This window comes from Haloterrigena sp. H1, from assembly GCF_005938085.1.
GTDB lineage: Archaea > Halobacteriota > Halobacteria > Halobacteriales > Natrialbaceae > Natrinema.
The window spans coordinates 1,958,524-2,016,194 of sequence record NZ_SMZK01000001.1 but is presented as its reverse complement, the minus strand read 5'-3'; the positions used below and the strand labels follow the sequence as shown (position 1 = coordinate 2,016,194).

Annotated in this window: 43 protein-coding genes (2 of these 43 only partly in view); 18 read left to right on the top strand and 25 right to left on the bottom strand. The window is 61.3% G+C overall.

Annotated features, from left to right (window positions below; genetic code table 11):
• The 5 genes from E2L06_RS10080 to E2L06_RS10060 all read left to right on the top strand — a co-directional run.
• A protein-coding gene (locus tag E2L06_RS10080) for a TlpA disulfide reductase family protein (protein WP_138781065.1) crosses the window boundary here: on the top strand, positions 1-514 show its 3' portion. 62 nt of this gene lie to the left of the window's left edge; the window shows 514 of its 576 coding nt (coding positions 63-576); the start codon falls outside the window, past its left edge; it ends in the stop codon at positions 512-514.
• Between the two features lie 2 nt (positions 515-516).
• Positions 517-1,230: a cytochrome c biogenesis CcdA family protein gene (locus E2L06_RS10075; protein WP_138781063.1), complete on the top strand. Its 714-nt coding sequence runs from the start codon at positions 517-519 to the stop codon at positions 1,228-1,230.
• 107 nt (positions 1,231-1,337) lie between these two features.
• On the top strand, positions 1,338-1,760 hold the full coding sequence (locus tag E2L06_RS10070) for a universal stress protein (RefSeq protein WP_138781061.1): 423 nt from the start codon (positions 1,338-1,340) through the stop codon (positions 1,758-1,760).
• Between the two features lie 205 nt (positions 1,761-1,965).
• On the top strand, positions 1,966-5,169 hold the full coding sequence (locus E2L06_RS10065) for a bacterio-opsin activator domain-containing protein (protein ID WP_138781058.1): 3,204 nt from the start codon (positions 1,966-1,968) through the stop codon (positions 5,167-5,169).
• Positions 5,170-5,461: 292 nt separating this feature from the next.
• Positions 5,462-6,208: a helix-turn-helix domain-containing protein gene (locus tag E2L06_RS10060; RefSeq protein WP_138781056.1), complete on the top strand. Its 747-nt coding sequence runs from the start codon at positions 5,462-5,464 to the stop codon at positions 6,206-6,208.
• 145 nt (positions 6,209-6,353) lie between these two features.
• Here E2L06_RS10060 and E2L06_RS10055 read toward each other — a convergent pair whose 3' ends face one another.
• Positions 6,354-6,536: a DUF5786 family protein gene (locus tag E2L06_RS10055; protein ID WP_008011878.1), complete on the bottom strand. Its 183-nt coding sequence runs from the start codon at positions 6,534-6,536 to the stop codon at positions 6,354-6,356.
• A gap of 621 nt (positions 6,537-7,157) precedes the next feature.
• On the opposite strand from E2L06_RS10055, the gene glmS reads away from it, so the two are divergent.
• On the top strand, positions 7,158-8,969 hold the full coding sequence (gene glmS, locus E2L06_RS10050; protein ID WP_138781054.1) for a glutamine--fructose-6-phosphate transaminase (isomerizing): 1,812 nt from the start codon (positions 7,158-7,160) through the stop codon (positions 8,967-8,969).
• 629 nt (positions 8,970-9,598) lie between these two features.
• Positions 9,599-9,805 (top strand): hypothetical protein, encoded by a 207-nt coding sequence (locus tag E2L06_RS10045; RefSeq protein ID WP_138781052.1) that lies wholly within the window; start codon positions 9,599-9,601, stop codon positions 9,803-9,805.
• A 33-nt stretch (positions 9,806-9,838) separates the two neighbouring features.
• On the opposite strand, the gene glmM is transcribed toward E2L06_RS10045, so the two are convergent.
• Entirely contained in the window at positions 9,839-11,164 is a 1,326-nt protein-coding gene (gene glmM, locus E2L06_RS10040) for a phosphoglucosamine mutase (RefSeq protein ID WP_138781050.1), read from the bottom strand.
• 285 nt (positions 11,165-11,449) lie between these two features.
• Between glmM and E2L06_RS10035 the strand changes: the two genes are divergently transcribed.
• Positions 11,450-11,734, top strand: coding sequence for a helix-turn-helix domain-containing protein (locus E2L06_RS10035; protein WP_138781048.1), 285 nt, complete (start codon positions 11,450-11,452; stop codon positions 11,732-11,734).
• Positions 11,735-11,777: 43 nt separating this feature from the next.
• Here the strand turns inward: E2L06_RS10035 and E2L06_RS10030 are convergent, their stop codons facing one another.
• On the bottom strand, positions 11,778-12,788 hold the full coding sequence (locus tag E2L06_RS10030; RefSeq protein ID WP_138781046.1) for a GNAT family N-acetyltransferase: 1,011 nt from the start codon (positions 12,786-12,788) through the stop codon (positions 11,778-11,780).
• Positions 12,785-14,413, bottom strand: coding sequence for an alkaline phosphatase family protein (locus E2L06_RS10025; protein ID WP_138781044.1), 1,629 nt, complete (start codon positions 14,411-14,413; stop codon positions 12,785-12,787). The genes E2L06_RS10030 and E2L06_RS10025 overlap by 4 nt, the downstream gene beginning before the upstream one ends.
• Before the next feature lie 233 nt (positions 14,414-14,646).
• Here E2L06_RS10025 and E2L06_RS10020 point away from each other — a divergent pair, with 233 nt between their 5' ends.
• Positions 14,647-15,759: a DegT/DnrJ/EryC1/StrS family aminotransferase gene (locus E2L06_RS10020; RefSeq protein ID WP_138781042.1), complete on the top strand. Its 1,113-nt coding sequence runs from the start codon at positions 14,647-14,649 to the stop codon at positions 15,757-15,759.
• A gap of 44 nt (positions 15,760-15,803) precedes the next feature.
• On the opposite strand, the gene E2L06_RS10015 is transcribed toward E2L06_RS10020, so the two are convergent.
• Positions 15,804-17,498 (bottom strand): helicase HerA domain-containing protein, encoded by a 1,695-nt coding sequence (locus E2L06_RS10015; protein ID WP_138781040.1) that lies wholly within the window; start codon positions 17,496-17,498, stop codon positions 15,804-15,806.
• 450 nt (positions 17,499-17,948) lie between these two features.
• Entirely contained in the window at positions 17,949-19,880 is a 1,932-nt protein-coding gene (locus E2L06_RS10005; protein ID WP_138781036.1) for a DEAD/DEAH box helicase, read from the bottom strand.
• Between the two features lie 112 nt (positions 19,881-19,992).
• On the opposite strand from E2L06_RS10005, the gene E2L06_RS21860 reads away from it, so the two are divergent.
• On the top strand, positions 19,993-20,169 hold the full coding sequence (locus E2L06_RS21860; RefSeq protein ID WP_008011899.1) for a hypothetical protein: 177 nt from the start codon (positions 19,993-19,995) through the stop codon (positions 20,167-20,169).
• On the opposite strand, the gene E2L06_RS10000 is transcribed toward E2L06_RS21860, so the two are convergent.
• A complete protein-coding gene (locus tag E2L06_RS10000) occupies positions 20,162-21,121 on the bottom strand; it encodes a transcription initiation factor IIB family protein (RefSeq protein WP_138781034.1) in 960 nt (319 codons plus the stop codon). The two genes, E2L06_RS21860 and E2L06_RS10000, sit on opposite strands and share 8 nt — an antisense overlap.
• Positions 21,122-21,848: 727 nt before the next feature.
• On the opposite strand from E2L06_RS10000, the gene E2L06_RS09995 reads away from it, so the two are divergent.
• Positions 21,849-22,442 carry an ArsR family transcriptional regulator gene (locus tag E2L06_RS09995; RefSeq protein WP_138781032.1) on the top strand — a complete coding sequence of 198 codons (594 nt, stop codon included), beginning with the start codon at positions 21,849-21,851 and terminating at the stop codon, positions 22,440-22,442.
• Positions 22,443-22,750: 308 nt separating this feature from the next.
• Here the strand turns inward: E2L06_RS09995 and E2L06_RS09990 are convergent, their stop codons facing one another.
• From E2L06_RS09990 to E2L06_RS21855, 3 genes are all read right to left on the bottom strand, one after another.
• Positions 22,751-24,559, bottom strand: a complete 1,809-nt coding sequence (locus E2L06_RS09990) for a hypothetical protein (RefSeq protein ID WP_171052339.1) — start codon at positions 24,557-24,559, stop codon at positions 22,751-22,753.
• A 465-nt stretch (positions 24,560-25,024) separates the two neighbouring features.
• Positions 25,025-25,975 (bottom strand): hypothetical protein, encoded by a 951-nt coding sequence (locus E2L06_RS09985; protein WP_138781030.1) that lies wholly within the window; start codon positions 25,973-25,975, stop codon positions 25,025-25,027.
• Positions 25,976-26,432: 457 nt separating this feature from the next.
• On the bottom strand, positions 26,433-26,573 hold the full coding sequence (locus E2L06_RS21855) for a hypothetical protein (protein WP_171052331.1): 141 nt from the start codon (positions 26,571-26,573) through the stop codon (positions 26,433-26,435).
• Between the two features lie 56 nt (positions 26,574-26,629).
• Between E2L06_RS21855 and E2L06_RS09980 the strand changes: the two genes are divergently transcribed.
• Positions 26,630-27,910, top strand: coding sequence for an RNA-guided endonuclease TnpB family protein (locus E2L06_RS09980; protein ID WP_138781028.1), 1,281 nt, complete (start codon positions 26,630-26,632; stop codon positions 27,908-27,910).
• Positions 27,911-27,959: 49 nt separating this feature from the next.
• Here the strand turns inward: E2L06_RS09980 and E2L06_RS09975 are convergent, their stop codons facing one another.
• Positions 27,960-29,783: a hypothetical protein gene (locus E2L06_RS09975; RefSeq protein ID WP_138781026.1), complete on the bottom strand. Its 1,824-nt coding sequence runs from the start codon at positions 29,781-29,783 to the stop codon at positions 27,960-27,962.
• Between the two features lie 286 nt (positions 29,784-30,069).
• On the opposite strand from E2L06_RS09975, the gene E2L06_RS09970 reads away from it, so the two are divergent.
• Positions 30,070-31,377, top strand: a complete 1,308-nt coding sequence (locus E2L06_RS09970) for a hypothetical protein (protein WP_138781024.1) — start codon at positions 30,070-30,072, stop codon at positions 31,375-31,377.
• Between the two features lie 38 nt (positions 31,378-31,415).
• Here the strand turns inward: E2L06_RS09970 and E2L06_RS09965 are convergent, their stop codons facing one another.
• The 3 genes from E2L06_RS09965 to E2L06_RS09955 all read right to left on the bottom strand — a co-directional run bounded on the left by E2L06_RS09965 (position 31,416) and on the right by E2L06_RS09955 (position 35,055).
• Complete coding sequence (locus tag E2L06_RS09965) at positions 31,416-33,026, bottom strand: alkaline phosphatase family protein (RefSeq protein WP_138781022.1); 1,611 nt, start codon at positions 33,024-33,026, stop codon at positions 31,416-31,418.
• Between the two features lie 182 nt (positions 33,027-33,208).
• Positions 33,209-34,219, bottom strand: a complete 1,011-nt coding sequence (locus E2L06_RS09960) for a GNAT family N-acetyltransferase (protein WP_138781020.1) — start codon at positions 34,217-34,219, stop codon at positions 33,209-33,211.
• A 251-nt stretch (positions 34,220-34,470) separates the two neighbouring features.
• Positions 34,471-35,055 (bottom strand): metal-dependent hydrolase, encoded by a 585-nt coding sequence (locus E2L06_RS09955; protein ID WP_138781018.1) that lies wholly within the window; start codon positions 35,053-35,055, stop codon positions 34,471-34,473.
• Between the two features lie 118 nt (positions 35,056-35,173).
• Here E2L06_RS09955 and E2L06_RS09950 point away from each other — a divergent pair, with 118 nt between their 5' ends.
• Together E2L06_RS09950 and E2L06_RS09945 are read left to right on the top strand one after the other, a co-directional pair.
• On the top strand, positions 35,174-36,217 hold the full coding sequence (locus tag E2L06_RS09950) for a DUF1616 domain-containing protein (protein ID WP_138781016.1): 1,044 nt from the start codon (positions 35,174-35,176) through the stop codon (positions 36,215-36,217).
• Positions 36,218-36,322: 105 nt separating this feature from the next.
• A complete protein-coding gene (locus E2L06_RS09945; protein WP_138781014.1) occupies positions 36,323-38,143 on the top strand; it encodes an MFS transporter in 1,821 nt (606 codons plus the stop codon).
• Positions 38,144-38,161: 18 nt separating this feature from the next.
• On the opposite strand, the gene E2L06_RS09940 is transcribed toward E2L06_RS09945, so the two are convergent.
• Positions 38,162-39,277 carry a glycosyl hydrolase gene (locus E2L06_RS09940; protein WP_138781012.1) on the bottom strand — a complete coding sequence of 372 codons (1,116 nt, stop codon included), beginning with the start codon at positions 39,275-39,277 and terminating at the stop codon, positions 38,162-38,164.
• Between the two features lie 533 nt (positions 39,278-39,810).
• Here E2L06_RS09940 and E2L06_RS09935 point away from each other — a divergent pair.
• Positions 39,811-41,538, top strand: coding sequence for a right-handed parallel beta-helix repeat-containing protein (locus E2L06_RS09935; RefSeq protein WP_249361406.1), 1,728 nt, complete (start codon positions 39,811-39,813; stop codon positions 41,536-41,538).
• A gap of 119 nt (positions 41,539-41,657) precedes the next feature.
• Here the strand turns inward: E2L06_RS09935 and E2L06_RS09930 are convergent, their stop codons facing one another.
• The gene (locus E2L06_RS09930; protein ID WP_138781008.1) at positions 41,658-43,190 is read right to left on the bottom strand and encodes a flippase; all 1,533 of its coding nucleotides are present in this window, start codon (positions 43,188-43,190) and stop codon (positions 41,658-41,660) included.
• Entirely contained in the window at positions 43,190-44,851 is a 1,662-nt protein-coding gene (locus E2L06_RS09925; RefSeq protein WP_138781006.1) for an alkaline phosphatase family protein, read from the bottom strand. The genes E2L06_RS09930 and E2L06_RS09925 overlap by 1 nt, the downstream gene beginning before the upstream one ends.
• 375 nt (positions 44,852-45,226) lie before the next feature.
• Here E2L06_RS09925 and E2L06_RS09920 point away from each other — a divergent pair, with 375 nt between their 5' ends.
• On the top strand, positions 45,227-46,300 hold the full coding sequence (locus tag E2L06_RS09920; protein ID WP_138781004.1) for a glycosyltransferase family 4 protein: 1,074 nt from the start codon (positions 45,227-45,229) through the stop codon (positions 46,298-46,300).
• A gap of 231 nt (positions 46,301-46,531) precedes the next feature.
• Here the strand turns inward: E2L06_RS09920 and E2L06_RS09915 are convergent, their stop codons facing one another.
• The 3 genes from E2L06_RS09915 to E2L06_RS09905 form a co-directional block, all read right to left on the bottom strand.
• On the bottom strand, positions 46,532-47,896 hold the full coding sequence (locus tag E2L06_RS09915) for a sulfatase (protein WP_138781002.1): 1,365 nt from the start codon (positions 47,894-47,896) through the stop codon (positions 46,532-46,534).
• Positions 47,897-48,025: 129 nt separating this feature from the next.
• Positions 48,026-49,039, bottom strand: coding sequence for a GNAT family N-acetyltransferase (locus E2L06_RS09910; RefSeq protein WP_138781000.1), 1,014 nt, complete (start codon positions 49,037-49,039; stop codon positions 48,026-48,028).
• Positions 49,040-49,215: 176 nt separating this feature from the next.
• Positions 49,216-50,535 carry an antibiotic ABC transporter permease gene (locus E2L06_RS09905; protein ID WP_138780998.1) on the bottom strand — a complete coding sequence of 440 codons (1,320 nt, stop codon included), beginning with the start codon at positions 50,533-50,535 and terminating at the stop codon, positions 49,216-49,218.
• Positions 50,536-50,786: 251 nt separating this feature from the next.
• On the opposite strand from E2L06_RS09905, the gene E2L06_RS09900 reads away from it, so the two are divergent.
• The gene (locus E2L06_RS09900; RefSeq protein WP_138780996.1) at positions 50,787-51,905 is read left to right on the top strand and encodes a DUF354 domain-containing protein; all 1,119 of its coding nucleotides are present in this window, start codon (positions 50,787-50,789) and stop codon (positions 51,903-51,905) included.
• 232 nt (positions 51,906-52,137) lie between these two features.
• On the opposite strand, the gene E2L06_RS09895 is transcribed toward E2L06_RS09900, so the two are convergent.
• From E2L06_RS09895 to E2L06_RS09875, 5 genes are all read right to left on the bottom strand, one after another.
• Positions 52,138-53,463, bottom strand: a complete 1,326-nt coding sequence (locus E2L06_RS09895; RefSeq protein ID WP_171052338.1) for a PGF-pre-PGF domain-containing protein — start codon at positions 53,461-53,463, stop codon at positions 52,138-52,140.
• Positions 53,460-54,521: a polysaccharide deacetylase family protein gene (locus tag E2L06_RS09890; protein WP_138780994.1), complete on the bottom strand. Its 1,062-nt coding sequence runs from the start codon at positions 54,519-54,521 to the stop codon at positions 53,460-53,462. The genes E2L06_RS09895 and E2L06_RS09890 overlap by 4 nt, the downstream gene beginning before the upstream one ends.
• Position 54,522: 1 nt before the next feature.
• Positions 54,523-55,581, bottom strand: a complete 1,059-nt coding sequence (gene wecB / locus E2L06_RS09885) for a non-hydrolyzing UDP-N-acetylglucosamine 2-epimerase (protein WP_138780992.1) — start codon at positions 55,579-55,581, stop codon at positions 54,523-54,525.
• Between the two features lie 178 nt (positions 55,582-55,759).
• Positions 55,760-55,993, bottom strand: a complete 234-nt coding sequence (locus E2L06_RS09880; RefSeq protein WP_138780990.1) for a hypothetical protein — start codon at positions 55,991-55,993, stop codon at positions 55,760-55,762.
• 350 nt (positions 55,994-56,343) lie between these two features.
• Positions 56,344-57,671, bottom strand: partial view of an alkaline phosphatase family protein gene (locus tag E2L06_RS09875; RefSeq protein WP_138780988.1) — the 3' portion only. It continues 265 nt past the right edge of the window; 1,328 of the gene's 1,593 nt are visible here — the last part of the coding sequence; its start codon lies beyond the right edge, outside the window; its stop codon occupies positions 56,344-56,346.

The following is a 57,671-nucleotide window of genomic DNA, read 5'->3' as shown; positions in this document are numbered from 1 at the left end:
AGTAGCGATCAACGGTTTCCCATCGGCCGGCAATGCCGACAACGCCGACAACGAATCCGACGACGGGAACAAGCCGGTCGACCCACGCACGGTTGAGACGATCGAGGCGCCAGGAAGCGAGGCTGGGGAGGTCCGTGTACCGGCAACCGACCAAGCGACATTCATCGACTTCTTCGCGACGTGGTGTGACCCCTGCGAAGAGCAGATGCCCGCGCTCATCGAGGCTCACGACCGGCTTGGTGACGACGTGCTGTTCATGTCAGTCACGAACGAGGCAGTCGGGCGCTCGGTGACGAAAGCGAAAATCGTCGACTGGTGGGAAAAGAACGACGGAAGCTGGACGGTTGGGATCGATCCGACCGCGGAACTGAGCTCCCAGTACGTCATTCAAGGTATTCCGTATGCCGTCGCGATCGACGCGTCCGGACGGATTCAGTGGTCGTCGGGTGGGAAGAAGTCCACGGATGACCTCGTCGCTGGCATCGAACAGGCACTCGAACCCGGAGGACAGTAAGGATGGTCGACGCTGCGCTGACCACGTCGATCGTGTTCGGGCTGTCGACCGGCATCGCGACGTTTTTCTCGCCGTGTGCGTACCCGCTGTTGCCCGGCTACGTCGGCTTTTATGTGAGCCAGACCGACGGCGAGCAGGCGTCGCTCGGTGGTGCGCTGAGCCGCGGGCTGTTCGCTGGCCTCGGCGTCCTCGTCACGTTCGCGGCGCTGCTCGGGGCGACGTTCTGGATCGGTCAGTCGATGATCTCGTCGATCAAGTGGTTCGAAGCCGGGGCTGGCCTCGTGTTGGTCGTCCTCGGTGCGCTGATCGTCGCCGGCCGTGCACCATCGATCTCCGTTACCCTCCCGAAACGGCGCTCGAGCGTGCTCGGCTTTGGGATCTTTGGCATGGGCTATGCCCTCGCGTCAGCGGGCTGTGTCGCGCCGCTGTTCATCAGCGTCGTCACCCGTGCGCTGTCGCTCTCGACGGCCGATGCGGTGGTCCTCCTTGGAACCTACGTCGGCAGCGTCATCGTGCTGATGATCTCGCTGACCGTCGCGACGGGGATGGGGCTTATTGCCGGCGCTGGTCGGTTGACGGCTTACTCCGGATTGCTGAAGCGCATCGCGGGTGTGGTAATGATCGTCGCCGGAATCGGGCAACTGTATCTCGCTCTCGTCGTCTTCGATTACTTCAATCTGGGGTCACGCCTCGAGGCGCTCTCCTTGCTACTCTAGAGAGGGCAATCGAAGCATAGCGGGCTGAGTGGTGCTTGAGAATGAGACTCTCCCGGCAGGCAACGGCAGGTCCGGGATGTATCCCGTAGTCGCTCGAACGGACGTCCATGTATCAAGACCTGCTCCTCGCAACGGACGGAAGCGACGCCGCTCACCGGGCGACCGAGCAAGGAATCGAGCTCGCGGCCCAGCTCGATGCGACCCTGCACGTGCTGTCGGTTTCGGAGGACGGCCCACAAGCGGAGAACAAACAGGACCGGCTTCGGACCGATCCGGAGGAGGAGGCCGCCACGGCCGCCGACGAAGCCAAAGAAGCGGCGGATCGAGAGGGTGTCGACGCGACAACGGATATCCGCCACGGCGTCCCACAGGAACAGATCGTCGACTACGCGGAGACGAACCCGGTCGATATGGTGATCGTCGGGACGGCTGGCCGTTCCGGGCTCGATCACCTGCTCTCGGGCAGCGTTGCCGAAGAGATCGTCCGAAATTCCCCCGTTCCGGTCCTCACGGTTCGAGCCCAGTCCTAGCGGCTGCCAGCACGGTGGGTCGTCTTCCTAATCCATCGCTACGACCGGGTACGAGACCGATACTTAACCTGCGAGAACGCGACGCAGTCGCTATTGTGGTCGGGCAGTCCGCTCGCTATGCCGTTCGCCATCCGGACCCGACGACGAAACAGGGTCGCCAGCGAGTGTCGGCTATCGGCGCGGTTCACCCGGAGGTGGCCGTCACATGAGCGAGCGGAGCACGACCGTCGTCGGCGACACGCCTCGTGTGCTGATCGTCGGAGATGACGCCGCCGCTGACGACGCGAGGGACGCGCTCACTGCACGATTTACGGACGCGTCGATTCTTCGAGAGCCGACGCTCGAGGGGGCCCGCGAGCGACTCGCCGAGCGCGACGTCCACTGTCTGGTCTGTTCGTTCGACGCGGCTGCCGGCGATCGATTGGCGGAGGAATCGATACTCGAGCGACTCGCCGTCGAATCCGACGAGCGGCCAATCGTGGCCATCACCGATGGCCCGGATGCTGACGACGCGCTCTCGGCTGGCGCAAGCGACGTCGTAGCTCGGGACGAATCGCCGACGGTGCTAACCGCGCGGGTTCGAACCGCAGCCGAGCGAGAGCAGTATCGGCTGGCCGCTGCGGCCGCAGACCGACGCCGACGGTCGATCCTCGAGCACGCCGCTGCTGTCGTTTGGGTACTCGACGCCGACGGCGAGATCGAATACGCGACCCCGGCAGTCGAGTCAGCACTGGGATATACACCCGCCGAACTCGAGCGGACGCCGATCGATCGGCTCGTCCATCCCGACGACCGTGAGGCGATCCGCGAGACGCTCGCGGCCGTCACCGACGCGTCGGTCGGCACGACCGAACGTGTTACCCTGCGACTGGGCGATGCCGATGGCACGTGGCGTGTCTCGGAGCTGGCCTGCGCGAATCGACTCGCTGACCCGACCGTCGAGGGAGTCGTCGTGACCCGAACTGGGGTCGGCGCAGCGGCCGCTCCCGCTGCCCTGCGTGCGGGCGTCGACCGGCTTGCGGACGCGTTTTTCGTCCTCGGCTCGCAGGATGAGCTGCAGTATGCCAACGACGCGGCGCTCGCATTGTTTCGTCCCGAGACCCGCCAGATCGATCCCACAGACGTGACTGGAACCGTCGTCTGGGACCTCCTTCCGGACGAAATAACCGAAGCGCTGTTCGACCGGGTGCGTGCCGCAGAATCGACGGGTGCGGTCGAAACGGGTAGCGCGACCGCACCGTCGCTCGAGGGGCGACTCGCCATGTGCGTCCATCCTGGCGACGACGGTGTTTCAGTCTACGCGAGAAAAGGGCCCGTCGACGCTGCGGCCGAGCCGGACCTGGAGCGTCTCGAGCTGCTCGAGGCTGTCATTGATGCACTCGACGATGGAATCGCCGTCCTTGAGGAGTCGACGATTCGGCTGGCGAATCCAGCATTCCGAGAGCTCGCGAACACGGACGCACTCGCCGGCCAGGAGCTCGAGACGATGTTCGACGAGGACCTCGCGTCGGCGATTCGAACGCGAGCTCGCTCGCCGGTCGTCAGATGGATGGAGCCGGTCTCGGGCACGCTCGCGACCGACGAGGCACCGCCGGTCGACGTCTTCGTCGTGCCGCTGTCGATCCCCGATCGAACGCTCTGTGTCGTCCGTGACAGACGCGATTCTCGTGTGGCTACCCTGTCGACGATCCACGATACGATCGCGACCGTTCGCCGTGCAGAGGCGCCGTCAGTCGTTCGCGACGCTACGACGGATGCCATCTGCGAGCACGCGGGCGCTGACGTGGCCGTCTGGTATCGCGTCGCCGGCGATCGGCTGCACCCGGCAACGCTTGCGGCAGCCGAGCACGTCGGTGGCGATCGCCACTCGATCGAGCCACCGCCGATCGATCTCGACGACACACCGCTGGCAGCCACCGTCGAGGACGAAGCGACGATTCGCTCGCCCACCGTTTACGAGCGCGCCGAGTTCGACACGTTTCTCGCTCAAACCGGACTCCGCGCCGAGCGGGTCCTCTCAGTCCCGATTACGACGCAAGCTGTCGTCCTCGCGACCAGCACCGATCCGATGGCGTTCGACGGACTCGAGTCGGCCCCGATCGAGACGGTGTCGGACGCCGCCGCGGTCGCCCTCGAGTCCCTCGAGCGTGCCGATAGCCTCCGGACGTGCCGGCACGATCGCTCACGCCTCGAAACCACCGCCGATCAGAGCGAACGGGTATGGGACGCAGGGAGGGCGATGCTGACGGCCGAGACGCGCGAGGCGCTCGAACGACATCTCTGCGAGGCGGTCGTCTCCCTGTCTCCTTTCGAGACGACCGACGGAATCACGCTCGCGTGGGTCGGCCACGTGGATGACGGTCGCGAGACGGTCGTGCCGACGACCTGGGCCGGGCAAGACGGCGAGTTCCTCGAGTCGGCGACGGTACCTATGGGAGCGGACGCCGACATACCGACGGGGACAGCAGCGGCGACCGAGGAACTGGTGGTCGTCGACGACCTTTCGAGCGACCGGGAGACATACGCCGACGACCAATCGTGGCGGCGACGACTCCTCGAGCGAGGAGTTCAGTCCGCACTCAGCGTGGCGCTGACGGCCAATGGGGTCCGCTATGGGACGCTCACCGCCTACGCGGCGGAGCCGTCGGCGTTCGACGACCACACCCGGCGTGCGTGCCAGCACCTCGCTGCGATCGCCGGTGCTGTGATCGGTGCGATCGAGACGAAACGCGCACTGCTCGCCGACCGGATCACCGAACTCGAGGTCGTCCTGCGAGACGACACCGAACCGCTCTCGGCGATCGCCAGCCGACTCGAGCAGCGACTGACGGTGCGCGCGATCGTACCGCGGACGTCCGGCGGATCGACGGCCTTCTGTGCCGTCGATGGCGGTGTCGACGATGCGACTCGCGAGACAGTCGAATCGCTGCCGGCGGTCGATTCGCTCTCGATCGTCGAGCGGGGCGATGACGGCGTCCTCGAGATCGGCGTCGCCGAGCCCACCGTCGCGGAGACGGTCGCAGACCACGGTGGCGTTCTCCGGTCGCTGACACCGGTCGACGATCGAACTCGACTCGTGATCGAACTCGGCGGGCCGGTCGACGTCCGCTCGTTCGTCCAGCACCTCGAGCGCAGCTATCCGGGAACGGACCTCGTCGCTCGTCGACAACGCGACCGACCGCTTCGCTCGACCCGTCCGTTCGACGAGTTGCACGACCACCTGTCCGACCGCCAGCGGCGGACGCTCGAGGCGGCCTACTACGGCGGCTTCTTCGAGTGGCCGCGCGAACACACCGGAGAAGAAGTCGCTGAATCGCTCGGCGTCTCCCAGCCGACGTTCAGTCGGCATCTTCGGCTGGCCCAGCGGAAACTGTTCGCGCTGCTGTTCGACGAGTCGACGGCAGATTGAGTCGCAACTGTATGTCTGGCCCCGTTGACTGTCGAGCCGCTCTCGAGCGAAGATAGGCCGTAGATCGGCAGCGACGGGCGGTATATGAGTTATAACCTCGACCGAAACGGTAAGTAATACCGTATTTCTTCATGCTTCCTGACTGATCACGGAATCTAGCGATGAATCAGTATTGAGCGTCGGGACGGAACTGGTTCCGTGTATAGCGCCTACGATCATGTCCTCGGCATCTAATGAGCTATTCAATGAGCGTGTTCGAGGTAAGCGATAGTTACAGCGGCCGTCTCTCCGGATGGCGGATGCACTCGTGAGCATCGATTTCGCCGACGCCACCGAGCGCCTCGAGACGACCGCCGACACGGCCGACGATCGGTCCCCGGTTCGATCGCAGGCCGACGGCGGGATCGTCGCGCAACTCCGGCTCGACCACCCTGACCTGTTCTTGCGGCCGACGCTCCAGCACGCGACGGACGTGGCCGTCGAACCCGACTACTGGACGACCGTCGAACCGGGTCGAACGCTCGTGTTCGTCACCGTGTACGGAGACGCGTTCGATCGGTTCGAGACCGGCCTCGAGACGGATCCGACGATCACTGATCCCGTGCTCGTCGATCGGTATCCCGACAGACGAGTCTATCGGGTGATGCTCACTGACTGCGTGGTGGCGTTTACCGCTACCACCGCCGCGGTCGGCGGCCGGCTACTCGACCTCTCGAGTTGCCGGAACGGCTGGCAGGTCCAGCTTCGGTTCGCCGATCGGGAGCAGCTCGTCGCTTTTAACGATTATTGTCGCGACCATGATATCTCTGTGACCGTCGATCACCTTCGTGTCTCCGATGACGGCGACGATGCTGTCGTCGCGCTGACGGCGAAACAGGAGGAACTACTCACGGTCGCGCACGAAGAAGGCTATTTCGACGTCCCGCGTGGGATCTCTCAGGACGAGCTCGCGGATCGACTCGACGTTTCGAAGTCGGCCGTCTCGCAGCGACTGCGACGAGCGATCGGTGAACTCTGCGCGTCGTCGCTATCCTGCTAGCCGGACTCGTCGCTTCCGGTTGATTCGACGGCGTATCACGGCTTCAAAAAAGCACGTTAGTGACCGAATCGGTGCCGAGCGATGACGAGCGGCAGTCGGTGTCGATCGAGCGTGGCCAACTCGAGGTGTCCGCGTCGAAGTCGTCTTACTCGTCGGCGTCGTCGTCTTTCATCGAGCCGAGCTGCGAGACAAGTTCGTCCGTCGAGACGTCGGACTCGAAGGACATCTCTCCGTGATGATCATTTTCGTGGACGTTGACGGCCTCTACGTCCTCATCGTTGGTCGTCTGCTCTTGTTGTTCGGACTCGTCGTAGCTTCCAAAACCCATACGTACACCTTCCGGCCCACCACAAAAGGTGTGACGGTTCGGGCTACTCCTCGTCGACAGCGAGGATTCAAAACGGGTCGACCAGCGACCGCTCTTCCCTCGAGCACCGGTCCGAACGATCGATCGGTTTTGGGCGGGATACAACCATCCGACACCGACTGTCGCTCGTTTCGACTTGTCGTGGCCGGTCACTACCGATCGTTGGTGTCTCCGTACTCGAGCGTCGGGTTCCTGTTCGTCAGGCGTACTTTTGAGGCGGGTCCGACAGTCCGTGCGTTTTCCGCGAGTGAGATGCGCTCACTCGACAGTTCGTCGCCGGTGTCGGTTCGCGACGCCGTGGCCCACTGTGAGCGACAGTAATCGTAGCTGACAGCCAGTAGCCACGTGCTTTCCTGCTCCGCCGCTCAGTAGTCCGTCTATAGTAATGGGTTCGGGAGGTTTGAACTCCCCTCATGGTTGCATACCGGTTGTCTCGACCAAGTATCTCGACGTGGCCGTCGGCCACGAGGCGGTCACCGTCGGGTGCACAGCCCAGAGGGGCCGCCATCCCGTCCGCCAAATCGAAACTCGTATCCGGGCCGTCCGACCACTCCCAGCGGCCCGGCAGGCGGTGATCGACCGATGTGTGGCATTATCGGTCGCGTCGGCGACGGGAGCGCCATCGAGCCACTGCTGACGGGACTCGAGAACCTCGAGTACCGTGGCTACGATTCGGCCGGCATTGCCGTCCAGAACGGCTCGGGCATCGACATCGAGAAACGCTCGGGAAAGGTTGAAGAGCTGAAAGAATCGATCGGCGACCCGCCGCGGGGTGAAGTCGGCATTGGCCATACCCGCTGGAGTACCCACGGACCACCGACTGACGCCAACGCACACCCCCATACTGACGAGAGCACGGACGTCGCCGTCGTCCATAACGGCATCATCGAGAATTACGTCGAACTCAAGGAGCGACTGGCCGCGAACGGCTACGAGTTCACGAGCGACACCGATACAGAGGTCATCCCGCATCTCATCCAGTACTACCTCGATGCAGGCTTCGATAGCGAGCGCGCGTTCCGCCACGCGATCAGCGAACTCGAGGGCAGTTACGCCGTTACCGCCATGGTGTCGGGCGAACACGTTCTCTATGCAGCCCGGCAGGGCTCGCCGCTCGTCGTCGGCATGGAAGACGGCGAATACTTCCTCGCCAGCGACGTCCCTGCCTTCCTCGAGTACACCGACAGCGTGGTCTATCTCGAGGACGGCGATGTCGTCCTCGTCGACGAGGACGGCGTCGAGTTCACCGACCTCGAGGGAAATCCGGTCACGCGAACGCCCGAGACGGTGGAGTGGGACCCCGAACAGGCCGGAAAGGGCGAGTACGACCACTTCATGCTCAAGGAGATTCACGAGCAACCGACCTCGCTGGCCCAGGCGCTCGAGGGCCGAATCGACACCCGAAACGGCCGGATCGCGCTTTCGGACTTCGAACCGGGGACGTTCGATGACGTCGAGAGCGTCCAGTTCATCGCCTGTGGAACCTCCTATCACGCTGCGCTGTACGGCTCGCTCGGGCTAAATCAGGCCGGCGTCCAGTCGACCGCACTGTTGGCCAACGAGTACAGCGTCGCCGCACCGCCGGTCGACGACGATACCCTCGTCATCGCGGTCACCCAAAGCGGCGAGACCGCCGACACCCTGAACGCACTCCGACAGGCAACCGCCGAGGGCGCACGGACGCTGACGGTGACGAACGTCGTCGGCTCGACGGCCGCTCGCGAAGCCGACGATGCCCTCTTCATCCGCGCCGGGCCGGAGATCGGCGTCGCCGCGACGAAGACGTTCTCCTCACAGGCCGTCATGCTCACGCTGTTGTGTCAGCGTATCGCTGCCGACCGGCAGGGTGAGCCGCCGGCCGACCTCGAGTCGCTGTTGCCAGCCGTCGAGTCGATGCCGAGTGCGCTCGACGAAGTGCTCGAGTCCTCCGACGCCGCGGCGATCGCCAGGCAGTACGACGACAGCCAGTCGTACTTCTTCATTGGCCGCGGGCTCGGGTTCCCCGTGGCGCTCGAGGGCGCGTTGAAGTTCAAGGAGATCACCTACGAGCACGCCGAGGGCTTTGCCTCCGGCGAGTTGAAACACGGGCCGCTGGCACTGGTCACGCCCGAGACGCCGGTGTTCGCGGTCTTCACCGGCCAGGAAGACGAGAAGACCCTGAAAAACGCTGAGGAAGCCCAGACCCGCGGTGCACCCGTCATCGCGGTCTGTCCCGACGACCACGCTGCCGTCGCGGTGGCCGACGAGCACCTCTCGATTCCCGCCACGGAATCCGAGCTCGCGGGGCTGCTGGCAAACGTGCAGCTCCAACTCGTCTCCTATCACGCCGCCGACCTCCTCGATCGCCCGATCGACAAACCGCGAAATCTCGCGAAAAGCGTCACGGTCGAGTAAGACGATAGCAGGCCCAAGTCGGCCATGCGGCCGATCCGGTCACTGTTCTCGAGCGCCACACTATCGTGTCTTCCCGACACCGATCTCAGTACACCGGTGAGCGATTCGAGTATGGGCTTCGAGGCCGCAGGACGTGAGGCCACCCCCGTAGTCCCGAGTCCACACGGCAGCGGTAGCGACAACCCGTACTCGACTGCTGTCGAACGTGGAGGGTCTGCAGCGATCGAGACGCGGTAGCGATGTCCCCGCTATCGTGTGTATCGAACACACCCCCCAGTTCAGCTAGGGATTGGTCACTGTATAAAGGACACACCTGATCACTCCGGGCCGCCGGCGCGACCATCTATGGGCGGTTATCCCACAATCGCTACGAATCGAGCGGCCCGCACAGACGGGAGGAACCGACTCGGCTCGAGGGTGGCGGAATGTGAATACAGCTACAGGAATATCGGCTCGAAATACGGTATTTCGAGAGGGTAATATTGTATTTCTCAGGAGAGTGGCGCTGATACGTTCGATATCCGGAGTGTTTCGTTCGAGTGCTACTCGTCGCCAACTGAGTGATCGAGCGTCGGTCGCGTCGATTATGCGGTCTATAGTAAATACCGTTCTGTGGGTATGGACTGTTGATGTCGACGGACCCATCCGCGAAGTGGACGCCAATGACGTCCGGCCAGCAAACGACTGCCCCCCGATGTGTCAACTGTGGCAACCAGGTGACCCGACAGTTCGCTCGCGTCTTCGGCGACAACCGGGACGTCGTTCACGCTTGTCCCGACTGCGCGACGTACCGTGAGATGAAGACATCCGATTTCATTCCGAAAGAGCGTCGATGACGCTTTCAACGCCGGTCGCACCGAACTCGTCAGTCAGTCCCTCCTCGTGACGGTTTCGGTCACCAGCGCCTGTGCGTCCGCGAACAACGTGTCGGCGTCCGTGGCCGACCGCGCTTCCGCCGTGACGCGGATCAACGGCTGCGTGCCACTCGCGCGAAGCAGGAACCACCCGTCCTCGGTCTCGACCCGGACGCCGTCGAGCGTCTCGATCTCGTCGTAGCGGTCGTGTACCGCCTCGCTGACGTCGGCCATCACCCCCTTTTTGTCCGTTACCTCGATCGACGTTCGCCGGATGGGATAGCCCTCGATCTCGGCGACGAGTTCCGAGAGCGGCCCCCGATCGGCGACGAGTTCCACCAGCTTACACGCCGCGAGCGGACCGTCGGGACACCGCGTTTCGTCGGGCCAGATCCACGCCCCACTTGGCTCGCCACCGAAGGCGACGTCCGGTTCGGTCGTCCGTTCGGCGACGTAGACGTCGCCCACCTGCGTCCGCGTTACCGACGCGCCGACAGCAGCCAGTGCGTCGTCGACTGCGAGGCTCGTGTCGACGGGTGCCGCGACGCGGTCGCCGTCGCCGGCCGCCTCGCGGGCGAACAGGGCGAGCAAGGCGTCTTTCGGGACGAAGGTGCCCGTCTCGTCGACGGCGACCATCCGGTCGGCATCGCCGTCGTGGCCGATCCCTACGTCGGCGTCCGTCTCCGCAACGAGCGTCGACAACGTCTCGAGGGTCTCTGCGTTCGGCTCGCTCGGACGGCCGGGGAAGGAACCGTCTTCTTGGCCGTTCAGCGTCCGGACGTGACAGCCCAGGTCGGAGAGCACCGCCGCGGTGACGCCGCCGGCACCGGTGCCGAGATCCACGACGACGCTGAGTGGTTGCTCGAGATCGACCGCCGCGGTGAGTGCGTCGGCGTGGATCGATCGAACGCCGTCGTGGCCTGTGTGATCGCCGACGCCGTCCCAGGCGGCCAGCTCGTAGTCGTCCTCGCGAATCCGGCGTTCGATCGCGTCGCGCTGGTCGGGGCCGAACGCCTTCCCCGACGGGTTCCAGAGCTTGATCCCGTTGTCAGTCGCCGGATTGTGCGACGCCGTCACCACGACCCCCGCGTCGGCCTCGAGGTGCTCGATCGACCGCGCGACCGTCGGTGTCGCCTCGACGCCGACCGTGACGACGTCAGTCCCACACTCACGCAGTCCCGCGCTGACCGCGTCGACGAGCATCGCGCCGCTGTCTCGCACGTCGCGACCGATAACCACCCGGTCGTAGCCCTCTGAGGCGACTGCACGACCGACAGAAAGTGCCAGCCCTGCCGTCACCTCGTCGCCGACTCGGCCGCGGATACCACTGGTTCCGAACATACCGGTGCTGAGTCGGGGGACTGCCTTACTATGCACGGATTACTGGCCTCGCGGCCTCGACCGGGTCGCGTGGTGGCGTTTTCCGGTTCGTTTCAGAAGGTCTCGAAATGGCGGCGATCGCTGGAGCGCTCGCGTTCACACCCGTTAGCTGCTGCCTGTCTCGTTGAACTGTCGGTGCCGTATATGTGACACACGCAGATACACGCGAACGAAAATGTATTCTGATCCGCTCATCACCCGCCAGCCGAACCGGTCACCGGACGTGGCGCACACTGATCGATATCTATGAGCGCGACCGACCCGAACTCCGAGGAGCCCGTCGAAGCCGACGATCAACGCGACGAGTGCGACGAACCGGCGATCGACACCGATCTGCCACCGAGTGCGAAACTGGTCTACAAGGTCCTCGAGTACGAGGCCCCACTGACACAGGAAGAGCTCGCCGCCGAATCGCGGCTCTGTCCCCGAACCGTCCGGTACGCACTGGGACGACTCGAGGACCATGGTGTCGTGACGAGTCGCGCCTGTCTCGCGGACGCGCGACAGTCGAAGTACCGAATCGACGAGTGACTGCCAACCAATACGACGCGCCAGACAGGGCGCGACGGTGCCGCTACCGGTGTTTCTGATACTGATCGACCAGCAGATCGATCCCGAACGCGCCCGACGTGATCTCGTAATGGGTCTCGAGCCGCGGGTTGAATTTCGCCTTGTATCGATTGATGTTCGGGACGCCGGCACCGACGAGGTCGTACGCTTCGATTCCCGCGTGGAGGCCATCGCGCATGACGTGCCAGTCGAGCAGATCGTTGACCGCGATATCGACGTCAGCGTCCGGTTTGACGCCACCCTGCCATCGATACCGCGTCCGGTCCGATTCGACGACGAGAATCCCCCCGAGGAACTCGCCGCCGACGCGACAGACGTAGGGCCGGATCGCGCCGTCGGGAAGCTGTTCGTGGACGGATCGGGCGAAGTCGACGCTCAGTCGGAACGGCTGGCCCTGACTCTCGTAGCGCTCGCGGACCTTCTCGACGATGCGTTCGACGTCGTCCGTATCGCCCTCCTCGATGGTGTAGCTGTCCTCGTCGGCGTTCCGAATATTGCTTCGTGCGTCGCTGCTGAACCGATTTAGCAGCTCCTCTTCGGAGCCATCGAGGTCGACGACGTACGTGTGGCTTGGCTTGACGTCGTAGTCGTTCCAGACGAACGGACGGACGTCGTCGAGCTTGCCGGTGACGAACTTGCTATACAGCGGCGAGAGTTCGGTCTCGAGCCACTCGAGACAGCCGTCGATGAACCGTTTGATCCGGCGGTCGGCCTTGCGCTGTTTGAGCTTGTCGATGTTCAGCAGGGCCGGGCCGAGATACGTCGTCCACGAGTGAGGTGCCGGGGAGAACGCGCCGGTCACTGGCCCCTTGGTGTATTCGAAGACGGGGAAGATCCCGACTGCTTCCTGGCCTTTGAAGCCCGCGAGCAGGTGCGCCGTCGTGTCGGTATCGATGGCCTGCAACCGGAGTGCTTCCGCCCGAAAGAACGGGTTCGAGTCGTCCGAGCGTTCGACGTACCGGTTCCACTCCTCGGCGTCGGCGTGTGGATTGAGGGTGCGGATTTCGACGCTCATAGATACCCCAGGTCGGAGAGTCGGTCTTCGACAGCCCCGTCGTCGGTTGCCGTGATCGGCTCGGGATCGTACGCCGGGTACGGTTGCTCGGTGCCCCCCTCGATGACCGGCAGTGGATCGCCGTCCATCGCGGCGTCGATCGGAACGTCGAACAGCGAGCAGATCGTCGGCGCGATATCGAAGATCGTCGCCCCGGAAAGCGTGGCGGACTCGTCGAACGCCGACCCGGCGGCTGCGACGACACCGTTTCGTTTGTGATTCCACGATTCCATCGGCTCGCCGAACTGGCCGTTCCCCAGCGACGCGGCGATCGCGTTGTCGAACTCCGCCGGGACCGTCAGAATGTCGGGTGCCTTCTCGAGGTACGGCCCTTCGAAGTAGGATTCCCGTGGCTCGACGGCATCGAACATTGGCTCGCCGTCGGGCGTCCGAACCGCCGACAGTTCGTCGATGAGCTCCTCGCGGACCCGCTCGTAGTCCTCAGCCGGCACCTGCCCGTTTGGCTCGCGACCCTCGAGGTTGATCCGGACGCCGAGTTCGCTCTTCGAGCGGACGTACGCCCGGGAGTTCGGGAAGTCGACCTGCTCGCTTGCCGCCCGGATCATGTCGTTTGGTACCCGCTTACCGATCGGTTCTTTCAGTCCGACGACCTCGAGCGTGTTCGCGACTCGCTGGGTCGTAATCCCGACGTTCGCGGCCAGGTTCATCGCCCGTTCGAGCGTGCTCGGCCCGTCGTCGCTGGCGTCCGACCCCTCGAGCAAGTCGTTCTCCCAGGATTTCGACCAGTCGGGCATCCCTTCGCCCCCGCTCTGGGCGCTCACGTAGCCCTCCGTCCGGAGGAACTCGTTGACCCGGAACTCGTCGCCGGTTACCTTCCCCATGCCGTGATCGCTGACGAGCAGGACGTTCTCAGGGTCCGTCCGCTCGATGGTTTCCTCGAGCTGGCGGTCGACCGCCCGATACACGGCTTCGATCGCTTCCTTATCCCCCGGCCGCTCGTGAAACACCGAGTCGGTCTGCTGGAACTGGAGGAAGCCGAAATCCGGCTCGATCCGCCGGCAGAGATACCGAAACGCCTTGCCCCGGAGTTCGACCGTTCGCTCGTATCCCTCGATCGACCGGTCTGGAGCCGAGCTGTTCTGCGGATAGATCCAGTAGTCGCCGCCACACGCCAGCTTGACGTCCTCGAGGATTCCCTCGGGGTGACAGTCCGGGTCCTCGGGTGCAGTCAGCCCCGGAATCAGGGCTCCGTCGAACGCTCGAGCGGGATGGGTCACGGGCATGTTGACGACGACGCTCGCAAACCCGTGCTCGCTCAACAGCTCCCAGACCGGCCGTTCCCTGACGTGAGTCGCGTTGACGACGTCCCAGTCGTAGCCGTCGAAGGACAGGAAATCGTAGACGCCGTGTTTGCCCGGGTTCTTCCCGGTGTAGAGCGACGGCCACGCGCTTGCGGTCCACGGCGGGATCTGGGATTCGAGCGGCCCGGCAGCTCCCATTTCGAACAGCCGCTCGATGGTCGGCACCTCACCCGATTCGAATAGGGGCTCGAGTATCGGTCGACAGCCGGCGTCGAGTCCCACGACGAGCAGACGAAGGTCTTCTCCGTCCGTCGAACTTGCCATGGGTGTGGTATGTGGTCGGTTTGGCTTTGTTATGCAACTGCTGGACGGTTGTAACCTTGTACTGGCCGGCTGTACGGTCGGAATAGCGCTCGCCACGGCGCGTCTCGCGGCGGCTGTAAGGATCGATTGTCGCCCGATTTCGGCAAGTATCGTCCCCATCACTAAGGTGGCAGGTGGTTCCGTATTATGTCGATGCACACCGCGACCGGTGTTCGTCGACACCGATTCGACAGATGATCAGCGCCACCCCCTCCGTGTTCGACGCGTCGCTCGCACGGTCGGGGGATGCAGGAATCGACGCGTTCGTCGACCGGCACGCCCCCGACATCGACTACACCTACTACGGTGCTGGCAAGGTTGCGCTCCGCGACGGCCTCGATGGCCTCGTCGAGCCCGACGAGAACGTTCTCGTCCCCGCCTACCTCTCGCCGGCCGTCGTCGAACCGTTCCGCGAGCTCGGGCTCGAGCCCCGATTCTACGCCATCGAGGAAACGCTTGCGCCGGATTTCGCCGATCTCGAGGCTCGGATCGACGACGACACCGTCGCCGTCATGTCGGTCAACTACTTCGGGTTTCCCCAGCCCGGCCTCGAGCAGCTCATGTCGCTGACCGACGAGTACGGCTGTTACCACATCGACGACAACGCACACGGCCCGATCAGCGTCGCGGACGGAACGCTGCTCGGCACTCACGGCGATCTCGGGTTCACGACGTTGCGAAAACTGCTACCGGTCCCCGACGGGGCGGTGCTCTACCGTGTTGCCGACGAGGTCAAAACGCAGTACGCTCCGTCGCCGCTGGCCGGCAGCGCAGATCGGATCGCGGCCGCCGACTGCCGGTTTGTCACGACCTCGGCCGCCGAAACCGCCCTCGGCCCGCTCTATCAGTCGATCGAGTCGATGCTCGACGGGGCCGACGATCCGTCGTCCGTGGACCCGGGTGCCCGATACGAGGCCACCAAAGCCTCGATGTCGAAGCTCACAGCGATGGTCACCGACGCCGCCGATCCGGATGCGATCCGAACTGCCCGCCGAGAGAACTACCGGACGTGGCAGCAGGTGTTGGCCGACCGCGAGGACATTACGATGTTCTACGAGCGGCTGCCGGAGGGTATCAGCCCATACGAGTTTCCCGTCCGGGCGCGCGATCCGGACGCGTTTCTCACGGCGCTTCACGACTGTGGCGTCGTGGGTGCGCATACCTGGCCGATACTCCGCCAGTCCGTGTTCGAAGCCGACGACTACGACACGGCGACGCGCCTCTCACAGGAGGTCGTCACGCTGCCGGTCCACCAGGGGATCGAGCCGGCGGCGATCGAAGCGGCTGCCGATCGGCTTCAGCGGTGAGCTGGCCCTCGAACTGCTGTGCATTCGGCCGTCGCGTCCCCTCCCTATTCGGTGGTAGCCGATGGCGACAGTTCCGCACGAACGTCGTCGCTCAACGCGTACCGCCGGTCGGCCGTCCGCTCGAGAACACCTTCCGTCCGCAACTCCGAGAGGAGACCCTGAACCGCGACCCTCGACCGCTCGACTTCCGCTGTGAGGGTCGCTGCCGCGAGCGACCCACGCTCATCGAGGGCGGCAAGCACCTCGCGTGCCGTCTCGAGCGAACACTGCGAGCCCTCGCACGCGCGCTCGACGCGGTCGCCGACGGCCGTGGACTCGAGTACCGTCGCGAGATCACGTCCGGCGTCGGTGGTGGCATGTGTCGTCTCATTGGCTGTCGACGTGGGTTCGCCGTCGTTCGATTCGGCATTGGCGGTTGCCGCGTCCCAGTCGACCGGCGTGTACCCGAACTCGACGTCGTCACCGCCGGCCTGCAGGATCGTGGTTTCCTCATCGGTTTCGGCTGTGGACTCGTGCTCGCTGACAGCCTCCCGTAACTGCTCGTTTTCCTCCTGCAGGCGATGCAGTTCGTCCTCGAGCGTCTCGATCCGATCGTCGCGTGCCTCGAGTCGCTCCCGGAGCTCGTCGCGTTCGGCCTCGAGATCGGCGATCTCCTCGTGGAGTCGGCGCAAATCTTCGCCGCCGCCGGGAAGTTGCGACTGGACCGTTTCCGTGTTCTGCAAGGCGTCAGCCATCTGCTTCGCCGCGCTCGACACATCTCTGGCCGAAGCGAGTTCGTCCTCTAAGGTCTCGATGCGCGTTTTCTTTTTCTCGAGTTCGGCCTCGAGTTCCTGGATTCGATCCTGTTCGCGGTCCTTGCGCTCGGAGATGTCTTGGAGGTCGCCGACCAGCGCATCGGAGACGGACTTGAGTTCGGGGCGCTCGAAGTCGTCGAGCCCCGGCGTCGCGCCGGCGTCGAAGGTCCGCTTGCGACGAAACTGGACCTTGCGCACGTCGGTTTCGGTCCAGTCGGTCTGGACGAATGCCTGTCCGTCGTCGAGTTCCGAGACGAGTTCCGCGTACTCGGTGTCGATGATCCGACCGACGACTTTCGTGTCGTTGTCCCAGGTCAACCGGTGCCAGACGAGCCAGTTGGCCTGCGTGATGAAGTCTTTCTTGACGTCGGCTGGCCGCTGGCTGATTCCCAAAATCCCAAGGCCGTGTTTGCGGCCGCGTTTGCTGATCTTGATCAGCAGATTGCCCGTCTCGCCGACGCCACCGCCCTCCGGGATGTACTCGTGGACCTCCTCGACGACCAGCAGGAACGGCTTTTTGAGTTTCTTCTCCTTGACGAACAGGTGTCGGGCGACTTCCCGGAGCAGTTCGTCGGCCACGTCCTCGTCGAGATACCCCGAGACGTCGAGGATGACGGGGACGTTCTCCTCGAGTGCGATCGTGGCCATCTGTTCGGCGTGTTCCGGGCCGATTTGGATGTCACACTCCTCGTCGGCACCGGCGTGGAGCATTTCGTACTCCTCTTTGAGCCCGTAGTACTCCCCGTCCGTGTCGACGATCAGGAGGGGATAGCCGGCCTCGAGCAGCTCCTCGGCGATGACGGACGCAGTGTTCGACTTCCCGGAGCCGCTTTTCCCGGTCGCGAACCCGCGTCCGGTGAGGACTTCGATGACGGGCAGTTTGAGATCGGCACCGTCTGCCGTTTCGCCGACGCGGATCTGTCGCTGCCTGGCTTCGTCGCTCACCGGTCGATCACTCCGCAAACGCACGATTCCGTCATGATATCTGTACTGTCCGAACACGTGACCTTGAAGATTGGCCTCGGGTGTGGCGGTATCTTGCCGGACGTTCCTGATCAGTTATATCGGCCAGCCAGTACGATCAGCAACAGAATCGTCCCAAGGCCGATCGCTGTGACAGTGAGCGCAAATCTCGGACTCGTAAGGGGGAGACTCGCCAGACAATCCGCGATTTGGGTTCGCACCCAGACAGAAACGATGACGGTGAGAGCAAGTGCTACGATGAGGAGTTCGTAGTCAAACCATGCCTTGAGACCGTCTAACGACGGCATAGTATCAGATCGTGTTTGGACTGGTATAATCTTTCAGAAACACTGTCATGTATGCGGGCCAATGACATCCTCTTGACTGGGCTGCTCGAGCGAGGGTCGTCGCGCGATCGGGATGCAGCGACGTTCAGTTGCTCGTATCGGTCTCAGCGTCCCGCTCGACTGTCTGCTCGCGAATCGTCATCCCCTTGCGACCGAGGTGCTGGAGCTGTTTTCGCGCGAAATCCTCTTCGCGAGTTCCCCGCGTCGCGAGGACGTAGACGAGCGCACCGCCGGCCGGCCGCATCGTCCGGCCCGCCCGCTGGGTGCCCTGCCGGCGCGAGCCACCCAGCCCGGAGGCGACGATCGCCAGATCAGCTGTCGGCAGGTCGATCCCCTCGTCGCCGACCCGCGAGATGATCAGCAGATCGCGCTCGTTCCGCCGGAACTCTTCGAGCAGCCGCCGGCGCTCGTGATGGGGCGTCTCGCCGCTGAGGAAGGGCGTCTCGAGCGCCTCGGAGAGGTCCCGGCCCTGCTCGAGATAGTCGACGAAGACGATGGCCTTCGCGTCGGGGTGGGCCGACAGCAGGTATCGTACCTCGTCGATCTTCCCCCGATTCTTCGCCGCGATGCGGTACTTCTCGCGGCCGTCGGCCGAGCCGTAGGCGTTGGCCTGTTCGTCGTCGCCCCACGGCACGTAGCGGATCTCGAGTTCGGGTTCGGCGACGAAGCCGGCCTCGAACAGCGCCTCCCAGTCGGTGCCGATCGGCGGGCCGACGAGCGTGAAGATCTCGGTCTGGCGGTCGTCTTCCCGTATTGGCGACGCCGACAATCCGAGCCGATGCTTCGACTGTAGGTGCGTGCTCCGCCGGTAGACGTCCGAGGGGACGTGCTGGCACTCGTCGAAGACCACCAGTCCCCACTCGCGGTCGTCAAAGAGCGACCGGTGGCGATCCATCCCCGCGATCTGGTAGGTCGCGATCGTCACCGGGCGCACTTCTTTACGGCCGCCGTGGTACTGGCCGATCTGGTGGGCCTCGAGCGACGTGTACTCGACGATCGCGTCGGCCCACTGCTGGGCGAGGTCGCGACTCGGCACCAAGACCAGAGTCTCGCCCTCGACGTGAGCCATCGCCCCCATCGCGGCCACTGTCTTCCCGCTGCCCGGCGGGCCGACGAAGACGCCCTCGCCGGCCTCGGCGAATCGATCGACCCAGGTCTGCTGGTAGTCGCGTAGTTGAACCCCCAGTTCGATCGGTAGCTCCTCGCCGGAGGCGAGCTCGCGATGATCCTGCACCGGATAGCCGGCCTCGTACAGAATGCGCTTGATGGCGGCCTCCGAGCCCTCGCGGACCCAGTCTTCGGTTTCGGAGATCGGCGCGTGGACGTGTTCCTCGTCGAGTTTCTGGCGGGCGACGTTGCCCATGATCTCGGGCGTCTGGGCCTCGAGCACGGTGTATCCCTCCTCGTGGGTCACGAGCCGGAACTGGTGAGCGCGGTCCCACTGGCTTTCGACCCACTCCTCAAGGTTCTCCGAACGCTGACCCAGCGCCTGACGCATCGTCCGGGCCAGGTCCTCGAAACTGTCGTGGGGCGTGCTCCAGACGTCTTCCGGCCGGACGACGTAGCGATAGCCGTCCTCGCCGTTGGCATCCGCGAGGTGGGCGAACTGGGAGAGTTGCGCGCGCGTAAACTGGTCGGGCCGGTCGACGATGATCTCGCGGCGCTTCGGAAAGACGACGACGCGCTCGCGGTCGGTCAGGTCCTCGAGTTCGCTGGGATACCAGACAACGGGGTCCGTGGACACGGACAGTCGCTCGAGAGCGCCCGACTCGGCGAGGGTCTCGAGTCGATCGCTCGCCTCTTCGTGGGGAATCTCGAGCGCACGGGAGACGGCTGCGGCAGTGAGTACCGGTCGACCGGCCTGCTGGCTGGCGTCGTGGAAGTCGGCGATAGTGAACGCGTCACCTGCCTCGTTCTCGTCGGGCTTCGCGCTGGCGTCGGCCGTCGCGTCCCCAGCCGGATCGTGGGCGTCGCTTCGCTGCTCGTCGGAAGCCGCCGAAGAACGTTCGTCAGTCACTGCCGGGTCGTAGCGGTGGTGGGGGTAAACCCATTTCGCTCGTGGCTCGAGTACGGGTCGGCTCTTTCGAGCGAGAACAGCTATATTTGACTTGCCAGCGTTACAAGATCACATGTACCACGCGATCCTCCCCGAAGGACAGATCGTCTGCGAGCGCTACGATCACACCGATGACGGACTCGAGTTGTACGACGCCGACGACAACTTCCTCGCGTTCGTTCCCTACAGCAACCTCCACGCCCTGCTCGACGAGGAGATTTACGAGGCGGATGACCGCTCGGTCATGTAGCCGGCTGTTGGTCGATCGCCTCGAGTTGTTCCCGATACCGGTTGCGGACGGTGACGACGGTCGTCTGGGCGGTCTCGGCGACCGCTCGCTGCGGGATCGTCTCGTCACAGAGCAGGCCGGCGGCGTAGATAGCCGCGGCGGCGAAGCCGGTCGGTGACTTGCCCGAGTGGAGGCCCTGTTCGGTCGTCCGATCGATGATCTCGATGGCTTTGGTCTCGACGTCCTTGCCGACGTCGAGTTCGGAGCAAAACCGCGGGACGAACTGCCGGGGATTCGTCGGCTCTAGGTTGATGTCTAATTCGTCCGCGATGTACCGATAGGTGCGGCCGATCTCGCGCTGATCGACGCGTGAAACAGACGTTACTTCCTCGAGGCTGCGGGGAATTCCCTCCTTACGGCATGCCGTGTAGAGGGCGCTGGTCGCGACGCCCTCGATCGAGCGTCCGCGGATGAGGTCTTGCTCGAGTGCCTGTCTATAGATGACGCTTGCCGTCTCCTTGACTGGCTTGGGGACGCCTAACGCGCTTACCATCCGGTCGATCTCGGAGAGGGCGTATTTGAGGTTGCGTTCGCCCGCGTTTTTGGTTCGGATTCGTTCCTGCCAGACGCGCAGCCGATGGAGCTGGCCGTGTTTGTCCGCGGACATCGAGTGGCCGTTTGCGTCCTTGTTGCGCCAGTCGATGGTCGTGGTCAGTCCCCGGTCGTGCATCGACTGGGTCAACGGTGCGCCGACCCGCGAGAGGTCGTCGTGTTCCTGTGCGTTGAATGCCCGCCATTCCGGGCCGTAATCGATGGGATCCTCCGTAAGGACGAGGCCACATTCCTCACAGACCCGCTCGCCGCGGTCCGGATCGTGGACGATCGTCTCGGTCTCGCAATCAGGACAGCGGTCGACCTCGACCGCCTCCGACTGCGATTCGTTGCTGGCGTGTTCGATAATAGACCGCGTCATCAGTACCCGACCGAAGCCGTGCAGTCATTGTAAGGGGTTACCATGGTTTCGCGGGAAACACCGATTTACTTTGGGTTCATTCCTAAACGAATAAAAGGAGTGGGACGAACGACGAAATCGCGACTCGCTCGCGGAGAGTGACACCGATGGTGCACAACTCGTCTCTCAGTGGTCGTGTCCGAACGAACCGACCGCCGGCCGGCTCACTCACGCTGGTGGATTAATAGGCGTCTGTCACATGAAACACGGATGTCGGTACGTCGAATTGACACGGTAAACACGTCTTTCGGATACGAACTGTCACGCGAGTTTATGTTCGTTGCGTCGAACGGTCTGTATTGGTGCCGTGTTGTCAGACAGTCGGTCGGGTTCGTGCCGGCGCTCGATCTCGTTTCGGTCGAATCGACCGTACGCCGTGGATACGTACGCACAACCGGCTGATACTGTCCGGTCGGTCGGACGAGCATACCCGATCGCCGTGGCGACCGGAAGCCACCGCTGTGTGCCGGTCACGAAGTCGTTTCGTACCTGCTTTGCAGCCGGTGCGAAACGTGGCTGTCCTTAAGAGCATCTCTGTTGGTGTACAACCTGGTGTGTCAATCGTGAGTTCGACTCGTCGTTTGAACGTACAACGGTCGCCGCTAAGCCAAGACTTCAGTGACTTTGGCCACCGACGACAGGCGATAGCAAGCGTGAATGGGGTCGCTACGGGTGGGTGGTCAGAATAATGTCGTCGATCGACCGGTCGCTGCCTGATGAAATTACGTCGGTCGCCGCCGACGAGGACGAACGACTCTCGAAGGACGTCATTTTCGAACTCTTAAAGAATCGGCGTCGTCGGGAAGTGCTCGCATACCTGCTCGAAGCCGATGAAACAGTTACGCTCGGTGAACTCGCAGAGCAGATCGCTGCCTGGGAGAACGATACCAGCGTGAACGCGCTCAACTCCGACCAGCGCAAGCGGGTCTACGTCGCTCTCTATCAGACACATCTCCCGAAGATGGACGATGCCGGGATCGTCGAATACGATCAGGACCGTGGGCTCATCTCCCTTGCGGACAACGCCGATCTGCTGATGATGTACCTCGATACGGAGTCCCACCATCAGGATCGATGGGACCGATGGTACGCCGGGCTCAGCGTCGCCGGCGCCTCCCTGCTGGGAGCTACCCTTCTCGGAGCCCCGTTGCTATCGGCGATTCCGGTAGTCATCATCGCAAGTATCGTCGTCGCTGCGTTCCTCTGTCTCTCGGCCGTACACGTCGTCCAAAACCGTCACCAGGAGCGCGATGTCGACGGAAAGCTCTCCCGTATCGATTGAGCGTCGATGCGATCCGTTCGTTGCTCTTCAGCACAGATCTCGCCTGAGGATGCGTTCGGGTGTAGGCCAAACGAGCGTCACCCCTTTTTCGGAGAGGGCCAAGTCGTGTCGCTATCCAGTCCGAGATGTTCCGTCTTCGAAGAAGGCTTTTTACCACCCCGTTCCGTACGTTCGAATGGCTCCCGACGACCGTCATCCAGTACCGGAACAGTCGCGTGCCAGCAGCTGTTCTCGGCGCGGGGGCCTTTTGACAGAATTCGCTAGGAGGAACGCGCTGCCGAGATAGCAGTGTGCTATTTTACAGCTCGTTACTGATTTCGCGCGTTGTACTGAACATCGACGCTCGCCTCGCCGTGAAGCCGGAAGTCGGTGACGTCGCCGTCGAACCAGTAGGCGTCGATCCAGTTGCCGACACCGCCGCGAACGGTCGTCCCGTCGATGACGTCACTATCGTCCATCGAGGCGTTCTGATAGGTCGATTTGACGACCGTGCCGTCGATCTCGAGGGCGTACGTACTCGGTCCGTCTGTATCGACGCCGTCGATCACGAGCGCGTGGGGCGGCAGTTCGGTGTCGCCGTACTCGCTCGGATCGATTTGCTCGCTGTCGAGCGTGACGGTAGCTTCGCCGTCGGTGAACGTAATGTCCGTCAACGTCCCCGAAAATCGGAAGGTCTGGGTTTCGTCGGTGAGCGAACTCTGGACGGTCGAGCCCGAAATCGTCGTCGCCTCCGTTGCCGGCTCGTCCGTCGATGCGAGTTCGATCGTGCCGTCGACCGTGATCTCGTAGCTCGTCGGCGTCCCGCGACCTGCAACCTCGAGGACGTGGGGGAGCTCTTTGCCGTAGTCGGCGGGGTCGACTTCCTCGCCGTTGACCAGCACCGAGCCGGGCCCGTCGACGGTAAGCCCCTCGAGGTCGCCCGAATAGCGGAAGGCGTCTTTCCAGTCGGCGACGGTGCCCTGCACGGTCGAGCCATCGATGGAGTCCCCGTCGTCGATCGACGCGCCCTCGTAGTTGGAGTGTTCGACCTCGCCGCCGACGGTGAACTCGTATCGCGTCGCGTCCGATGGACTGCCGTCGACGAGTAGCAGGTTCGGCAGGTCCGGTTCGTCACTCGTATCCGTGCTACCGGAACTACTCGAGCCCGTACTTCCGGATCCAGATGCGGCTTCCTCGGCCGACGTCGGGACGCCGTCGGGAATCGAGAGGTCGGGGTTTCGAGAGACATCGCTGCCGACCGAGACTGTCGAGCCGCTCGCGCGCTGGATCGTGCCGCGATAGCCGCCGCTCTGGAAGTCGACGCTGCCGGGGGAGCCGTTCGCGCCGGCCACGAGCGCGTAAGGGTAGGGGCCGTCGGCGAAGTGCGAGTCGCGGATCGTCACGGTGCCGCCGTTCCAGACCCAGACGGGCCGGCCGTTGGTCTCGGTGTAGCCACCATAGCCGCGTCCGTAGTCGGTGTTGTCGTTGTAGGCGACGCAGTTGACGATCTCGTCGTCGTCGCTGCCACATCGGAAGGTGGTGACGCCGTTGTTCTTACCGAAACAGCTCTCGAAGCGAACGCTGCCGCCGTAGGGCGTGTTCGAACAGTAAAAACCGTTGTTCGGGAACCCTTGCACGTTGCAGTGACGGAAGGTGAGGTCCGCCTCGCTGCCGCGGTGCATGAACACGGCACCGGGGCCGTGTACGAAATTTTCACCTTCTTTCGTCGCGCCGTCTCCGAGATAGATGTTCTCAAAGAGGATGTCGCCCTGTCCGGCTTTGATCGAGATGATGAACGACGCACCCCGATAGAGTCCTTTGAACCCGATGTTTCGAATCACCGAGTTCGCGCCCTCGACGTAGAGCAGAAAACTCTCACCGGTGGTGAAGTCGATCAGTTTGTTCTCGAAGGTGTCACCCCGGCCGATCCGGACCGTCTGTCCCTGGGCCTCGATGACCTCGTAGTCGTCGGTTGCCGCACTCGCAGTTCCTGTCAGCGTTGCGGCGGCTGTCGTCGCGCCGGCCAACTTCAGATACGATCGCCGGTGGAGTAATCCATCATTACCGCTGTCGTCGATCGTCTCTTCGTCACGAGAGACCGACGACTCGTCATCCAGTTCCGAAAGGTCGCGTGCCATGCAATCGGGTAATATGAGACTACCCAGATAAACTTTCCCAATTCTAGAGCCTAAAATTTACAGACTGTATCTATAATCTGTAGAATTCATAAATGATTGTGTGGGTGAATGCGACGAAATTTGAATTCGCGTCATATTCCACTCTCCTTGATGGTAATACTGTATTACCGCGTAGCAGCGCCGAAACTCGCCCGACCTCGAGCACTGGTTCTGAGTAAAACGATATTACCCAGCCCGTGGCAGCTCACTTACAGCCGCTCGAGCGGGAGAGTCCGCACTGCTCGGACGAGAACGAGCGTTCCGGAACCGGGAGGAAACGAAAACAGCGTGGTGTGCCAGCGCGGATCGTGGAAGGGAGGGAGTGATCCGCGTTGGGGAGGACAGTCGCGTCAGCGGGGATTGATCGACGGAGAGCGGTGCGTCAGCGGGGCTACAGTCATGCGGTAGCTCGACTCAGAAGTAGCTTCAGTTCGACGCGCCGGACGCCGCTTCTTCGGGGGAGGTCGGGACGCCGTCCGGAATGACAGCCTTGGGGCTGGTTCCGACCTTCTTACCGAGTTTGACGTTCGAGCCGGCGTGTTCGGCGATGCCCGCCGTCTTGTCGTAGTCGGATTTCTTGACGACGACTTCGGTCGGGTTGCCGTTTGCACCGGCGACGATGGCGTTGTTCTGGCCGTTCATCTCGAGCTGGCAGTTCTCGACCTCGATCGTCCCGGGTGCCCACGCCCAGATCCCGCGGCCGACGTAGCCCTCGCTGGAGTCGACGTAGACGCTCGAGTTCGTGACCTTGCTGCCTTCGGTGGCCAGTCGGAAGTGCGAGACATAACAGTTCGCGGCGAAACTGCTGTCGATGTGGATCGTCCCGCCGCCTTTGGTTCCGGGCGCGGAGCCGTAGATCGCGTTGTCCGCGAAGCCCTGAATGTTGACGTTCTTGAAGTCGATGTGGCCGGAGTGGTCGGGGGCAGCCCAGAAGGCAGTCTGGCCGTGTCCGTTGGGGTTACCGTTGCCCGTGCTCGCACCGTCGCCGAGGTAGACGTTCTCGACGGTACAGGTACCACCGGCGGTGTCGGAGATGCCGAAGGTGGCAGAGCCGGTTCCAGAGGTGTTCTCGCCCTTGAATCCGATGTTTCGGACCGTCCAGTCACTGCTGTGGGCGGTGATGACGATGTCCTGGCCGGTCGTCATGTCGATGAGCTTGTTCTCCCAGGTCTCACCCGCGTCGATGGTGATCGTCTGTCCCTGGGCTTTGATGACCTCGTAGTCGTCCTTGGCCGCAGCGGAGCCGGCCCCACCGATCGCGGTCGTCGCCGTCGCCACTGCAGCGAGCGAGCGAACGTAGTTGCGGCGGGTTAATCCGGAGTTACGGCCTGTAGTCGGAGTAGATTCCGTTTCGGACGTACGGGGATTCTGCGCCATACAATTCCGTAACACCACCTTACGCTCATAAACTTTTTCTTGCTGCTATCGCCAAGATTTTCAGACTCTATTCAAATCGATGGATAATATTACACAATTCAGTATGGTTCGTTCTCGAAGTTACGAACGAAATATCGGCCGAACACAGCGGCGAAATCGGAACGTTCCTCGGTAAATACGAAAATACCCGGGACAAAGGCGCTCTCACGGTCGAATTCGGCAAGCGGTTGATAGACTGTTACACAGCGATCGGCGTCGTTTCACGCGAGAAGCAACGTATTTCCCAGGTCTCAATTGGGACTTTCTACATCGAATCGACCTAGTGTGTGACGGTCGCCTGCTTGAGCCGGCACGTATGCCGACATCGGTGCTGACGGCGAGCCTACCTAAAACAGCGAGAGAGTCCAGCCGTTTACGGCGGGCGTGAATCGCGTCACTCGACGACGCGAACCACCGGTTACTCCCCGGCCGGAGTCTCCAAGTCGTCGGCGGCGTGGATCAACATCCCGCGCCACGTCAGACCGTGTTCGTTTTTCACGCGTTTGATGCGCTCATACTGTTCGTCGTCGGGGACTTCGATGTTCACGTAGTTCGACACAGTATCTACGAGAATTCGTATATTTATGTTAGTTATACTCGTGCACAGAAGTAGCGATGAAGCGCACCAACGAGTTCGAAGTAGTTTCCCAGTCCGACGCGGACGAGGAGTTGCTTCGACGGCACTTGGACGCTTCAGCCGCTCTCTGGAACGAGATCAATTATCAGCGCCGAACCAACTTCGAAGATCCGGACGGCGACGTTTGGGAGATCGACGAGTACCGCGGACGGTACGGCGGTACGCTCGGCGCGTCAACCGTTCAGCAGATCGAACGCAAGAACCGCGAAGCGTGGCGCTCGTTCTTCGAACTCCAAGAGAAGGGAGAAGCCAACGGCAAGCCCGGCTTCTGGGGCAACCAAGACAAGGGTCGCGAACTGCGGACGTCCATCCGAAACACGTCGTACTCGGTCGAATGGGGCCAACACTCTCGGCTCGAGATTCTTGTCGGCCAAGACCTGAAAGAGGAATACGGTCTTGGATACGGAGAGCGTCTCCGGCTCGAAGTTCGGGGCAAACCCAACTGGAAGGAGTACGACAAACAGGGCCGATTGGAACTGCATTACGACGATGTGAGCGAGACGTTCAGAGCCTTTCAGCCAGTCACAATCGACAATTCTCGACTGGCACAACCACTGGCGGACGAAACCGCCGCTCTGGACATCGGTGCGAACAATATCGTCGCCTGTACGGTTTCAACCGGCGAGCAGTACCTGTACGAAGGGCGCGAACTGTTCGAACGGTTCCGCGACACCACGCAACGAATTGCCGATCTTCAGTCAAAACTCCGCGAAGGGCGGTACCGTTCGACTCAAATCGACTCGCTGTACCGGCGACGGACCCGACGACGCGACCATGCACAGGATGCGCTCTGCCGGGATCTGATCGAACGTCTGTACGACCAAGGCGTCTCCACGGTGTATGTCGGCGATCTTACCGACGTACTCGAGACGCACTGGTCTGTTCGGACGAACGCCAAGTTGCACAACTTCTGGGCGTTCCGGCGATTCGTCGGACGGCTCGCCGATACCGCCGAGGAGTTCGGCATAACCGTCGAAGTCCGCACGGAAGCGTGGAGCTCGCAGATGTGTCCGAACTGCGGCTCAATCACGGACACAACGCGGCATCAAGACACGCTCACCTGTCGTTGCGGCTTCGAAGGCCACGCGGACCTCGGCGCAAGCGAGACGTTCCTGAAACGGCACGAAGACGTAGCACGGCCGATGGCACGGCCCGTGTGCCTCAAGTGGGACAGCCACGACTGGCTGGAGTCACCACGCTCTCTCCGTCCCAACGAGGAGCACACGAACCCGCAAGTTGCCTCCGTGGACTCGGCGTAGCCGAGACTCCCAGCGAGAGGAAACCCCGGCGTGAACGCCGGGGAGGATGTCATGCAGTGGCGGTGGCCGGTGTGCTGTTGGTCGGCGTCCCGTTGACCGTGTACATCGTGAACTCGTCGTTCGAGATGACCTTGTTCGCGTCCGGCTCGGTGTCGAGTCCCTCGAGTGCAGCGCGGTCGTAGTTGAGTTCTCTGTAGATGTCGATCTCTTTGGTCCGGTCCCACTCCGTGTAGACGAAGTAGTACTCGTCGGAGGGGTAGGCACCGGTGTAGTTGCCCGCCGAGAACAGGCTGGCGTTGACGGTTCCGGTGGCAGCCGACGCGCCGCCGACAGTATTGGTCCCGCCGGCGACCCCGTTGAGCCCGTGTGCGTACCGGTACGGGTCGTAGCCCATTCCAGCGTAGGGGACGCTCTCGTTTCCGTGGTCCAACGCGTCCTCATAGCCGCTCATCATCTCGTCGGTCACGTGCTGGCTGGGATTGTAGATCAGCGGCGACGTAAACACCGTCAATAGCCCGAGGACGAGACAGGCACTGAGGACCAGCGCGACGACCGCGTTCGCACCCGGCCTCGTGATCGTACTCGAGAGACCGCCGACGAGCCGCGCGAAGGCGATCCCGGCCAGGATCGTCAGGAAAACGTAAATAAAGCCGATCTGCCGGAACGCCATCGTCGGCGTCCCGAGGAAGTAGACGAAAAACATGCCCGTCAGCGGGAACAGCGCGAGCGAGACGTAGTTGACGAACGATCTGGGTTCGTCGTCGAGGCTCGTCCGACGGAGCCAGACGAGCAAGATAAAGACGCCGACGACGAGGGCGATGATAGCCATATCGAGGAACATCTTCACGAACAGTTCGGTGAGGCTCCCGCCGATTTCGGTCAACGACGTCCCGCGCTGATTGACGGTCGAACTCCCGCCGATGTCCTGTGAGAGGAGTCCGGTGACGAGTCCGGCGACAGCCTGCCTGAACCGCTCGTTGCCGAGCGCCCAGAGACCAAAGAGGGCACCCAGCGCGATCGTATGGGCGTAGGTCGTCGGATGCTCGAGCATCGGATGGTCGTCGAAGCGTCGCCGAGCGAGATACTGGACACCGCTGACCGCACCGATGAAGACGACGACGTTGACCATCTGCTGGGGGTGGACCACCAGGAGCACGAACCCAGTGAGAAGGATGAGGACGCTAAACGGCGACACATCGAGGGGGAGTCGTTCGACCGTCGCGCGTCGTCGGAGGTAGGCGACGATCGCGAAGAGAACGGCCGGAACGAGAAACAACGCGTTCGAGTTGGTGTGGACGGCCATGTGGGTCGCGATGTTGTTGACCGGCAACACCATCCAGGAGACGATCGCCGCGAGGCCGACCGCGACCCCACTGGCGCCCATCCCGCGGACGACCAGCGGGACGAAGACGACGAAGGGGACGAACAGGACGACCATGCCGATCAGGAGGCCACGCTCGATCGGGACCCCAGCGAGGTAGTGAAATACCGCCGCGATCGCGTGCAATCCGGGATAGAAGAGCTCGTGTGGTTGGGTTGCGCCAGTGACGATGTCCCGTGTCAGCCCCAAATGCGTGAGCGCATCGCCCATTCCGGCGAAGCGGTAGTTCCGGACCAGCGGCAGACTCACGATCGCTGTGACCGTCAGCGTGCCGAGGCCGATCCCGACGCCCTGCTGGCGACCGCGACAGACCAGCGTCGTTCCGACGGCGATCGCGAGCGCCAACGCGAACCCGGCCCATGTGATCGTCGGGGTTCCCACGTAGACCGACGGCTCGTAGGCGGTCGCGGGATTCGCTCTCGCCACGAGGAGCCCGATCGCAACCGCGAGAAAGCCGACCGCGACCGTCACATCGATCGTCGATCGTCTCATGGGCTGTCACCCGGCGCGGCCGGACCACTCTCGAGACGCATGTATTGGCCCAGTCGTCGCCGCTGCCGTGGATTGTTATAGGGATCATACCTGCGAACACAGCCGTTGTCGTTGCTCGCACAACGGTGTGACAGACTGTCACGGCACGCGCACGCGTCGAGATATGCTGTCCCTGTCGATAGGGGACACCTGCCTACAGCGCGCCGCCTCGGCGCGCGGCCGTTCAACGGTTCTGATGGTTTTTGTAGCCGGTCGTGATCCAGTCTGGACGATCCGACCACGTCCTATGTCATCGATCATCATTGACGGAATTTCAGTCCACGACGGCCGCCTCGAGTGTTCGGTCCGTAGTTCGGCCGACCTCGAGCGGTTTTTCACCGACGAACCGTTTCGAACCAGCTACGACGTGCCGATCGAAGACGTCCCCGAGGGCGTCCTCGCGATTCCGGTGCTCGCACAGGTCTGTCCGGTCGCGTGGGCCAACGGGGCCGACGTCTACGTCGACGAGGTCGACGCGACGTTCGCCCGGGCGCTCGAGGACGTGCAAGCGTCGCTGTGTGAGATGTACGACTTCCTCGAGGGCGGGACGCTCTATGCGCGGCGAACGATCGATCCCGACCCTGAACCGGGCGACGAGAGCGGCCTGTTGTTTACCGGCGGCGTAGATTCGACGTGTTCGTACGTCCGTCATCGCGACGAGTCGCCGACGCTGATCAGCGTTCGGGGCTGGACGATCACGCCGGACGCAGCCGACGACGAGAAGTGGAATGCACTCCGCGAGCGCGTCTCGCGGTTCGCCGCCGATCACGATTGTGAGACCGCGTTCGTCGAGTCGAACATGCTCTCGTTTCTCGATCATCCAATGCTGTTGGCCCACTACAAACGCTACGTCGACGGCGGCTGGTACAGCTCCGTCGGCCACGGCCTCGGACTCTTGGGCCTCTGTGCACCGATGGCCTACGCACGCGGGATGACCGATCTCTACGTCGCCGCGACCCACTGGGACGGCATCGACCTCGAGTGGGGTTCGCGCCCCGATATCGACGAACACGTCCGCTGGACCGGCACGCAGTGTCACCACGACGCCTACGAACTCACCCGCCAGGAACGCCTCGACGTCATTGCTGACTACGTCCGTAACGAAGATCCGGGGCTCCAGTTGCAGACCTGCAACGACCGAATGGACGGCAACTGCGGCGAGTGCGAGAAGTGCTATCGTACTGCCGTTGGGCTCCGGCTTTCGGGGCTCGAGCCGCCGGCCCACGGCTATCCCTTCGCGGACGCAGACTACCACGACCTCCGGCGCTCGCTCGAGCGCGGCGACTGGGTGCTCGGCCAGGACGAACGGCACATGTGGGCCGACATCCGCGAGCGCGCACGCGAAACAGAGCCGACATCGCCGGCCGAGCGAACGTTCTTCGAGTGGCTCGAAACCGTCGATTTAGACGAGTTGGTCTCGTCGTCCGAGCCGCCGCTGACCCATCGGCTCTTCTGGGTCGGTGCGAGAAACACCCCGAACAGCGTCTACAGGACGATGTACCCGGCGTGGCGAACGGCGAAAGCCGGCTTGCAGCTCGTTCGCTCCGACAGATAGCGCTATAGTCCGCCACAGCCTGCCACCGTTTTCGGCCCTCACTCGAGATAGCCGAGATCCGCGAGTCGTTTTTCCACACCCTCGTCGGCCGTGTCGACCGAGCGATCCCCCTCGAGCCGTGGATACTGGCGCGTTCCGGTCGACTCGACACATGGGAGCGTCTCGCCGTCCATCCGCTCGTCGACCGGCACGCCGAGCGTCGAGAGGACGGTCGGTGCGATGTCGAAGAGGTGAGCGTCATCGACACCGGCGGTATGATCGATATCGTCGCCGGAGGCCGCGACCGTTCCCTCGAGCTTGTGGTTCCAGAGTTCGCTCGGCGGACCGAACTGCTCGTCTCGCAGCGTCGCCGAGATGAAGTGCTCGAAGTCCGCGGGGACGGTCACGATATCCACGGCGTGGTCGCTTTCGGGGCCGTGGAAGTATTCCTCCCTGCGCTCAACCGCTTCGAACACACGCTCGCCATCGGGCGTCGTGACCGTTCGCAAGGCGTCGATGATCCGTTCTCGGACGTCCTCGTACTCCTCGGGCGGGACGACGCCGTCGGGCTCGCGACCCTCGAGATTGAGCCGAACTCCGAGTTCGATTCGCGAGCGAACGTACGCACTCGACGCACGGAAATCGACCTGGGTTGCCCCTGCGCTGACGAGCCCGGCTGGGGCGTACGCTGCGACGAGGTCGTCGAGCCGGAGTCGCTCGAGGACGGCACCGAGTCGCTGGCTCGTGAGGCCAACGCCCGCGACGGCTGCCATTGCCTGTTCGGCGACGCCGGGCTCGTAGCTCGTGGCGTCGTCCCCTTTCTTGAGATTGTCGTCGCGAACGGTCGCCCACGTGGGCATTCCCGTCCCGCCGTGTTCGGTCTCGACGAACCCCGCGTCGCGGAGGTGTTCATTGATCCGAAACTCGTAGCCGTCGTACGGTCCCATCCCGTGATCGCTGGCGATGATCACGTTCGTCGGCTCGTGGGCCTCGAGAATCTCGTGGAGCTGTCGATCGACCTCGCGGTAGATGGCGCTGATCGCTGCGTCGTCCTCGGGCCGCTTGTGAAACACCGAATCGGTCGCCTGGAACTCGACGAAACCGAACTCGGGATCGTATCGGTCGGCGAGATAGCGAAACGCTTCGCCTCGCATGCGCACGCAGTCACTATATCTAGTGCTGAGATCGGCAGTGTCGTCAGGATAGACGCGATACTCACCAATCGCCTCCCGGACGTCCTCGAGCACGCCCTCGGGATGGCAGTCTGGATCCTCCGGCGCGGTGTACCCCGGAATCAGTGCCCCGTCAAACGCCCGTGGCGGATACGTGACCGGGACGTTGACCACCACGCTCGTCACGCCATGGCGATCGAGCAGTTCCCAGAGCGCTCGCTCGCGAACGTCGGTCGCGTTGACGACGTCCCAATCGTAGCCCTCGAACGAGAGAAAGCCGTAGACGCCGTGTTTGCCCGGGTTCATCCCCGTGTAGAGCGACGGCCATGCCGAGGCCGTCCACGGCGGAATCTGGGATTCGAGGGTTCCGCTCGTTCCGGTTCGGTAGATCGACTCGAGGGTGGGTATCTCGTTGTCTTCGAACAGCGGTGCCAGTACCCGATCACAGGCAGCATCGATGCCGACAAGGAGCGTCTGAAGGGAAGATCCGTCGTCCATTGTCGACTTGTCTACTTCGGCGACCCTTTGTTATGGATTTAATTACCGATAATAAAATACTGTGTTCGAATCCGTCCTGAGTCGGCAGTCACAAACTGATCGCCACCGTACGTTTCTCATCCGAAGTAACGACCGTGTACTGGCAGGCCCGCGTTCGTCCGTCTCCGATTCCAGCCCGAAGCTCATTTGACGCTATCGTACAGCGATGCGATCGTTTGCATCCCCCACGTGCCTGCCTCGAGGCTGTAGTACGTCCGCAGTTCGGGGTTGAATTTCGCCTTGTATCGGTTGATCCGACGCGTATCGGCACCGACGAGATCGTACGCCTTGAGGCCGCGCTCTATTCCGTCTTTCATGATCGCCCAGTCGAGGAGGTCGTTCGTCGGGACGTCGATGTCGGCGTCGGTCCGGACGCCACCCATCCACCGGCCGGTGGTGTCGCCGTACTCAAGGGCCAAGATGCCGCCGATGAACTCGCCGTCGACGCGGAGCGTGTACGGTCGAACGTGGCCGTTCGGCGACCGATCGGCGAGGTCGAGGACGAACTCGACCGGCACGTCGAAGCTGATCCCCTGGGATTCGTAGCGATTCTGGACCTGTTCGTGGATCAGGCGGCGTTCCTTGGGGCCGCCGACCGTGATCTCGTAGGCGTCGTCGTCGGTGTTCCGAACGTTGCTCCGCGCGTCACTGCTAAAGGCCATTAGCAGGTCGTCTTCGTCTCTCGTGAGGTCGACCACGTAGGTGTACTCCGGGCTCACGTCGTATTCCTGCCACTTGAACGGGCGTGCGTCCTCGAAGGCCGTCGCGGTTCGAACGTGGCTGTACTTCGGATTCAGTTCGGCACTGATCCACTCGAAGCAGCCGTCCATGAACCGCTGTCGCCGCCGTTCGCGCTTTCGCTGCTTCAGCTTCCCCATGTTCAGAAACGCCGGCCCGAGATACGGCACGCGGAGATGCGGTGGCGGCGAAAACGCAGTCGTCACGAACTGCTTTCTGATCTCGAAGACGGGAAAGAGTCCGACCGGCTCCTGTCCTTTGAACCCGATCAGCGGGTGCAACGTCGCGCCGGCGTGGTCGGCCTGGACCCGCAGCGCCTCGAGTTCGTGACACAACGTCCCCTGTGGCGACCGCTCGACGTATCCGTTCCACTGCTCTAAGTCGTCGTCGGTCGCGACGCGAACGTCGATACTCATGGGTTCGATCCTCTGCCGTTGATCGGCTGACGTGGGTGTCCTGTCTCAGCGCAGTCCATAGGAACCGACTCGCCACAGAGGCACTTTGTAAGCAACTTATTTCCACTATCGTCAGTATTCGATTCTGATCGGTCGACTCGCTCGTGGGAGCCGCGATCGCTGTCGCCGGAGTTACGATACTCTTACCCGTGGATACTCGCAGCGGCAGCCAACTCCTTCTTTGTGGGTGTCGGCGCGTTACACCGCAATCCTCAATTGAGCCGGTCGTGCACCAGCCGGTTCCAGCGAACGACGAGCCGATAGCCCGGCCAGCCATCGACGGTCCAGAGCACGAGTGCAGCGAGGCCGAGACAGAGCTGCAAGACCAGATACGGCGTCGGCTCGAGCGCGACCACCTTCTCGAGGTACGGGACGAAGTTGTGACGAACTCCCTCGAGCAGACCGCCGTGGCTGCGACCCTCGATGACGACAACCGGCCAGAGGAGGTGGTGGATCGTCCATTCGCCGCTCGAGAGGTAGATCGGGATCACGTCACCGACGAGGTGAAGCGGATACCCGATTCCGAACGCGAGTCCGAGTTTGGCTCGTCCGTATCGTCGAGCGACCAGTCCCGAGACGATCGCGAGCGGGATGGCGATGAATACCGAATGGGCAAGCGCGTAGCCGGATTGAAATACGTCGAACTGCCAGGATAGCGTTTTGTCAATCACGTCAGGAAAGACGGAGGCGAGCAGGACGAACGCCGTTTCATACTCGCCAGGCGCGGTCCGATAGTACGTATGACAGACCAACGAATAGACGACGTATGCAAAAATCGCGTGCTCCCATGGCCACATGCATCTGCCTACGCCGCTGTCGCTATTGATAATAGAGGTGATACGTGGACGTGTGGATTCGTTATCCAACAAGTAACAATGGCTAGGGGAGGCGAGCGACCGATAACTGCCAAGTACAATGAAAGGCCTACCGTTTCAGCCCGTCTCGACCCTGCGTCGGCGAAGCAAGCGCCTCGCCGCAGCGGCACCGACTGACCTGATCGGTGTTGCTGGATTCACCACTGTCGCGACCGTACTTTTAGTGAGTATAAATGTTTCATCAACGGTGGCACGGGCAGCGGTCGGGTTTCCGCTCTTGTTTCTCGTGCCAGGCTACGTGACCGTTTCGGCGCTCTTTCCGCGAGCAGCTCCCGCTCAGCAGCCACAGGCCGATGATCGGCAGTTCATTCAGCAAACGCAGGCCCTGACCGATGTCGAGCGTGTGGCACTCTCGTTCGGACTCAGTTTTGCCCTTCTGCCGATTCTCGGGCTCGTCATCGCGCTCACCCCATGGGCGTTTACCGGCCCGGTCGTCGTGGGTACTGTTGCGTGCTTCGCCCTGATCGGCGTCAGCCTTGCGACCGCTCGCCGACTTTCCGTTCCCCCAGCCGACCGCTATCAGATCGACTTCGGTCGCCGATTCGAGGCCGCTCGCGTGGCAATCTTCGACGCAACGTCGTCGTTTCACGTCGTTGTCAACGTTGCCCTCGTCTGCAGTATGGTACTTGCGATGACGACGGTTGGCTATGCGCTCGTCGCTCCACAGGACGGCGAGCAATACACAAGCCTGCAACTCCTGACCGAAGACGAGACTGGTGAACTCGTCGCGTCGGGCTATCCCTCAGAAATCGATGCCGGTGACTCAGTTCCTCTCGTCGTCGCTGTCGAAAACCAGGAAGGTCAGGGCATGGAATATACGGCCGTCGTTCAGGAACAGCGCCTCGAGGGCGGAGAGGTGGTTGAGCGCACGGAGTTACAGCGGATTGACTACGCGGTCGAAGATGGCACGACCACGTACGCTGATCGGGAACTCACACCCGAGACGGACGACGGGACCGTTCGGATCGCAGTTCTACTGTATATGGACGACGATGTGCCCGAGCGACCGACGACCGACAACGCGTACCGTTCAGTATACTTCGGGACCGAGGTAGTTGACGACGGGCTCTTCGAAGACGGGTGAACGCCGGTTGCGCTTGAGCAGCTTGATGGCGGTATTTGCGTACTTACATTCAGCAACTGGAGAATAACAAGGTACAATATCGAACAACGATCGAAAGAGCCTCGAATGTCTTCCAACGCAGTCGCCGACGAACCGGTCCGAAAGCTGGCACTCGCACTCGGATTTCTCGCGATTACTGTCAGCACGCTCGTTGCACATCGTTCGCCGGCAACCGGATACGAGTTGTCACTCTACACTATGACGCCCCAGGGTGTCTGGGCAGGTCTGATCGTCGCGTTCGCCGTCTCTCTGGCAGTCGCGTTCGATCGATCGATAGCGAGTAGTCGAACCCGTTCGCTCGCGCTTGTCCTCGGCGGGCTCGCACTGACTGTCTTCGCTGGCTTGCCCATCGTTCGTGGCTACCACTTCTTCGGCCAGCAGGACGCGTTGACGCATCTTGGCTGGGCACGCGGGATCAGCAATGGTACGATTTCGCCGTTCGAGCTCCTGTATCCTGGCATTCATACGGTTTCCGTGTTCATCAACTCGGCCATCGGAATCACGCTTTCGAACGCGATGTTGCTCGTTGTCCTGCTGGCGACGATCGCGTTCGTTGTCTTCGTTCCACTTAGTGTGGGATTGCTCGTTCCGGACTCGCTTGCCGTGACGATCGCGACGTTCACTGGATTTCTACTGTTGCCGATCACCACGATTTCGACGTTCATGCAACCTCACGCAATGACGCAGTCGATCCTCCTTTTCGCGCTATTCATCTACATCATCCTGAAGTACGTTACCACGGATGACTGCCCGTCGACGGCGCTTGCAGCCCTGTTTGCACTCGTTGCGACCGCAGCTGTCGTCTATCACCCCCAGTACGCTGCACACATGCTCATCGTCTGCATTGGCATTTGTCTCCTGCAGTTTCTGGCACCGCGGCTACCGTATTTTTCGCGGACATCAATTGCTCGTCGGATGGCAGACCACCAGCGACTGTACGGACAGACGCTGTTCTTGCTCGCCGTCTTTCTGGCTTGGTCCGAGAATCACGGCTTTTTCGCCGGCTTCGCTGGCCGCGCCGTTTCGTCGGCGCTTACGTTCTTGCTGATTGGCTCCGGAGATGCGGGGACTTCGATCTCGCAACAGGGCGGCTCGCTTGCTGCGATCGGTGTCAGCTTGACTGAAATCTTCTTCAAGCTCTTTTTTCCCCACGTCGTCATCACGCTACTTGCGGCTGGGCTGATCCTTGCCGTCCTGTTTCGCGGCCGACTAAACCGATTCCCCGACATCCCGCCTGTTACGATGTATCTGGCAGCCGGGCTTTTCGCGCTTGGAATCCTGTTCGCCGTCTACTTTATGAGTGTGACGAGCGAGATGTACTTCCGTGTGTTCGGGCTGATGATGGTATTCGCCGCGATTCTCGCTTCGATCGCGATCTACGAAGGGCTGTTATTCTTTTCCGATCGGCTGTCACCGACCGTGGTTCAGACTGTCGTTGCCGGCGCATTCGCTCTCCTGCTCGTGTTGTCGCTGCTCTCCGTCTTCGCCTCGCCGTACGTCTACAGACAATCTCAACACGTTTCGGAACAACAGCTGCACGGGTACGAAACCGCATTCGATAACGCAGCCGATGGGATTGCGTTCGCCGGATTCCGTGGTGCACCGAACCGTTACGCGGATGCCCTCAACGGACAGGAAACACGAACGAGGGCCCACACGACTGTAACTCCAGAAACAGTTGAACAAGGCCCCACAACCTATTACGACACTGACCGCTATCTCGTCGTTTCGCAACTCGATTACGAGCGCGAGATAGTTGCCTATCGGGGGCTTCGCTACTCCGAAGACGATTTCGACGCTATTGCGACCGATCCCTCCCTTGATCGTGTCCAGTCGAACGGCGAACTCACCACATACTACGTATCTGCGAGCAACGACGCAGCATGACGATCGGGAGAACGAGCGTCAAGAGTGGGCAGCAAACGCTTGAGGCGGGATCGTCTGAACTGTCCCATCGTCCCGGTCCGTGTTGTATGGGTTTATGAACACGCCACGCTCTGGGTCGCTTGCGAGAAACACATACGCGTTCGCCGTTGGCACATATCCATTCGGGTTCCACCGGTCGGCCGGCGTCGTTCGTTTTCGATAGGCGGCAAGTTCGTACCAGTCGGTAAACGCTGAGGCGGACGATGCTGCGACGACAGTCGCACCGTCAGAGTGCACCGTCTGTGTGTCAGGGCCAGTGCTATCCTCGCCTGCCTCCATAGCCGTCGAAAAGAGGACCCACTGTTCTCCATCGATAGTCACTGTTTCGGCATAGTATACTGAACTCGAGACCTCATGGACTGTTTCCGGTTTCGGATCTGCGTCGTCGAACTGCGCTCGAGAGAGGGTTCGGATCGGCTTTTGCTCGGCGTAGACGCTGTCAACCCCCCAGAGAACCGCTGTTGGGGCAAACGCCAGTTCGACCGCTCGCCACGATTGGTCGCCGCCACCGACGATATCGATCCTTCCATCCCGAAGGCGGCCGATCAGACACTCCGTGTCCCTGTCGCCAGTGGTCACCCAGACATCGCCGGTATAGGGATCCGTCTGGACGGCGTGGATGTGGCGAACACCCGGCAATGTCGCGGCTGTTGCCCACGTTTTGCCGCCGTCGTTCGAGACGAGCACACGTGGTGTCGTGTCCCCGTCAAGGGGGTACTCGCCCAAGTAGATCGACTCATCCGTTACACTGACTGCCGATGGGAGGACCCCTATCGGTGGCGACGACTCCGGGAGCGTTTCGACGATGGTCCAGTGCCGACCGCTATCAGATGAGTGGTACACCCAGCGGTCGATGCTTGCTAATAGCGTGGTTTCGTCGATTGACCAGACGTTCACTGCGGGAAACCGGCCAGTGACAGCCGTCACGAGTGATCGGTACGGAGCAGTAGTCTTCAGCCGATAACCAATGCGTGCTGACGGCGGCTCGGGGAGCTGACCGATCCGTGTCAACCCGTCTCCATCTGCAGACTCGATGTAGATCGAACGATCGTGCGTGGCGAGGACGTGTCCGTCGTGAATCGTTTGTAACTTCATTGGTCCCTCCGGAAACCTGAGTTCGGCGTGCACTGTTTTGATGGTCAGACCGAGTTTTGTAATCCACCACCTGATTTGCGTCCCGCTTGGTGACCAGCCCGTTTTGTCCACCAACACAGGTGAACCCTACTTTGAGTAGTCACTGTTCAAGAAATTTGATATAAATTTTCTTTAGAAGGTAATTATTATATGAATGTATACTTTCGATGGCGATTGGCTAATGTGGTTGCAAACAAAACACAGGTAATAATTATAATCTGGAAATATTATGGTTAGTGTAACAGAAAGTTTATACACGTATGTTTGAATTACTCGATAGTATGGCACGCGATCCAGCGGTACCGGATGATAGCGAAGTTGGAGATAGATGCGTTGAAACTCCCGAAAATAGGGGTAATAGCGGATTAATCGATCGACGGTCGTATCTCAAGCTGACGGGAACGGCTGCAGCTGCTCTTGCGACCGGCACTACTGCCGCAACCTCGAGTGTCTCGGCTGCCAACGCCGACCCACAAGTCGCAAATCCCGATCAGATGTCCGAACGGCGCCTCTCGATTTCGGACGGCGACGACCTCTCGTCGTATGTGGCGAACTCAAGCAACGGTGAACTGCTCGTCGTCCCGTCGGGATCGTACGAGTGGAACCGGACGCTGTCGTTCTCGCGTCGGAACTGGGGGATTCGCGGCGAGGGCGACGTCGAAATCTCCGTTCCCGGCAGTCGTGGCAGAGGGACCAAGAACGGCTACGTGCTGAACGTGTCCGGCGATAATGTCTTGGTGGAGAACCTCACGTTCGACTCCGATGGCAGGCCAGCAATAGGCTTCCGCTGCATCGTCGATCAGCGCGCGGAGTTCCGCGACATCACGGTCGCAAGCGACGGTCCACGAACGTGGAATGCACAACAGACGAACATGCTCAACGTCGGTGCGGAGTCCTCGAGCGGAGAGGTCCTGCTCGACGGCATCGTCGCATACAATAACGGGAACATCTCCCAGTACAACGGCGGCAACTCTCGAGTTGGAATCTGGTCGTCGCGTTCCGGCAAGCTGACGGTTCGGAACTCGGTTCTCTCTGGATTCCCGAACAACGGCATCTACACGCGGATGCCGGGTGAACTGGAAGTCGACAATTGTGTGTTCGCCAACAACAACGTCAGCGCTGTCCGTCTTGGCGGTAGCAACGAGGTCGTGAAAAACAGTACATTTTACTTTGATATCTCGCTCGACGACACGACGCATGCACACCCACAGCGCGGAGTCTCGAACGCGAGCGCAATTACAGCAGACAACCGCGAAAGCGCTTCTAACGGTGGATACGTTCGGAACTGTTCGTTCATCGTGAGAAATGTTCCTAACGCAACAGGTGCGATCAGGTTTCTCGATAACGAGTGGGTCGAAGTCGAAGACTGTCAGTTCCTGCTCGACCAGGCGGACGTTCCCGGCGTCGGCTGGAACAACGGCGGTTCCGCTCGACTGCGGAATCTAGTGTTCGACACCGAGAACGCATCGAGCGCGACCGTTGCCGCCTCTGGCGGCCAATATCCGAGCGTCGACAACGTCTGTATTAGTCCCGAACTCTCTGGTGGCGCGATCTCCGCGAGCAGTCGTGACTGCAGCTTCGATTGGAGTCAGGCACACTCCTATCCGAACCCATCCTTCGAGGGTGGCTCCAGCGAAACAGATAGATCGGGAAGCAAGGACGACGACACCGCCCTCGAAAATACGCTGGTGATCGACGGTGACGGGAGTTCCAAACGGGTAGACTATCAGTTCACCGTCGACGGTGAAGCCGAACACAGCGAGTACTACTCGGAGTACGGTACTGGTGGCGAAATCAACGATGATGCTGTTGAAGGGTTCGTTCGCGGTGGCGCGGATGGCTTCCGGTTCTCCGGGGAACTCACTGACCTCCAGATCGGCAACGGCCCGATCGTTCGCGTCAACGGTGTCGAGATTGACCCAGCCACGATCGGGAGCGATAAATCTGATGAACATCTCGGGAATACGCTGGTAATCGACGGTGATGGAAGTTCCAAACGGGTGGACTATCAGTTCACTGTTGATGGCGAACTCGAGCACAGCGAGTACTACTCAGAGTACGGGACGGGCGGCGAAATCAACGACGGCTCCGTCAACGGATTCGTTCGTGGTGGCGCAGACGGCTTCTGGTTCTCCGGCGAAATCACTGATCTCCGGATCGGTGACGGTCCGACCGTTCGCGTCAACGGTGTCGAAGTCGATCCAAACCAGCTCTGGGGCTAACCGACTACGCTGTCACGAGTAGCGGCTCGATTTTTCGACCGAGCTGTCAACTATCATTGACACAGATTGACACTGGCGTCTGATCGCACGACGGTTTTGCAAGCAGTGTGTCTCCTAGGTCAGTTGTTACTGTAGCCTGGATCCGGGAGGTATCGACGGACGATAGGAATCCTCACATCGAGCCGTTGCTCAAGCAGAGAGATCGGGATACGATCTTCTGGTTGTAGACAGCCGGTGACGGACACGATCACGATTGAGCAAAGACCAACGGCGATGACGAACAGCGGTAACGTCACGAGCGTGAGTGTGATGGCACCGCGAAGCAGGAACGCGAGTGGAAACAGGGTAACCGGGAGGACAATAAACGTGCGTGTAGACCACCGCGAGAACGGCGTGATGTCGCATTTCAGTTTTAGCACGGTGTAGACAGTCAAGTTGAGAACGACAAACGAGAGCATCGAAGTCACTGCGGCACCCATGTAGCCGTACCGCGGGATGAGTATCAGGTTCAGCCCAGCATTGATGATGAACGCAACTCCGTTTGCGCCCATGATTGCCGTTGTAAATCCGAGTGCGGAGAGTGTCTCCCGGTTGCGGCCGAACATCGCGCTCGTGAAGAAGCCAATCGCGAGGATCGACAGCGCGTTCCCGGCCTCGGCGTAGCGCTCGCCGAAGACGATCCCGAGAACGTCTCCGGAGAAAACGACGAATGTGAGAAACAGTGGAAACGTGACAATGAAAACCCACTTTGTTGTCAGTTCGTAGATCGAACCGACCTCGGATCGTTCGTCTTCCGCGTCGAGCCGCGACGCCAGTGGAAGGTACATGAATCCGAACGACGAAAGCACGAGCAACATGCCGCTAGCGAGCGGGTAGGCAGCGCTGTAGAGACCGACTTCGTGGGACGACCGAAAGTAGCCGAGCATCAGCGTATCAGTGTGGGTGAGCATGTTTGAAAGCACTGTCGCGAAGACGAGTGGTACGGAGAAGAACAGCAGTTCACGGACATGCAACTGGGCAGAACCAATGAGTGGAACGAGTCGATTGAGAAGTACACATGCCAATGCACACGAGACAATCGCGCCGACGAGGTAGGCCATCGCAGCAGCATGAATGCCAAATCCTGCGAGTAAGAACCCGACGAGAAAAAGCAATCGGCCGGTGGGGTAGAGTAGATCCCTCGCGTACGTCCGGTACAGCGTGTTCTCCCGGCCTCGAATCCCCGCAACGGCGAGCTCTAAGCCAACGGTAAACGGAATGCATGCCACGAACAGAGCCACGAGACGAGTCGAATCACCTCGCTCAAACAGCAGCGCCGAGATGGTTCCCGTACCTGAGAGTAAGACGATCGTGAGCACGACCGTCGCGGTTCCCGAAATGAGGACACCGGTCAGCCAGGCACCGCGTTCGTTCGCCTCGTCATCGTACCGGGACATGAATCGAGGGATGCCACCCTTGACGCCGAGCAGCCCGATCGTCGTCACGAACGTGAGGATCGCCAATCCGACGCTGATCTCTCCGTAGGCCTCAGTCGTCAGCAATCGTGCGACGATAATCCGCTCGATGAGCTGGGACGCCGAGTAAAACACCTGTCCGGCACCGATGAGCACCGCGCTTGAGAGGAGTTTCGAAACGTCACGTTCGTCGACCATTAGAGGTAACCGAGGTTCTCCAGCCGGTCGATCATCGCATCGTCTTCGGGCCGGTCGGAGTCCATCTCGGGTCGCTCACCATCGTTGCGACTGTCTGCGTTGTCGATCGCGTCATACTCGGCGACCCGTGGCGGGTCGACGACGACCTCCGGCGGAACGCTCCCCTGCATCCGTGCCGGAACTGGTTCGTCAAGAAGCGCCATCGCGATCGGGGCGACATCGATCACCGAGAGCGGACCGATCTCCGAAGGGGGAGCTTCGTCGATTCTCGACCCAGCGCCGATGAAGACGCCCGTCCGTTTATGATTGTGCTTGTCGATCGGCACGAACATGGAACCGAGCAGGTTCGTGGCGATCAGGTTGTTCATTGCTCGCGGCATGAAGAGGATGTCACAGGCCTCCTCCGTGTACGGTCCATCGTAGACCGCTTCTCGCGGTTTTACCCACTCGAAGGCCGGCTTACCGTCCGGCGTTCGAAGTGACTCGAGTATCTGGATCAATTCGGATCGTACACCCTCGTAGTTGTCGGGCAATACCTCACCGTTTTCGTCCCGTCCCTCGAGATTGATCCGAACGCCAAGTTCGGGCCCGCTCCGGCAGTAAGCCTGTGATCGCCGCCAATCGACGTTCTCGCCGAGTGCTGCGTGGGCGCCGTCGGGAAGCAGTCGTTTGACGATACTCTCGGCCCCAAGTCGTTGGACGAGCCGGTAGGCGTCACCCGGTGTCAGTCCGACAGCGCCCAGCGCGGATTCAGCAGTCGAAACCAATTGTATCGAGGTCGAGCGGTCGTCGGAACCTTCCGCTTTCTCATTGAGTTCGGCCTTGCTCTCGCCGAGCGTCGGTGTTCGGCCGTGAGCACACGTCTCGACGAATCCGTTCCGTCGGAGTATCTCGTTGATATAGATGTTGTAGCCGTCGGTCCGACCGATTCCGTGATCGGAACAGATGATGACGTTCGTTTCGTCGGGAACCGTTTCAAGGACCATCCCGACGAACTCGTCGGCGGCTTCGTAGACCCGGCGGTACGCGGCGAGCTGCTCGAACTCGTGAAACACTGTATCGGTCTTCTGAAGCTGTAGAAACGCGAACTCCCAGTCCGTCGACTCGAGGAACGCCCGGGCTGCCTGCCGGCGATGATCGATCAAAGACACGAAGTCGTCGACGGCTGTCGATCCATCGCCTGCTTCGTTCTCCCCATAGATCCGGTACTGCTCGCCGAGCTCGCTCGAGAGGTCGTCCCGAATGCCTGCCGGGGAGCCGCTGGCGGATTCGGGAGCGAGATAGCCCGGTATCAGCGATCCATCGAAGCTGTCTGCGGAATGTGTCACTGGGACGTTCAGAACGGATGCGGACACGCCACGTGTGGAGAGATACTCCCAGATTGCAGGTGATCGAACGGTGGCTTGCGAGACGATATCCGCCTCGTCAGGAGAGGTCCCACGAAAGTCAAAGAATGAGTAGACGCCGTGATGGGAGGGATCAACCCCCGTGTAGACCGACGGCCAGGCACTCCCCGTCCATGGTGGGAACGTCGACTCGAGTTCGGCCTCAACACCCTGTGAGCGCAGCGAGTGTATGTTGGGGAGTTCGAACTGATCGAGATAGTTGAACGACAGTGCATCCATTCCGATAAGAACAGTTTTGGGGGTATCAACAGCCATTGGTACACTCACCTGAGACCGGTGGTTTACTCGATCTGTCTTGTCGTTCAGCCATTGTTATAGCGGAGTTACCTATCGAAAGACATGCACACACACCCACACCCACTCCGGCTCGTCTTCCATATGGATCGACACGAGCGCAACAACTGCGGTCATGGCCACCAGATAGAGGTAGCAGCCACCTACCAGTTAGTTACGTCACTCGGACGGATGTGCCTTCTTTGAGCTGTCCGTGACTGTCTCACCACTATTAGAATCAGATTAACAAAACGAACGGGACCAAATGATCAGGTACCAGTGATACACGTGGCTGCAACGAACGAGCCGTCAGAGAACCCTCTTGTGAGTTCTACGTCGTCGACCGAGGGTGCCGATGTGGACACAACCGCTGTCGATTCAATACTGATCGTCTCAGAGCACCAGAATCCGTCGAAGATCGAACGCCATTACGGACCCCTGGCCGACATCTCGAGCCAGACGACCATGGTCTGTCTCACCCCCTACGAATCGCTCGACTCGATCACGTATCGGACCGTTCCGACGTTCGGACACCGGCTCGTCGGGATCTGTTTTATGTTTGTTGTTGCACTCTTTGAGGGGATTCGCAACGATTACGATGCGATCGTTTCGATCTCACTGCTCCCCTACGGGTGCTATGCGCTCGCGTTGCGGCCGTTTGTGGGGGCTCCGGCACACCTGGGTATCATCGGGGCGGATATTGACGTTCACGCGACGGCTTGGTACGGCCCAGTGGTTCAAGCTGCAATCAGACGGTTTGACTCGATATCTGTTCCTGGCTCGGTCCATCAGCAGGCACTGCTCGGGTTCGGCGTTGCGGCGACCCGGATCTCGATTCTATCAAACGCGATTGATACGGAACATTATGCTCCCCCTCCCGACCCGGTCGAGTCGGCGTACGATTTCCTCTGGATCGGGCGATTCAGTGAGGAAAAGGATCCGGTGTTGTTCGTTGAGGCACTCGACGAACTCTCGGCGATGGGTGTCGAGTTTCGAGCGGCGATGCTTGGCAACGGGGCCAAACGCGACGAGGTCGAGCGGACGATCAAAGCACATGACCTCGGAGATGTGATCAAGCGGCCAGGCTGGGTCGATGATCCGCGCCAGTACTACTACGATTCAGATACGTTCGTTCTGACCTCGTCACGAGATGCACTCCCGCTGACGTTGGTCGAAGCGATGGCGACCGGGACAGCAAGCGTCGTCTCGCCTATCGGCTCCGTCCCAGATATTGCTGTCAATCGCGAAACCGCGTTGGTCGTGGATGATCGGACACCGTCGGCGTTCGCCGATGCTCTTTGCGACCTCGCTACAAACGATCAGCTGCGGACGCGACTCGGAACGAACGCCATCGCCGTTCGAGACGAGTTTTCGTATGCGAATGCACGGGACGACTGGCGACGGATTCTCCGGACACTGGCCGATACGTAGGGTGTTTTTGGCTGCCACGCTGCAGCAGCGCCCCACTCTGTTGTGTACTCGAGCAGGTAGTGACTGGTATCATACGGGCTCCTGTTAGTCCCGTCCGGCGCGACTGCCGGACGGCTCGCGGGTGTGCCGACAATTCATGCCAGCAGACCGTATCAGACAGCAGCAACAGTCGCACTCGCTCAAACCGTAGGACGATACACCAAGTCGTCATTGGCTCATCGCGTACCGTACTTACATGTATCCCAAGTCCTTCAACTGAGCCTCGACGCTCGAGTCAATCTCCTTGCCAGTCGCCGCCGCCGCATCGTCGGACTCAGTGCCGAACTGACGGACGCGGTCGGACAGTTTCTCGGCGTATGCACCACAGCGATCGGGATCTGGCTGTGACCGGCGGCTATCGGTCGGCCGATCGTACAGGTATTCGTCGCCGGTATCGTTTCGGACGTACTTGTGGTCCTCGTCGGCTGCGACTCGCCAGCGAGTGACATCGTCAGGTGTGCTGCGGCCGGCGTGTGGGACGAAATCCTCTGCGATGGCGACGTCAGTGGTGTAGCTCTCTGTTGGCGGGTTGCCGTCCCTGACAACGTCGAACACGGAGGTGAGTTCGAACATGTCGTCGACTGTCTCGCCGTCGCGCTGGGCAGGCCATTTGATCCACAGTGGCACGTTGAGGTTGATGTCACGGACGTAATGCGGTGGTCGTTCCGTCCTCGGATAGTCGCCGAGTGTCTTTCCGTGATCGGAACAGACGATGACGAGCGTGTCGTCGAACAGTCCTTCGTGCTGTAACAGCCCGAGTAGCTCCGCGACTTTTTCGTCCTGGTAACGTGCACTTGCGTCGTAATACTCCATGACGCGTCGTCGCGTTTCCGGTGAGAGATCTGATTTCCCCATTACGTACGCGAGCAGCTTTGTGTTGAGAACGCGCGGCTCGATGGCCGACGGCGGCTCGAGATCGAGCGACTCGAACGCCCGTTTCGGCGGGAAGTAAGGGCTGTGGGCCTCCATGAGGTTCAGAAAAGTAAACGTCGGTGCCGACGACTCGGCCTGCTGGGTGAGCCAGCGTTTCGCCCGACTGACGAGGCTGTCGGTAAAAAAGCGCCGTTTCAACAGGAACACCGGCTGGCGGGCCGCTTTGCCAAGCGCCGGATGCAACCGAGAGTAGAGCTCGTCGCGGGTCGTGTGGACGCCATCGGTTTCCGACTGCGAGATCTCGAGGTTCCACTCCACGAATTCGTCGAAGCCTCGATCGAGACCAGAGAGTTGGCCGACCCACGGGTTGTTCGAGAAGCCGGCGGTGCGGTAGCCCCCATCCGAGAGGTGTTCGGAGAGCGTCGTCCGTGATTCGGGCAGTCGACTCATACCGTCGGAAAAGCCATTCGTCACCCCGTGTTCGGACGGGAACACGCCGGTGAACATCGACGTATGTGAGGGGAGCGTCCAGGGGGCTGGCGTGAACGCGTTCTCATATCTCGTCGCGCACGTCGATAGCTTCGACAATGTGGGGGTCGTCTCGCGATCGTGAGCGTACGCAGAGACGCGATCCTTGCGCAACGAGTCGAGTACCAGGAACAATACGTCTGGTCTGTTAGACATACTGCTAACTACGCGAAGACGGACTTTGTTACAGACCAACTAACTCCCGTTCGAATGAACAGGCTCACACACTAATTTCTGGTTCGTCGATGCGCCTCGCATTGATGTGACAACAGCGTGCTTGCAGCGTTACTTGATGCTTGCGAGCCGCTGATAGGCCGACTTCGCGAGTGACATCTCGAGCCCCGTGGACTCGACGACGTAGTACTGGCGGAGATCGCTGTTGAACTTCGCCTTGTATTCACAGAGACGCTCGGTGTTCGCACCGACGAGATCGTAGCCGGTCACTGACTCGAGTTGTGGATCAGTAATAATGTCCTCGAGAATGGCATGATGGAGAAGGCTGTTGACGCTGATCCCGTCGTGCGAGGCGGTGACACCACCCTGCCAGAAGTACGCAAGATCCGGGGAGTAGAGAGTTATGACGCCGCTTTTGTATTTTCCATCCGGTGTTCGCGCGACGTAGACACGCCAGCAATCGTCATCGAGCGACGAGAGTAGGTCTCGAAGGAACGACCGCGATAGCGGGGCCGGATCGTCGTAGGCACGATACTGGTCAACGACATCCTCGTAAATTCGCATGGCTGCGTCGATCCCTTCCGTCTCGATCGAGAGGTCAATCTCGTCTTGCTTGCGCATTTCCCGCCGCAGGCTCTTGCTAAAGCGTTGTAACACGCTCTCGAGGGTAGTGTCCTCGAGATCGATGATGTACGTGAACCGAGGCGTCAACGATAGGTCCTGCCACTCGTATGGCCGCGGATCTGTATACCCAATCGGACAGCTCATTCGGAACAGCGTTGTTCGCGTGTCGATGCCGACGGTCTCGATCACGGCCTCAGCCAACTGCTGGTTGATCCGCTCCTGCTTCCGGCGTTTCGGACTGTTTGGATTGATAACTGGCCCGAGTCGGGGAACACTGAACGAGACTGGCGGAGAGAGAACCGTTCGACCGATCGGCTGCTCGCTGACGAACACCGGGAGCAGTCCGACCGCCTGCTGGCCCTTGTACGCGCCGTATAGCTGTAACTCCGCGTCTGTGTGGTCGTCGAGGACAGCGAGCGCGTCCGGATCGTGAAACACTTCATATCCATCGGCTGGCAGCGCCTCTCGCCAGGCCTCGAGTCCGATTCGGTTGACGTCCATACACTCCTCGTGTTCTGACAATAGCCCTTGTTATTCCCTCAGTAACAGATCGATGAGAGTCATGAACAGCAACTCCCAAGTTCGTCTTTCGCTGCCCACCGGCGGTGGTCGAGTCGTGTTGCTATCGCTGGTTCCCGGTTCTCAAGCTGGTAGTTCTCCCACAATGAGCGAGCCAATCAGGAACCGCCGAGCGAATCTTCATCCTGCGCTGCAAGCAAAAACTCCGACAGCGCGTAGGCCATCCACCCCTGACACCACCGCATCAGCGTCACCCGCTTCGTGTGGTGGCGGTACTGCCGGTAGTAGAACTGCCCGTCATCGGCCTCCAGGTTCGCAAGCACCCAGCGAAGGATCCGATCGGCCAGCTCGAGGTCGTCCTCTCTGGTAAACACCAGCATACCCTGCGTACTAGCGTGGATGTCTCGGGGATAGGCGTTTTCCTCGTCGAAGTTCGGTGCGCCATCCAGTTCGAACAGCTCGGTCCGATAGAACTCGAGGGCCGGCGACAGCGTGTCGGCGTATCGGTCTGCATCGACGACGTCGCGGTAGCGCTGGAAGGACTCGATAATGAACCCGTTGTGGTGGCTGTCCATCGAGAGGTGTGACGCCGAGGCCGGAATCCGATAGGGCCAACCGCCCTGCTCGGTTTGCTGGGCGGCGACGTGGTCAAGGATCTTCGTCGCACGCTCGCGGAGGTCGTCGTCGCCGAAGTACTCGTAGAGGTCAACGAGGGTTCTCGCACCGAGTGCGGCGGAGTTGAGCGTATAGGAGTCGTCCGGGTGGTTCAGGTGGTAGTCGATCTTCGCACCCTCGGGAACCTCCCGGTAATTCAGGTCCTCGACTAGAAACGAGGCCGCAGTGCGTGCGATCTCCGCGTACTCCTCGTCGATCCGGGCGGCACGCAGCAGCGCCTTTACCGCGTATGCAGTCGACACGATATCGGGATCGTTCGGCACCCCTTTCGTATGGAAGTGCTGGATTTCGTGGCGATGGCCCCCACAGAAGCCGTTGTATCCGGTACAGCGTTCCTCGACGAGCCAGTCTGCCAGTCGTTTCGTTTCGGCAAGCGGATCGAATTTAGGGTCACTCGCTGTGTCTCGCTTGGCTTGCAACTCGGCGTAGTTCAGGTTCGCCATCGAAAAGAGGGCTCCTCCCTTGTAGTTTCGCCGGGGTTCGACGCGGAACAGCGGCCTGACGTCGACTGGGGCTCGTTTGACGGTCTCCTGGACGGCGATGTTGAGCCACCTGTTTTCGACCGGCAGTGATTGCAGGAGAGCGCTGCTCATGCCATCGCCGTAATCCGGCCCAACGTAGTCTCGCTTGCGAGCATACTCAAGCGTCGACTCGAGCACGGATAGATATTGGTCCGTTACGCGGGTCGTCGCGTTCGGGACGGATCCCGATGTCTTCGACTTGCTGGTCTGGCCTGTCGCTCGTGTTGGAATAGTGCTCGAAATCCGCTGGATGTCGAGCCACGGAATCTCGTCAAACTGCATCTATCGTCGTCTGGACACGTATTTCCATTAGTATATGATGGCTACCGAGACGAGTAACGCGGGTAAAACAACGCGTGTAGCAGATACTACCGGTTGGCAGTCCATCTGGGAATATCCGCGATCAGCCGTGCGGTCGTGTCGGTAACCAGTTACAACCGTCTGGATGAACTGTCCCTGTCAAACTGGTATGAGCGAGATAACAATTGTGATTGATCATATTATTCATCGCCACGGAACGGGTGGTTTCCAAGATGAGATATCTGTTCTTCACGAACACGCCGGCACACGTTCACCTGTACAAACACGCCGTTCAGTCCCTGTGTGCGGACGGCCACGAGGTCCTCGTCCTCGCTCGAGATTACACCTGCACGGTCGAACTGCTCGAGTGGTACGACCTGCCCTACGAGGTCTACGGCTACTGTGATACGTCGAAACAGTCGCTGCTGAGTCGCCTCCCAGCTCACTACGTCCGTGCGATCCGGCAGGCGAGACAGTTCGATCCGGATCTGATCTTCGGGATGGGAGGATATGCGGCACATACGGGTGCGATGGTCCGAACGCCGACGGTGTTGCTCATCGATTCCGAACCGGCGTCGTTCGACCATGCGATTTCGACCCCGTTCGCTCGCGCCGTTCTCACGCCGAATACGTTCCAGAAGGATCTCGGGACAAACCACTATGTGTTTTCGGGCCTGAAAGAATGCGCGTATCTCCATCCGGAAATCTACGAATCGAACCCCTCGATTCGCGATCGACTCGGCGTCGAACCCGACGAATCATACGTGATTCTCCGGCTCAATGCCTTTGGCTCACAACACGACGTGGGCAAGGACGGAATCACCCACGAGCAGTGTCACCAGCTCATCGACCGGCTGAGTAATGACGCGACGATCCTCGTCTCCGACGAGGGAAAGGACGTGGATCTCGAGGGACTTCCAGCACGGTCGTTCGACCTCCATCCCGCCCTGATGCACGACGCGCTCGCGGAGGCGACGCTTTTGATAGCCGATACCCAGACGATGGTCACCGAGGCAGCGCTGCTTGGCACGCCAGCGATTCGATCGAATTCGTTCGTCGGCGACTCGGATATGGGGAACTTCGTCGAACTCGAGAACCAGGGGCTGATCCACAACGTGGCTCGCTTCTCCGATATCGTCGACATCTCGACGACGCTGCTTCGCGACGACAGCGTCAACGAGGAGTGGACACGGCGACGAAATGACTTCCTGTCGGACAAGACGAACCTCACGGAGTTGCTCGTCAATGTCGCGACGGCACGTGGTCGCGTCGGTGATCTCGAAGCGGTCCGCCAGTTCAGCCGGGGGACGCCGTCCGAATCGAAACCACCCGTTGGCGTCGGCAGCGATTGACCGGTCTGAACGCGCTATAGACACTCGGTCGGAGACCGCCGTTCTATCGAATCGGTCACTGAATCTGCTCGTCTTCTCGCTGTGACACCCTCGGACAACAGGCAATGATGCCACAGTCCCGTTGTGCATCGCCAACTGCGGCCGGTCGCGTGCGATCGATTACGAAATCAGTTCATCCGATCGTCTGTGTCGCGTGTTTCATGAGCGACGATGAGGTTTCATCGCAGTGCACTCAGTCACGAGTGCGCGCCGTTGCCAGCCAGCCAAGGCCAAGGACGGCACCGGCAGCGATCCCTAGCCCGATTCCGACGAGGCCGATCGAACCCGCGCTGGTTGCGCCCGGGTTCGGTGCAACGGCAACCGTCGAGAGGGACGTCACGTTTGCTTTGAATCGATATTCGTTTTCGGACTCATCGCTGACCGTCGTTTCGACGGCGGTCCACTCGTCACCGCGTTGCTCATAGAGTGCGATCTCGTCCGGCTCGAGCCCGCGCTCCTTGAGGCGGTCTTTCGAGACGGTAACCGAGACCGTCGCTTCCGCGTCACTGGTCTCTGACTGTTCTGCGACCGTCAGATAGGAGAGTGGATCGACGTCGGCAGGTGGTGTTTCCGAGACTTCCGAGAAGCGGCTTTCGAACGTGACTAACGCATCGCCATCGATGCCGGTCAGTTCCACCCGATCGAAGCGAACGCCGTCGTCCGTTCCCCTCGTCGGTTGCACGCCGATGGAGTCGTCCGGCGCGGCGTTTGTTATGTCGGCAGTGATCCCGTTGCTGGTTCGGTCGTACGTCACGGACGGCTCTTCACAGGTACCGGCTCGGATCGTTATCGGGTCATCAAGCGAGGGAAGGGATGTCCGATCCGGATTCTCAGCACTGCCGGAGAGTACGTCCCACTCCTCGATCCCTCCCGATTCGGGGATTCCGGAGACAGGCAGTTCAGAACCAGCAAACGCCGCGTCCTCGTTGAACCTGGGATGGGCGGTCACGGCGAACTCGCCGTCGAGGCCGCCTCGCAGCGCACCGCCGTCGGTTCGCCCATCTTGATATGCCCAGGACGCTGCGGCCCATCCATCGCCGCGCTCGTATTCGTCCATTCTCGTCTCGCCCGTGTAGTTGTCGTCTTTCACGACCCACTGGCTCTCGTGTGGCAGGCCAGCGAGCTCGAGCGTGACGAGCGCTCCCTCCGACTCACCGCCGAGTCGATCGTGGACCATCCCGAGACTCAGTCCGTCTGGCCCCTCATAGAGGAAGAGCGAACTCGTATCGTCGCGCTGGAAGTTTGTCGTTCCGTACGAACTGTAGAGTCGCTCGACATCGTCTGGATGGGTTTCGTGGCTCCGATATTCGTAGAACGATTCGATCGTCTCGTCTCCTGACAGCGGCTCGATCGGCTGACAGAACGAGCCCTGTTCGACGACGTACGAGTCTGCTGGCGGGGAACTCAGCTGTGCCGACGACGAGTCGGCAGTCGAGTGTGTCTGGCCGGCGGCACTCCCGATCCCGCCGACAATTAGCAGTCCGATCAGCACGGCAATCGTGAGTTGTCGTCCAGTCATGGGTTGGCTCTCTCGTGGGTGAAGTGGAACTCGTTGGCTGTCGTGCCTGTACGGCCCGCTTGCTCTGGTCGGTCGTGCTCCCGGTCAGTACAGAGTGCTCGAGGCGGTCCGATCCATGCGCCGAGCTCCGCCGCTCGCTCGATGAGCCACCGATACAGACTCCGGTAGCCGGGGAACTCGCGTTCGCTAAAGTACCGCGGATGCCAGAGAGCCGTCATGACAGCTCCGTTTTCGGCAGCTTCCATCAAGAGTCGCTCGCAGGTCTCGCGAGCAGCCGCGACGTTCGACGCCGGATTCGGCAGTGCTTGCTCCATGATCGTCAGCGGGAAGACGAGGAAGTCGTCGTCGAAGGGGCGAATCGGGTGGTATCCGTTGTGAAACCCACACTCCGTACTCGAGCCGAGCGTCGCGTCGTACTCGAGACCGATCGCGTGGTGATACTGCCACGTTTCCGGCACCGTGAGCTTCAGGTAGTGCTGTCGACCGCCGATGACAGACCATTCGAGGACATCCTCGAGCAGCGTCTTTTCTTCGTGCAACCGCTCCGGATCGGTCGGAGAGTGATACGATCCGTGCAGGCCGACTTCCCACCCGCCGTCATCGAGGTCGTGGATGACGTCGACGATCTCGGATGCGGTCACGTCGTATCGGCCGAGGTGCTGGACCCAGTTTGCCGGGGAGCCCCACTCCGTTACCGGCCGGTCGGCCAGGAGGTGTTGTTCGTTCAAGAAGTAAAACGCCGAGCGAACACCCAGGTCGTCCTCGAGAGCCATGATCTCGTCGAACTGCCAGTACGGATTGGTCGACGAGAGCGCGGTCCGAAGGTGGTATGCTGGCCGTTCTCGAGTCGCATAGTAAAGCGACCGAAGCCCCTTGTACGGACGGTCGACGTCGTGTGTGAGACAGAGCGCGAACGTCGAATCGTCCGGGAGCACGGACCGCTCTCGCGGCAGTTCGGCGATGGTCTCGGCAGCCGGTGTGGGCAGCGTCGACGAACGAGTTGGCCCGTCCCTGACCCTCGAGTCGGCGTGCGATCGCCGATTGGTCGTGTCGCTCATCTCAGCGAACGCTCCGTTCGAGCTGCTCGACGATGCGAGCGGCTGCGTTCCCGTTGCCGTACAGGTCCGGCTTGGCCGGCGGATCGACGGCAGCGCGAACAGCGTCGACGATCTCACTCGTCTCTGCGCCGACGAGCGTGTTCCAGCCGGCGTCGACCGTTTCGACCCATTCGGTCGTGTCCCGGAGGGTGATACACGGTGTGTCCAGGTAGAACGCCTCCTTTTGGACTCCGCCGGAGTCCGTCGCAACACAGACCGCGTCCTCGACAAGTGTAATGAACTGTCCGTAGTTGACGGGATCGATAATCCGGCTCGCTTCGGTCGCCCGATCCCAGAGTCCGTACTCCTGTAGCGCTGTCACCGTTCGCGGGTGCGCAGGGAACACGACCGGGACACGTAACTGGGAGAATGCATCGATGATCGCCGCGAGTCTGTCTCTATCGTCCGTATTCTTGGCCCGGTGGACCGTTGCGAGCACGTACTCGTCGGGGCGTTCGATCCCGGAACCGTCGGTATTGTGCAGCCGATCGCGAATTTGTAACAGCGTATCGTACATGACGTCGCCCGGGACGAACACGTTCTCCGAAATCCCCTCCTGCTCGAGGGTTTCCTTTGCGTGCTGGCCCGGCGCGAAGAGGATGTCTGAACAGTGATCGGTCAGTCGGCGGTTGACCTCCTCGGGCATCGACCAGTCGTACGAGCGCAAGCCAGCCTCGACGTGTGCGAGCTGGGCCGACGATTTCGCCGCGACGAGTGCGCCCGCGAGCGTCGAGTTGGTGTCCCCGTAGACGAGGACGATATCGGGGGATTCGTCGTCGACGATCCGTTCTAACTCTGTCATCATTTCGGCGGTCTGGTGGGCGTGGGTGCCGGAACCGACACCTAGATGGAACGCCGGCTTGGGCAACGCGAGTTCCTCGAAGAACACCTCGGAGAGTTCGTGGTCGTAGTGTTGGCCAGTATGGACGAGCAGTTCGTCGTGATCGTGTCGGAGCTGCTGTGAAACGGCAGCTGCCTTGATGAACTGTGGCCTCGCACCGACGACCGACAGGACGTTCATCGAGCGGTCACCCCGGCCGGTTTTGCAACTGCAAGTTGGATCATAGTTTGATTGAACTGTATCTCGAGTGACACAGACACGGTGTTAGTAAATAATCGCGTAACCGAGTTTCAGCTCGAACCGTCACTGTGGCGTCTCGAGACAACGATAACTGGTCGGTCAGGCAGACGGACGGAACCTACGGTGTTCGGAAGATCGGGTCAACATGGTGTTTCGCCGACTCGCGACGTGTCCTCGATTGAGATGAGTCGCGAGTCGATGCAACGTCGTTTTGATCGAACTGTACGGTCGCGGGCGTCTCGGACTCGTCCGACTCCTGGTGATCGCGCGAGGCGAACACACCGGAGCCGAGCAGGGCGAGGAGGCCGAGCGCGACGCTTGCGATCCCAAACAGGGCTTTGTAGACGTTCATTGGTATCACGGTCGGTGTCACACACTCGAGCGCGCCACCAGTAGTCGATCCCCGTCGTCCGCGGTCGACTGGGGGTGGCGTCTCAGCATGTATACGAAACCCTGTCTTCACAACGATGCTTAATTATACAATAACTTATATTCGACAAGTATTACTTGAGAGGCCGTAGCAACGTCTTACACTCCGTCGCAGCCGTCTGCGCCGTCGCGTAGCCCGCTCAGTGGGAGTCCAGCAGACGGGCTGTCGGATCGAAAACGGCCACCAGCGGCTCAGCGGTACTGTGACGGGTGTCCGCTCGCCGCCTCGAAGGATTTAGCGAGAAGAAGCCGCCGTGAACGGCGGGAGAGACGTCACTCCATATAGCCGAGCCCTTTCAGCCGGTCTTCGACGTCGTCGAAGTCCTCGTCGACGTCTCCGCCGGTGTCGATCTGGGCGACGGCCGAGCGCTCGACTTTCGTCGTCGCAGGGGACGTCTCCGCGGCGAACGCATCGAACAACACTCTGCCGTCGGCGTTTTTCGGCACCGGTTCGCCGATCCCGTGTAGGAGGGTCGGTGCGATATCGACCACGCGGGCCCCGCGAAGCGTCGCGCCGGCGTCGATCGACGGCCCGCGACACAGCACGATCCCCTCGCTACGGTGACTTGCATCGTAGACCCCGGTATCACCGAGGACTTCGTCGGACACCGTACTGCGTGACTCGTAGGTTTCCCTACCACAGACGACCAGGTCGGGGGCGTCCTCGTCGGTCGGGAACAGCTCGTCGCCGTCGAAGACCTCGAGCAGTGGCTCGCCGTCTGCGTCAGTCGCCGACTCCAGCGCGGTTTTGATATCCGCTTTCACCTGTGGGACCTCACTCGGCGAGACGACGCCACCATCGAAGCGGCCGCTGTCGTTGATATAACAGTTGCCGGTATCGTGGACGAACGCGACGGTGCGGTCGAAGTCGACGTCGTAGAGGGCGTGATCGCCGGGGATCTGTTCGGCCACCGAGTCGACCAGTTGCCGGGGAAGCGACTGGACGAGCGTCTCTTCAGTGATCCCGACACGGTTGAGCGCGCTCGTGATCGCGTCTCGAGAGATTCCGAGGCTCGCGAGCGCGCCGCGGGTCCCGTCGTCCTCGCGCCGGAACAGGTAGCCCTCCTGCTCGAGAATCCGATTGACGTAGACGAGCCGGTCGATCGGACCGAAGCCGTGATCGGAGACGACGTAGAGATCCGCGTCGTGGTCGTCGGTGTACTCCATGACCTCGCCGAGGATCTCGTCGAGTCGCTTGTAATGGTCTAACAGCCGATCCATATCCCAGACGAGGTGCTGGAACCGGTCGGGGGCGGTGTAGACGAAGAAAAACAGCTGCCAGTCGTCGCCGGCCCGGTCCATCTGGAGTTCCATTAGCTCGCGGCGGTTCGCGAGCATCTCGTCGACGGCGACCTCGAAGTCGTCCAGCCGATCGCCATACGTGTGATAGTCGAGGCTGATCTCGTAGTCCGGAATGCGAGACTCGATCTCGTCTTGCAGGTCCGGTGGTCGTGTGAACTCCCGGTCCGTCGAGGGCGTCATCATGCCCGTGACCATGGTGCCGTCGATCTCACGGGCCGGATATGTCATCGGAACGTTCCCGACGTGGGACGGGCCGAGCAGATCCCACAGTGCCGGCTGTGCGAGATCGTGGCTCGTGT

Excerpts from the sequence above, each read along its gene's own strand:
- E2L06_RS09945 (WP_138781014.1), top strand. The coding sequence starts at position 36,323 with ATGTCTTCCAACGCAGTCGCCGACGAACCGGTCCGAAAGCTGGCACTC.
- E2L06_RS09935 (WP_249361406.1), top strand. The coding sequence starts at position 39,811 with ATGTCCGAACGGCGCCTCTCGATTTCGGACGGCGACGACCTCTCGTCG.
- E2L06_RS10020 (WP_138781042.1), top strand. The coding sequence starts at position 14,647 with ATGATCAGCGCCACCCCCTCCGTGTTCGACGCGTCGCTCGCACGGTCG.
- E2L06_RS10075 (WP_138781063.1), top strand. The coding sequence starts at position 517 with ATGGTCGACGCTGCGCTGACCACGTCGATCGTGTTCGGGCTGTCGACC.
- E2L06_RS09995 (WP_138781032.1), top strand. The coding sequence starts at position 21,849 with ATGTCGTCGATCGACCGGTCGCTGCCTGATGAAATTACGTCGGTCGCC.
- E2L06_RS10070 (WP_138781061.1), top strand. The coding sequence starts at position 1,338 with ATGTATCAAGACCTGCTCCTCGCAACGGACGGAAGCGACGCCGCTCAC.
- E2L06_RS09970 (WP_138781024.1), top strand. The coding sequence starts at position 30,070 with ATGTCATCGATCATCATTGACGGAATTTCAGTCCACGACGGCCGCCTC.
- E2L06_RS09975 (WP_138781026.1), bottom strand. The coding sequence starts at position 29,783 with ATGAGACGATCGACGATCGATGTGACGGTCGCGGTCGGCTTTCTCGCG.
- E2L06_RS09895 (WP_171052338.1), bottom strand. The coding sequence starts at position 53,463 with ATGACTGGACGACAACTCACGATTGCCGTGCTGATCGGACTGCTAATT.
- E2L06_RS10000 (WP_138781034.1), bottom strand. The coding sequence starts at position 21,121 with ATGACGCGGTCTATTATCGAACACGCCAGCAACGAATCGCAGTCGGAG.
- E2L06_RS09910 (WP_138781000.1), bottom strand. The coding sequence starts at position 49,039 with ATGGACGTCAACCGAATCGGACTCGAGGCCTGGCGAGAGGCGCTGCCA.
- E2L06_RS10065 (WP_138781058.1), top strand. The coding sequence starts at position 1,966 with ATGAGCGAGCGGAGCACGACCGTCGTCGGCGACACGCCTCGTGTGCTG.
- glmS (WP_138781054.1), top strand. The coding sequence starts at position 7,158 with ATGTGTGGCATTATCGGTCGCGTCGGCGACGGGAGCGCCATCGAGCCA.
- E2L06_RS10030 (WP_138781046.1), bottom strand. The coding sequence starts at position 12,788 with ATGAGCGTCGAAATCCGCACCCTCAATCCACACGCCGACGCCGAGGAG.
- wecB (WP_138780992.1), bottom strand. The coding sequence starts at position 55,581 with ATGAACGTCCTGTCGGTCGTCGGTGCGAGGCCACAGTTCATCAAGGCA.
- E2L06_RS09985 (WP_138781030.1), bottom strand. The coding sequence starts at position 25,975 with ATGGCGCAGAATCCCCGTACGTCCGAAACGGAATCTACTCCGACTACA.
- E2L06_RS09965 (WP_138781022.1), bottom strand. The coding sequence starts at position 33,026 with ATGGACGACGGATCTTCCCTTCAGACGCTCCTTGTCGGCATCGATGCT.
- E2L06_RS09925 (WP_138781006.1), bottom strand. The coding sequence starts at position 44,851 with ATGGCTGTTGATACCCCCAAAACTGTTCTTATCGGAATGGATGCACTG.
- E2L06_RS09890 (WP_138780994.1), bottom strand. The coding sequence starts at position 54,521 with ATGAGCGACACGACCAATCGGCGATCGCACGCCGACTCGAGGGTCAGG.
- E2L06_RS09880 (WP_138780990.1), bottom strand. The coding sequence starts at position 55,993 with ATGAACGTCTACAAAGCCCTGTTTGGGATCGCAAGCGTCGCGCTCGGC.
- E2L06_RS09960 (WP_138781020.1), bottom strand. The coding sequence starts at position 34,219 with ATGAGTATCGACGTTCGCGTCGCGACCGACGACGACTTAGAGCAGTGG.
- E2L06_RS10025 (WP_138781044.1), bottom strand. The coding sequence starts at position 14,413 with ATGGCAAGTTCGACGGACGGAGAAGACCTTCGTCTGCTCGTCGTGGGA.
- E2L06_RS09940 (WP_138781012.1), bottom strand. The coding sequence starts at position 39,277 with ATGAAGTTACAAACGATTCACGACGGACACGTCCTCGCCACGCACGAT.
- E2L06_RS09990 (WP_171052339.1), bottom strand. The coding sequence starts at position 24,559 with ATGGCACGCGACCTTTCGGAACTGGATGACGAGTCGTCGGTCTCTCGT.
- E2L06_RS10045 (WP_138781052.1), top strand. The coding sequence starts at position 9,599 with ATGTCGACGGACCCATCCGCGAAGTGGACGCCAATGACGTCCGGCCAG.
- E2L06_RS09905 (WP_138780998.1), bottom strand. The coding sequence starts at position 50,535 with ATGCAGTTTGACGAGATTCCGTGGCTCGACATCCAGCGGATTTCGAGC.
- E2L06_RS09930 (WP_138781008.1), bottom strand. The coding sequence starts at position 43,190 with ATGGTCGACGAACGTGACGTTTCGAAACTCCTCTCAAGCGCGGTGCTC.
- E2L06_RS09955 (WP_138781018.1), bottom strand. The coding sequence starts at position 35,055 with ATGTGGCCATGGGAGCACGCGATTTTTGCATACGTCGTCTATTCGTTG.
- E2L06_RS09900 (WP_138780996.1), top strand. The coding sequence starts at position 50,787 with ATGAGATATCTGTTCTTCACGAACACGCCGGCACACGTTCACCTGTAC.
- E2L06_RS09915 (WP_138781002.1), bottom strand. The coding sequence starts at position 47,896 with ATGTCTAACAGACCAGACGTATTGTTCCTGGTACTCGACTCGTTGCGC.
- E2L06_RS09980 (WP_138781028.1), top strand. The coding sequence starts at position 26,630 with ATGAAGCGCACCAACGAGTTCGAAGTAGTTTCCCAGTCCGACGCGGAC.
- E2L06_RS21860 (WP_008011899.1), top strand. The coding sequence starts at position 19,993 with ATGTACCACGCGATCCTCCCCGAAGGACAGATCGTCTGCGAGCGCTAC.
- E2L06_RS10035 (WP_138781048.1), top strand. The coding sequence starts at position 11,450 with ATGAGCGCGACCGACCCGAACTCCGAGGAGCCCGTCGAAGCCGACGAT.
- E2L06_RS10060 (WP_138781056.1), top strand. The coding sequence starts at position 5,462 with ATGGCGGATGCACTCGTGAGCATCGATTTCGCCGACGCCACCGAGCGC.
- E2L06_RS09950 (WP_138781016.1), top strand. The coding sequence starts at position 35,174 with ATGAAAGGCCTACCGTTTCAGCCCGTCTCGACCCTGCGTCGGCGAAGC.
- E2L06_RS10055 (WP_008011878.1), bottom strand. The coding sequence starts at position 6,536 with ATGGGTTTTGGAAGCTACGACGAGTCCGAACAACAAGAGCAGACGACC.
- glmM (WP_138781050.1), bottom strand. The coding sequence starts at position 11,164 with ATGTTCGGAACCAGTGGTATCCGCGGCCGAGTCGGCGACGAGGTGACG.